The organism is Pseudoalteromonas sp. SG43-5, assembly GCF_014164345.1.
Classification (GTDB): domain Bacteria; phylum Pseudomonadota; class Gammaproteobacteria; order Enterobacterales; family Alteromonadaceae; genus Pseudoalteromonas; species Pseudoalteromonas distincta.
In genome coordinates this window covers 1-57,671 of sequence record NZ_JACJFA010000003.1, presented here as the reverse complement: position 1 = coordinate 57,671, position 57,671 = coordinate 1, and the positions used below count along the sequence as shown (strand labels likewise).

The 57,671-nt window shown below is 38.6% G+C and carries 45 protein-coding genes and 1 pseudogene (1 of these 46 running past the window's edge); 32 read left to right on the top strand and 14 right to left on the bottom strand.

The features are described 5' to 3' along the window. The 3 genes from H5161_RS04355 to H5161_RS04345 all read right to left on the bottom strand — a co-directional run. Positions 1–1,063, bottom strand: partial view of a TonB-dependent receptor gene (locus H5161_RS04355; RefSeq protein ID WP_182768764.1) — the beginning only. The gene continues 2,015 nt to the left of window position 1, outside the view; the window shows 1,063 of its 3,078 coding nt (coding positions 1–1,063); the start codon lies at positions 1,061–1,063; its stop codon lies beyond the left edge, outside the window. 336 nt (positions 1,064–1,399) lie between these two features. Next, positions 1,400–4,582 carry a TonB-dependent receptor gene (locus H5161_RS04350; RefSeq protein ID WP_182197301.1) on the bottom strand — a complete coding sequence of 1,061 codons (3,183 nt, stop codon included), beginning with the start codon at positions 4,580–4,582 and terminating at the stop codon, positions 1,400–1,402. Between the two features lie 43 nt (positions 4,583–4,625). Then, complete coding sequence (locus H5161_RS04345; RefSeq protein ID WP_024594577.1) at positions 4,626–5,480, bottom strand: S1/P1 nuclease; 855 nt, start codon at positions 5,478–5,480, stop codon at positions 4,626–4,628. Positions 5,481–5,731: 251 nt separating this feature from the next. Here H5161_RS04345 and H5161_RS04340 point away from each other — a divergent pair, with 251 nt between their 5' ends. After that, entirely contained in the window at positions 5,732–6,598 is an 867-nt protein-coding gene (locus H5161_RS04340; protein ID WP_084324632.1) for a hypothetical protein, read from the top strand. Next, positions 6,591–7,535 carry a hypothetical protein gene (locus H5161_RS04335; RefSeq protein ID WP_182768763.1) on the top strand — a complete coding sequence of 315 codons (945 nt, stop codon included), beginning with the start codon at positions 6,591–6,593 and terminating at the stop codon, positions 7,533–7,535. The genes H5161_RS04340 and H5161_RS04335 overlap by 8 nt, the downstream gene beginning before the upstream one ends. 29 nt (positions 7,536–7,564) lie before the next feature. Here the strand turns inward: H5161_RS04335 and ushA are convergent, their stop codons facing one another. Together ushA and H5161_RS04325 are read right to left on the bottom strand one after the other, a co-directional pair. After that, on the bottom strand, positions 7,565–9,199 hold the full coding sequence (gene ushA, locus H5161_RS04330) for a bifunctional UDP-sugar hydrolase/5'-nucleotidase UshA (protein ID WP_182768762.1): 1,635 nt from the start codon (positions 9,197–9,199) through the stop codon (positions 7,565–7,567). A gap of 92 nt (positions 9,200–9,291) precedes the next feature. Further along, a complete protein-coding gene (locus H5161_RS04325; protein ID WP_182720648.1) occupies positions 9,292–9,462 on the bottom strand; it encodes a hypothetical protein in 171 nt (56 codons plus the stop codon). 249 nt (positions 9,463–9,711) lie between these two features. Here H5161_RS04325 and H5161_RS04320 point away from each other — a divergent pair, with 249 nt between their 5' ends. Then, positions 9,712–10,461: a peptidylprolyl isomerase gene (locus H5161_RS04320; protein WP_182768761.1), complete on the top strand. Its 750-nt coding sequence runs from the start codon at positions 9,712–9,714 to the stop codon at positions 10,459–10,461. Positions 10,462–10,528: 67 nt separating this feature from the next. On the opposite strand, the gene H5161_RS04315 is transcribed toward H5161_RS04320, so the two are convergent. After that, on the bottom strand, positions 10,529–10,945 hold the full coding sequence (locus tag H5161_RS04315) for an MAPEG family protein (protein WP_024594583.1): 417 nt from the start codon (positions 10,943–10,945) through the stop codon (positions 10,529–10,531). Between the two features lie 236 nt (positions 10,946–11,181). Between H5161_RS04315 and H5161_RS04310 the strand changes: the two genes are divergently transcribed. Beyond that, complete coding sequence (locus H5161_RS04310; RefSeq protein ID WP_182768760.1) at positions 11,182–14,064, top strand: insulinase family protein; 2,883 nt, start codon at positions 11,182–11,184, stop codon at positions 14,062–14,064. Between the two features lie 247 nt (positions 14,065–14,311). Here the strand turns inward: H5161_RS04310 and H5161_RS04305 are convergent, their stop codons facing one another. Then, positions 14,312–15,694 (bottom strand): Na+/H+ antiporter NhaC family protein, encoded by a 1,383-nt coding sequence (locus H5161_RS04305; protein WP_182724020.1) that lies wholly within the window; start codon positions 15,692–15,694, stop codon positions 14,312–14,314. Positions 15,695–16,017: 323 nt separating this feature from the next. On the opposite strand from H5161_RS04305, the gene H5161_RS04300 reads away from it, so the two are divergent. Beyond that, a complete protein-coding gene (locus H5161_RS04300; protein WP_182768759.1) occupies positions 16,018–16,524 on the top strand; it encodes a GNAT family N-acetyltransferase in 507 nt (168 codons plus the stop codon). Here the strand turns inward: H5161_RS04300 and H5161_RS04295 are convergent. From H5161_RS04295 to H5161_RS04285, 3 genes are read right to left on the bottom strand one after another with little or no spacing between them, the layout of a single operon-like run. Beyond that, positions 16,521–17,129, bottom strand: a complete 609-nt coding sequence (locus H5161_RS04295; protein ID WP_024595769.1) for a PqiC family protein — start codon at positions 17,127–17,129, stop codon at positions 16,521–16,523. The two genes, H5161_RS04300 and H5161_RS04295, sit on opposite strands and share 4 nt — an antisense overlap. After that, a complete protein-coding gene (pqiB, locus tag H5161_RS04290; RefSeq protein WP_002959056.1) occupies positions 17,129–18,784 on the bottom strand; it encodes an intermembrane transport protein PqiB in 1,656 nt (551 codons plus the stop codon). The genes H5161_RS04295 and pqiB overlap by 1 nt, the downstream gene beginning before the upstream one ends. Continuing rightward, entirely contained in the window at positions 18,781–19,947 is a 1,167-nt protein-coding gene (locus tag H5161_RS04285) for a paraquat-inducible protein A (protein ID WP_259398672.1), read from the bottom strand. The genes pqiB and H5161_RS04285 overlap by 4 nt, the downstream gene beginning before the upstream one ends. 371 nt (positions 19,948–20,318) lie before the next feature. On the opposite strand from H5161_RS04285, the gene H5161_RS04280 reads away from it, so the two are divergent. Beyond that, the gene (locus H5161_RS04280) at positions 20,319–20,858 is read left to right on the top strand and encodes an amino acid ABC transporter substrate-binding protein (protein ID WP_404936162.1); all 540 of its coding nucleotides are present in this window, start codon (positions 20,319–20,321) and stop codon (positions 20,856–20,858) included. Here H5161_RS04280 and H5161_RS04275 read toward each other — a convergent pair. After that, the gene (locus H5161_RS04275) at positions 20,847–21,662 is read right to left on the bottom strand and encodes a thioesterase family protein (protein ID WP_182737518.1); all 816 of its coding nucleotides are present in this window, start codon (positions 21,660–21,662) and stop codon (positions 20,847–20,849) included. The two genes, H5161_RS04280 and H5161_RS04275, sit on opposite strands and share 12 nt — an antisense overlap. 241 nt (positions 21,663–21,903) lie before the next feature. Between H5161_RS04275 and dnaK the strand changes: the two genes are divergently transcribed. The 12 genes from dnaK to H5161_RS04215 all read left to right on the top strand — a co-directional run bounded on the left by dnaK (position 21,904) and on the right by H5161_RS04215 (position 35,226). Continuing rightward, positions 21,904–23,820: a molecular chaperone DnaK gene (gene dnaK / locus H5161_RS04270; protein ID WP_002959064.1), complete on the top strand. Its 1,917-nt coding sequence runs from the start codon at positions 21,904–21,906 to the stop codon at positions 23,818–23,820. A gap of 202 nt (positions 23,821–24,022) precedes the next feature. Then, on the top strand, positions 24,023–25,162 hold the full coding sequence (gene dnaJ, locus H5161_RS04265; RefSeq protein ID WP_182768864.1) for a molecular chaperone DnaJ: 1,140 nt from the start codon (positions 24,023–24,025) through the stop codon (positions 25,160–25,162). Positions 25,163–25,262: 100 nt separating this feature from the next. Continuing rightward, on the top strand, positions 25,263–25,724 hold the full coding sequence (gene ybaK / locus H5161_RS04260) for a Cys-tRNA(Pro) deacylase (RefSeq protein ID WP_024595562.1): 462 nt from the start codon (positions 25,263–25,265) through the stop codon (positions 25,722–25,724). A 150-nt stretch (positions 25,725–25,874) separates the two neighbouring features. Then, the gene (locus H5161_RS04255; protein ID WP_024595561.1) at positions 25,875–26,279 is read left to right on the top strand and encodes a DUF1761 domain-containing protein; all 405 of its coding nucleotides are present in this window, start codon (positions 25,875–25,877) and stop codon (positions 26,277–26,279) included. A 92-nt stretch (positions 26,280–26,371) separates the two neighbouring features. After that, positions 26,372–26,740 (top strand): response regulator, encoded by a 369-nt coding sequence (locus tag H5161_RS04250; RefSeq protein ID WP_024595560.1) that lies wholly within the window; start codon positions 26,372–26,374, stop codon positions 26,738–26,740. Between the two features lie 304 nt (positions 26,741–27,044). After that, positions 27,045–27,296: a hypothetical protein gene (locus tag H5161_RS04245; protein WP_024595559.1), complete on the top strand. Its 252-nt coding sequence runs from the start codon at positions 27,045–27,047 to the stop codon at positions 27,294–27,296. A gap of 161 nt (positions 27,297–27,457) precedes the next feature. Next, positions 27,458–27,721, top strand: a complete 264-nt coding sequence (locus H5161_RS04240; protein ID WP_024595558.1) for a hypothetical protein — start codon at positions 27,458–27,460, stop codon at positions 27,719–27,721. 190 nt (positions 27,722–27,911) lie between these two features. After that, positions 27,912–29,642 (top strand): ATP-binding protein, encoded by a 1,731-nt coding sequence (locus tag H5161_RS04235; RefSeq protein WP_182768756.1) that lies wholly within the window; start codon positions 27,912–27,914, stop codon positions 29,640–29,642. Continuing rightward, complete coding sequence (locus H5161_RS04230) at positions 29,635–30,999, top strand: sigma-54 dependent transcriptional regulator (protein WP_039488492.1); 1,365 nt, start codon at positions 29,635–29,637, stop codon at positions 30,997–30,999. The genes H5161_RS04235 and H5161_RS04230 overlap by 8 nt, the downstream gene beginning before the upstream one ends. 176 nt (positions 31,000–31,175) lie before the next feature. After that, positions 31,176–32,132 carry a porin gene (locus H5161_RS04225; protein ID WP_002959079.1) on the top strand — a complete coding sequence of 319 codons (957 nt, stop codon included), beginning with the start codon at positions 31,176–31,178 and terminating at the stop codon, positions 32,130–32,132. Positions 32,133–32,141: 9 nt separating this feature from the next. Continuing rightward, positions 32,142–33,617 (top strand): SLC13 family permease, encoded by a 1,476-nt coding sequence (locus H5161_RS04220; RefSeq protein WP_182716873.1) that lies wholly within the window; start codon positions 32,142–32,144, stop codon positions 33,615–33,617. Between the two features lie 214 nt (positions 33,618–33,831). Further along, the gene (locus tag H5161_RS04215) at positions 33,832–35,226 is read left to right on the top strand and encodes a coniferyl aldehyde dehydrogenase (protein ID WP_370660922.1); all 1,395 of its coding nucleotides are present in this window, start codon (positions 33,832–33,834) and stop codon (positions 35,224–35,226) included. Between the two features lie 131 nt (positions 35,227–35,357). Here H5161_RS04215 and H5161_RS04210 read toward each other — a convergent pair whose 3' ends face one another. Continuing rightward, entirely contained in the window at positions 35,358–36,083 is a 726-nt protein-coding gene (locus H5161_RS04210; RefSeq protein ID WP_039488497.1) for a tetratricopeptide repeat protein, read from the bottom strand. 781 nt (positions 36,084–36,864) lie between these two features. On the opposite strand from H5161_RS04210, the gene H5161_RS04205 reads away from it, so the two are divergent. The 7 genes from H5161_RS04205 (at position 36,865) to H5161_RS04175 (ending at position 44,789) form a co-directional block, all read left to right on the top strand. Further along, complete coding sequence (locus tag H5161_RS04205; RefSeq protein WP_182768754.1) at positions 36,865–37,728, top strand: DUF6279 family lipoprotein; 864 nt, start codon at positions 36,865–36,867, stop codon at positions 37,726–37,728. Positions 37,729–37,812: 84 nt separating this feature from the next. Beyond that, the gene (locus tag H5161_RS04200) at positions 37,813–38,841 is read left to right on the top strand and encodes an XdhC family protein (protein WP_182768753.1); all 1,029 of its coding nucleotides are present in this window, start codon (positions 37,813–37,815) and stop codon (positions 38,839–38,841) included. Then, entirely contained in the window at positions 38,835–39,428 is a 594-nt protein-coding gene (locus H5161_RS04195) for a nucleotidyltransferase family protein (RefSeq protein ID WP_182695170.1), read from the top strand. Before H5161_RS04200 ends, H5161_RS04195 begins: the two co-directional genes overlap by 7 nt. 199 nt (positions 39,429–39,627) lie before the next feature. Beyond that, positions 39,628–40,116 carry a (2Fe-2S)-binding protein gene (locus tag H5161_RS04190; protein WP_182768752.1) on the top strand — a complete coding sequence of 163 codons (489 nt, stop codon included), beginning with the start codon at positions 39,628–39,630 and terminating at the stop codon, positions 40,114–40,116. A 12-nt stretch (positions 40,117–40,128) separates the two neighbouring features. Further along, positions 40,129–42,420, top strand: coding sequence for a xanthine dehydrogenase family protein molybdopterin-binding subunit (locus tag H5161_RS04185; RefSeq protein WP_182768751.1), 2,292 nt, complete (start codon positions 40,129–40,131; stop codon positions 42,418–42,420). Between the two features lie 185 nt (positions 42,421–42,605). Further along, positions 42,606–43,577: a GTP 3',8-cyclase MoaA gene (gene moaA, locus H5161_RS04180; RefSeq protein ID WP_007582018.1), complete on the top strand. Its 972-nt coding sequence runs from the start codon at positions 42,606–42,608 to the stop codon at positions 43,575–43,577. Between the two features lie 174 nt (positions 43,578–43,751). After that, complete coding sequence (locus tag H5161_RS04175; RefSeq protein WP_182716867.1) at positions 43,752–44,789, top strand: GGDEF domain-containing protein; 1,038 nt, start codon at positions 43,752–43,754, stop codon at positions 44,787–44,789. A gap of 10 nt (positions 44,790–44,799) precedes the next feature. Here H5161_RS04175 and H5161_RS04170 read toward each other — a convergent pair whose 3' ends face one another. Then, complete coding sequence (locus tag H5161_RS04170) at positions 44,800–45,738, bottom strand: LysR family transcriptional regulator (RefSeq protein WP_076925596.1); 939 nt, start codon at positions 45,736–45,738, stop codon at positions 44,800–44,802. Between the two features lie 119 nt (positions 45,739–45,857). On the opposite strand from H5161_RS04170, the gene H5161_RS04165 reads away from it, so the two are divergent. From H5161_RS04165 to H5161_RS04145, 5 genes are all read left to right on the top strand, one after another. Next, positions 45,858–47,027 (top strand): efflux RND transporter periplasmic adaptor subunit, encoded by a 1,170-nt coding sequence (locus H5161_RS04165; RefSeq protein ID WP_024595653.1) that lies wholly within the window; start codon positions 45,858–45,860, stop codon positions 47,025–47,027. Positions 47,028–47,036: 9 nt separating this feature from the next. Beyond that, entirely contained in the window at positions 47,037–50,189 is a 3,153-nt protein-coding gene (locus tag H5161_RS04160) for an efflux RND transporter permease subunit (protein WP_002958688.1), read from the top strand. Continuing rightward, the gene (locus tag H5161_RS04155; RefSeq protein WP_182768750.1) at positions 50,182–51,594 is read left to right on the top strand and encodes a TolC family protein; all 1,413 of its coding nucleotides are present in this window, start codon (positions 50,182–50,184) and stop codon (positions 51,592–51,594) included. The genes H5161_RS04160 and H5161_RS04155 overlap by 8 nt, the downstream gene beginning before the upstream one ends. Positions 51,595–51,604: 10 nt before the next feature. Continuing rightward, positions 51,605–52,633: a zinc-binding dehydrogenase gene (locus H5161_RS04150; RefSeq protein ID WP_182768749.1), complete on the top strand. Its 1,029-nt coding sequence runs from the start codon at positions 51,605–51,607 to the stop codon at positions 52,631–52,633. Between the two features lie 339 nt (positions 52,634–52,972). Further along, complete coding sequence (locus H5161_RS04145) at positions 52,973–55,228, top strand: acyl-CoA dehydrogenase (RefSeq protein ID WP_149603631.1); 2,256 nt, start codon at positions 52,973–52,975, stop codon at positions 55,226–55,228. 192 nt (positions 55,229–55,420) lie between these two features. Here the strand turns inward: H5161_RS04145 and H5161_RS04140 are convergent. Further along, positions 55,421–56,388 (bottom strand): annotated as a pseudogene (locus tag H5161_RS04140) (integron integrase). 251 nt (positions 56,389–56,639) lie between these two features. Here H5161_RS04140 and H5161_RS04135 point away from each other — a divergent pair. Next, positions 56,640–56,987, top strand: coding sequence for a hypothetical protein (locus H5161_RS04135; protein WP_182768748.1), 348 nt, complete (start codon positions 56,640–56,642; stop codon positions 56,985–56,987). Between the two features lie 103 nt (positions 56,988–57,090). Next, the gene (locus H5161_RS04130; RefSeq protein WP_182754407.1) at positions 57,091–57,549 is read left to right on the top strand and encodes a DUF3592 domain-containing protein; all 459 of its coding nucleotides are present in this window, start codon (positions 57,091–57,093) and stop codon (positions 57,547–57,549) included. The last annotated feature ends 122 nt before the right edge of the window (positions 57,550–57,671 follow it).

Here is a 57,671-nt window from a genome sequence, read left to right as displayed (position 1 = left end):
TTTCATCTTCAACAGGCATACTTGGGATTAAAGAACCTGGATCGTATGCATAGTTATCAATCGCTATTTGTGTTACTCGATCAATAGTCGCTTGATCTATACGACCATTTACAAAAGGTGAGTACTCAAAAATCTCTGCGCCTTCTAATTTTTCGTATGATGTAAATAGGAATAACTTATCTTCTATAAGAGGAAGACCTACATTAAAGCCATAACGTTTTTCTGAGTAATCGCCTAGATCCTGCTTATTACCTTTAATTGAATCTCCAGACATAGAGTCATTAGTGTAATCATAGAAGAAACCACCAGTAAGTTCATTTGTACCAGATTTAGTTACTGCATTGATGTTACATGATGTAAAGCCACCGTACTGAACATCAAATGGAGCAAGCTCTACTGCAACTTGAGCGATAGAATCAAAAGAAAAAGGGATTCTTTCTGTAGGGTAACCACTTGAATTTAAACCAAAGTTATCGTTCATGCGAACGCCATCAAGGGTTAGGCTGTTAAATCGAGGGTTACCACCACCACAATTAATCGCGCCAGCATTTGTTTCGTCAATGTAAATACGAGGGTCTGCTCGGATTATATCTTTTAAATCGCGATTGATGGCTGGTTTGTTTTCTAAATCACTTAATGAAAATGTTGACGCAGGGCCTGTACCACCAGATTGAGAACTAATAGGTGCACCTGTTACAACAATTTGCTCCATTTGTTCTGAACTCAAAGCAACAGTAACTGGATAGGTTTGACCTAGTGTTAAATAAATATTTTCAAGCTCAGTATCTTGAAATTTATCTGAGTCTACAATTATTTTGTATGGACCACCAACACGTAACCCTTTAGTTGAAAAGCTACCAGCTTCATTCACTGTTGTCGTTTTTGTTGAACCTGATGGGACGTGTATGACTGTAATTTTAGTGCCGGCCGCAGGACTACCATTTGGCCCTGTAATTTGACCTTTTACAGATGATGACGTTTCGTTAGCCATTGCAGCGCCACTTACACCAACACATGCTGCAATAGCAAGTGAAAGAGCTGTTTTGCGTAATTGAGTTTTCATTTAATTTTCCCGTGTAGTTATTAATTAAATTTTTATATTTTTATTTTAAAATTTTTCAAAATAAACAGTTAAAGTTCATTTATTCAAAATCCGTTACTAGTGTACCTTATTTATTCGTTACAAATAAAATACAACTGCAATATATTTTTAATAAATAGTACTATTTTTGTCTATTTGAGTGTTTTTTTGAGCAATAACTCTATATCGGGGTATATATTACGTGGGCTTTATGACAAACATGTGAAATTGGGGTGTGAAAAACAAAAAACCCATCACAATTTTGCAATGGGTTTTGTTAACAAATAACTTAATGTGTTATTACTTACCTATTAAGACTTAAAACTTGTAGCTAATACCAACTTTAGCCTGCCAAGCTGATGACGATGAATTGATTTGTGAGTAATTACGCACATCTGCACCGCCAAAGCTGTTGTCTATTTTATATCTGCCTTGGTCATCAAGGCCACCAAAGTCATAAATAGTTTGGTTAGAGTAACCTAAGCGTTTTTCTACACCCCAGTCGCTGTTTAGAAGGTTTGCGAAATTATCAATCATTAGATAAACCTCACCAGTGTGACCTTCAGCAAAGCCTGGTATTTCTTGCTTAATGCTAACGTCCATCGTAGTAACCCAAGGTTGAGTTGCTGTATTTTTACCTAAAATACCACCACGCTGAGATATACCAGCACGCTCTAGTAATGGTTCTAACTCAGCCCAAGTCATACCTGATTCATCCCAGTTTACATTTGGATCATCAGCACCTGTAGGTATATATGGTAAGTAAGCACCATTACTGAAGAAACTACTCGTATCACCCAAATCACTGTCTTTATACATGTTCATTGTATAACTAAATGGACGACCTGAACGACGTTCAAAATACACGTTAAACTTAGTCGCATACCCTTCAAAAAACTCTGTGTTATATGCTAAGTTGATTTTAAAGCTGTGCTCAACTTCGTAAAAACCACGTGCTGCAATATCTTCATTACGATTTACTGTAATATTATGCTTGTAGTTGCCTTCCGCTTGAGAAGCTGAACCGGCTGATGACTCGGTAACATCCTGGTGTGCATAGCTTGCCGATACAAACAGGCCATTGTCCCATTGTTTAGCAATACCCGTTGAAATAATAATTGAACGACCATCATCCGATGAATTAGTCATTTCTATGTCAGCGTTATCAGCTAAAGAGCCACTATAAATAGTTTCATTTATAACGCGTTCACCATCAGCTGCAATACCGATTGGGTTAATAGATGTATTATGCCATACCGCCTCATTCTCTTTTTTATGATAAGCAATCTCTGCTTGCCATTTAAAGCCATCACCTAATAGTTCAGAATCAAACTCATATTCAAAACCTATTTGGGTGCGAATGCTTGAAGGCAATTTAAAATCAGGGTCGATATAAGCAACGCTACCAGCACCTTGTTCTAATGAATTTTGAATTTCACTAGGCACCTGAGTAATATCGGCAGTGTTATTTGCATAGTAGTCGTTAATTACATCGTTAGGAGCAGATACTAATGTAATACCATCGCTTTGGAATGAGTTGTTATACCAAACATTTGGAATACCACCTTGGAAACGACCAATACCACCGTTAATAGTAAGGGCTTCTGTTACGTAGTATTTAAAGCCAACGCGAGGAAGTATAATGTCTAGACCATCTAGATTTTCTTGGTTAGTAAAGCCATACGTATTCGCAAAATTTTCATTTAGAGTTGGTTTATCATCTGATGATAAACGCTCATAACGAACACCTGCTGTAACTTCTAAATCGTCACCTACATAAAAAGTGTCTTCAATGTAAAGTGCTAGTTGATTGCGTCTTACATCATATGCCGTATCAGCTGAATCATTAGTGTAAGCATTCTGATAAGAGAAATCATAAGAACCAATTTCACGGTTTTCAAAATTTTCTAAGCTATCAAACTTCCACGTGCCAAGAGAGTTTTCAGCAAATAAGTTATATAAACGAAGTGACTCATATTGAGCACCAAAGTTTATTTCATGCTCATCCATTAAATAGGTAGCATCGAGTGTAAAAGTTAAATTTTGCGTTTCAGAGCGGTTAGCATGACGATATTGATCTGTACCAAAGTTGTAAGAAGGGCCATTTCGACCATCTTCATCAACTGAAATACTACCTAGATTTGAGCGAGTTGCGCTATCAGAGGTAACATCTTTATACGACACACCAATTTCAGTAGAAAAATCTTCAGTCCAATCAGAGTAAAGCTTTGTTGAAAAGTTATTGAACTTCGTTACGTAGGCGTAGGTGTTCGATGTTAGTACAATATTATCGCCACCGGTGCTAGTGTTACGCTCATCTTGATCGTCTTGCCATTGGTAAGTAAAATCTAAACGATGGTCATCACTTGCGTTCCAGCTTAGCTTAACTAACAGGTTTTTATTTGTATCTTCTGGCGCACCTGCTAATGAATCAGTCAAGCCATATTCATTATTTAAAATAGAAATGAAACGGTTATAGTTAGCTTCAGAAGTATTAAATTCGTTGGCTGCACCAGAGCCGTCAAAGCCGTAATCAAGATCTAATTCGCTTGACCATTCTGAATAGTTAACGAAATAAAACAGTTCGTCTTTAACAATTGCGCCACCAACGTTAAAACCAAATCTTTCTTCAGTTTTAATCGGCTCTACTTTATTTGTAGAATAAGTTTTATGACCTAGCTCATCAAGGTCATCTTCTTGAACAATGCTATCGACATCGCCTGCAATCTCTGGAGTAGAGATTTCATAAAAGCCAGAGAATTTAAACTCATTTGTACCAGATTTTGTTACTGCATTAATAGTACCGCCACCAAAGTTACCTTTAGAAGCTGAGAAAGGAGATACATCAACAGAAACTTGTTCAATAGCATCAAGTGCTACAGGAGGCTGAGAAGTGGGGTAGCCACCAAAGTTCAAGCCAAAGTCATCATTTTGACCAATACCGTCAACTGTTAAACCGTTGGTACGCGGGTTACTACCTGCAAACGTTAGCTCGCCATTACCATTAATACTGGCAAGTGGGTTTAAGCGCGCAATATCTTTAATGTCGCGGTTAAAGCTTGGCATATTTTCAATAGTATCAGAACCAAATGAGCTGCTTGAGCCACCAGATTGCTGAACGATTTTATAACCAGACACTTCAATTTTTTCAATGTTTAGCGGAGCAAGCTGCGAACTTAAGCGGTATGTTTCACCCAGATTTAGATAGATATTTTCAACAGTTGTATCATTAAACTTATCAGAATCGATGATAACCATGTAAGGACCACCTACACGTAAGCCATTAGCGATAAACGTACCACTTTCGTTTGTAGTTAGCTCGCTAATAGTTCCCGTTGGTTGGTGAACTACTTTGATTTTAACGTTTGCAGCACTGCCACCTGAAGGCGTCGTAATTTTACCACGCATTGCAGATGAAGTATCAGCAGCCATTGCGCTTGTAGAAACACCTAGAGCTAAAATTACCGCTCCAGTTAATTTCGAAAGGCGAAGCTTAGTCATAATGTTGATTTCCCGTGTGTAGGTTATATAAATTTAATACTGTTTATTTATCAGTCGTCATTTTTAGTGCCGTATCTAACTCTTTTGCAGAAGGGTCAAATAAGGCGTTTAATAGTCCAGCTAGTCGAATACCCGCTTGTTGTAGGCGTGTTTTTACAATTGGAGTGTTGTTATAAATGTAGCTGTACCCAACTTCGTCGTTGGTGTACTTATAAATTTTTGTTGCTAAATTGTGTGATTCTTCAACCCAAGTTTTAGGTGAGCTTTGTAAATACTCAGCAATTAATTCGCTGTTATTTGTATCAATAAATTGAGCGTATTCAGTAAACGACAAGTTCTCGTTCTCAACTAACTTTGTATCCCAAAGGCTGTGAAGGTTTGTTTCTTCGTTAAAAAAAGAAACCTTAATACGGTTACCACCTCTGTCTTCACCTCGACCGGCATGAAAGGGTTGATGACTGTCGCCTACTAAATGCACTAAAAAACGCAAACTGAACTGTTTAGCATCTAAGGTGCTATTTTTATCGGTGAGCGTTTGCATTGAATAGTGAATACCCTCGAGGATATTACTTACAGATTCTTTGTTTTTAGTATGATCGTGATTGAAGCTGAAAGATTTTCCTGGGGCTGCATTAATGTAATGCCAACGAGATGATTTCTTTTGCCAAAAGTCGCCAGGAGCAGAGCGCATTTCATCAGGCCACGTTGATATTTGCGCAAGTGACTCACCATCTAAATAAGGTTTAATTGCTGCTTTAGTTGTTTCGCTTATATGAGATTGTGCAATCTGCCCTACAATACGGTGGCCATTTTGACCCCAAGCGTGTGAGTTAGTGCTTGTGAATATCGCACTAATCAAAAGCGCAGAAGATATCGAGTACTTTATATTGTTATGCATTAAAACTTCCTAAATGAATATTTCATGGGGTTGCTATAAGCTAATGCGGTCAATTGTCCTCATTTTTAATGTTGATAGGAAGGACTTATTAAAATTCATAATTTCTTATTCTATTACGTTTAAAATCAGTATCTTATATTTAATAGGTAAAATTACTTGTTGTAATAGGTAAGCGAAATTGTTCAAATACACTATATCGTCTATTTTTGGGTGGCATTGCTTTGAATTATAAAAATATTGTGTTGCACAAAATGTTAATTGTTACATTTTTGTTTCTATTATTGGTCGTTACGTGGGTTTGCGGTCAAGTTAGTGTATACAATGATGATTTACATTTTCCGGTTATGATCGAAACCTCAACAGAGTGTCAAACAACTGCTACAAGTAATAAAGACCAATTAATTGTTTTTACACAATCAAAAAAAATAGCCAAGTTATTAACACAAAAGTTATGCTCTGATAACGTAGTAGCTAAGCAATATGGCTCGGTAAAAGGGTATTGGGGATATAGAACGGCAGATAGCTTTGAGTTTGTTGGTAAAGGAATTGCTGACCTAATTTTGGCTAAAAGCAATATTATGGCTGCATTTAAAGCGGAGTCGACCTATAACTACCAACCCGTAGTTGGTTTTTCTGACTACACGGCTTTTTTTATATCTTCTAAAGAAAAACCTCGAATTACTAAACAATATTTTTTAGATAAACGCATAGGTTTGCTTGATTATCCTACCAGCCGATCAGGGCATATTTTACCAAAGCAAATGTTTAAAGAACTGGATATAAATTTAGCTAATTTGAAAATCACTTATGCTAGTTCTCATAACGAATTACGCGATTTACTCGCCGACGGAAAAGTAGATATTATTGCTTCGTTTTGGAAAGAGAGTGACGAAAAACGTTTTTCAAAAAACTATATTACGCCTTTGAGTAATAATATTACTGGAACAAGATGGTATTTAAAAATGCAGCAAAACAATACTGATTTATTATGTGCAGTACAGGCAAATTTGCTTGATATGTCTAAAGATCAAAGTTTGCATTATTATCAAAATGCACAATCGTTTTGGAGTTGCGGTACTAGCTCAGTAAACTTAAAAGAGGAAGTTAGTGATGAGTAAATATAAACAACTACTTGTTTTACTGTGCTTATTTTTAACTTTATCTTCTGTGTTTTATATTTCTGTAATTCAAAAAAGCCAGCAAGTAACTAAACAAAAAATAACGCAGATAGAAAGGCAAATAGCACTCGACTTACCATTACTTGATTTATCAAATGAGCTGCTAAAGCATTCGGGGAATAAAGATGCGGTTAATAGCTACATTAAAACCTTAAATAGCTACATTAATTCGAACGATCTTAAAGTTGTTGCTATTGCACCAAAAGGCGAAATGCTAGCACCTGTAAACTTACACCAAATAACACGTAGTTTGAGCACTAATAACGGACCTGTATTAGTTGTATTTAACGTTCAGCAAACCCACTTTACATTAAGCCATTTTATTTACTATTTTATATTTTTAGTATTAAGTGTGTTGATTAGTTTTTGGGTAAAGTTTGCATTTATTAAACAAAGTAATAAGCAGTTTAATAATGCACAGCATCAATCAATTACAGAGCCTACGCCGCTAATACTTATAATTGACCTTAACGATAAAACACTATCAAGTAGTTGTAATACAGAGCAAAAAGTGGGTTTAGCCAATAAGCCATTATGCTTTTATTTAGCACTTGTAGAGTATTGTACAAATAACGATGATGTAGCGCTTAGTCATAATAAAGATGTACCAGAGGAGCTTCTAGAGCTCGCTAACAAGTATTTTTATAGGTTGGTCGAACTTGGTCATACGGTTAGAAAAAGACCTAATTTTAATAATAGCCTAGAAAAAACCTTGAGTGAGATACGTGCGGCGTTAGATGAAGTACTTAGTGAGTGTCCTGAAGAAAAAGAGTTATATTACCCACCTAAAGCCTATGGAGAAGGCTCTCGTTCTCGTTTGCATAGTTATGGGCTGGCAAATATTAAAAAAGGTAATATTGAAATAAGAGGAAAGTAACTAGATTACTTTCCTCTTATTCTTAGAGGTTATTTAGGGGTAAATTCAGCCGCTTTGAGAGGGCTATTTTTTGAAATAAAGTCTTGAAGTGCTTTAGCATCTGTTTCGTCTGTACTTACAAAGCCTTTTTTATTTGTAAGTGCAGGATAACCATCACCGCCTGATGCGTTATAGCTATTTAGACTCATTCTGTATGTTTTATTTTTATTAAGCGGTTCGCCATTGATCAAAACATTAACCAACTGATTATTTTTACGCTCAAACGATATTTTATGGTATTGCAAATAAGCACCAGCATCCGGTGGGAAGCTCGTTACTGTATTTAAGTAATCCCATAAATCACTGCCTTGCCAATCCATATAAGTAATGCGGTTTTTAAAAGGATGTACTTTTAAAATATCTTTATAGCTTACTTTACCAGCCTCTATTGAGCTGCGAATACCACCGCCACTTATTAATCCAAAGTCTGCATTTACTACATCCATTTGAGCTTGAATAATTACACGTGCAAGGTTTGTTTGTCGGTAACGAACTTTGTTTCTGTCACCTTCTAAGCGAGCATCTACTTCACCAATGGTACCTTCAATCTGTTTAGCGCCTTTAGCTTGGTATACCGCTAAATAAGATTCAAGTTTAGGGTCTGGTTTAATGTACTCGTTTGCTAATACTGCTTTAGTAGAGCCATCAGCTTGAACTTTATCTACATACAAATTAACAGGCATGAGTTTGTAGTCTAGTAACGTTAATTTTCCGTTTTCAAGCTTAAACTCAGCTTTACCAACATACTTACCCCATTCATGGGCTTGCATAATATAAGTACCGTTTTGTTGGTCCGGCTTACAAGCAAGACCTGGTTTAAAACTATTGTCATTTACATTTTTATCGCTCATACAAACAGGTTCTTGAGAGTGGCCACCAATGATCATATCAAGCGTGTTCGCAGGAAGTGAGCGAGCAAGTGTTACATCACCGGGTGCGTTAATACCAAAACTAGCATCAACATAATGACCCATATGAGTCAGGGCGATTGTAATGTCTGGGTTGTACTTAGCTTTTATTTTTTTAGCTAGTTTTGCTGTAACATCAACAGGGTCTTTAAACTCCAAGTGCCCAATATATTGAGGGTTACCAATTTTAGCTGTGTCGGTTGTTGTTAAACCAATAACAGCAATAGTTAAGCCATTCTTTTTGAATATTTTATAGCTATCAAACGCGTGTTCGCCTGATTCTTTTTCAAATATATTAGCTGATAGAAAAGGGAAATTTACCCATTCTTGTTGTTGATTCAGTACATCAATAGGATTGTCGAATTCATGATTACCCAATGCCATCGCATCGTAACCAATCAGCGACATACCTTTAAAGTCAGGTTCTGCTTTTTGTAAATCTGATTCAGGAATGCCTGTATTTATATCACCACCAGAGAGAAGTAATACTGCATGACCTTGCTTTTTAGCTTCATTGCGTAATGAGTCAATTAACGTTTTGCGAGCTGCCATACCGTATTCGCCTTTTTCGTTTTGCCAAAAGCGCCCATGGTTATCATTCGTATGAAGTACAGTTAGATATTGAGTTGCAGGAGAGTTGCTTGCACTTGGGTCGGAAGTTGCCGATGTGCACCCAAGTACGCTTAAAAAAACTGAAAATAAAATAATTATTCGCATAAAATACCTGTCTATTAAGGCCCACTTAATTTATTGAGCGGCTAGTTTAAACTAGTTTTATGCGAAAAAAACGTACTTATTTACATTTTACCTTAATTACGGCTTGTTGCAGCTGTTTCTCTGCGCTTTAACTCTTCACTCGCATATTTAGATTTTTCATGGTTTGTTGCAATCATCCACGTTAAAAAGCTAGCGGGTAGTTTTGTGTAAGCTTCGCCTCGGTGTAAACCAAAGTCGCAAATTGTGTGTTCAGTATGTTGCATCGTCAGTTCCTATTGTTTTGTGTTTTTTAAAGGTAACAAAAAGTAGGTATGCTTTTAAGATGATTTAATTTTAAATGATTAGATTTATATAGCTAAAAAGAATATAAGTAATACTATATGTAATTAATTTGTTATCAACGCGGTCTAATTTGTATCAACTCACACTTTATAATCGATTTTAGTCGCCTATGGTATTAATGTGTTAACACATTAACAATTAACTAAAAAATATAACAACAGGAATATAACATGAAAAAACTTTTACTTGGCTCAGTACTCGCTGCAGCAAGCTTTACAAGTGCTGCCACTATTGTCGAAATGAACACGAGCCAAGGTGTCATAGAAATTAACTTGTTTGATCAACAAACACCTAAAACAGTCGCCAATTTTTTAAGTTACGTTCAAGACGATTCATATAACGAAACAGTAATTCACCGCTCTGTCAGTAACTTTGTTATTCAAGGTGGTGGATTTACATACTCAGATTCATTAGATGCGATTACTACAAAGCCAGCTGTAGAAAATGAGCCTGTTTTTTCAAACGTTAAAGGCACCATTGCAATGGCTAAATTATCAGGCAATGAAAATAGCGCTACAAGTCAGTGGTTTTTTAATATGGCTAATAATAGCGCAGGAAGTGCAGCGCTAGATACGCAAAATGGCGGTTTTACAGTGTTTGGACAAATTACTGCCGCGAGCCAATCAACCTTAGATAAAATTGCTGCTTTAGTGCATTGTGGTGATACACCCGTGGTTGATATTACCACTGAGCAATGCTCAAGCAGTGATGTAGCAATTAGTAGTGCTAATTTGGTAACTATTCAAAGTGTAACTGTTATGGATGATGATCCTAATTCAGCCGTAGGCCTTACTGTAACTGAAAACACGTTAATTGACTCAGGTGCACCAATAGGTTCAGATAGTAGTTCTGGCGGCGGGTTAATTTGGCTTTTAGGTGCTTTTTTACTTGCGGTACCTCGTTTAAAACGTGCTAAATAATTAAAATTAACGTTAATGTGGATGGCCTAAACCAGCCGTCCACATTACTATTATTAAACTTTGCTATTTAAAATAGTACTCGCCAAACCATTGCTAGCCAAATTGAAAACACACAAACACAACCCAGTAAAAACACTTTAAAACGTGCGCGTACGTTGTTTTCACCTAAATGAATAACGCTATGCACAATACGTGTTGCTACAAATAAACAGGCCAGTATTGCCACAAGTGTACTGGCGCTATTTAGTTGCAGTGCAAGTAAACACCCCGCGTAAAAAAGCACTGGTATTTCAAACTGATTCGAAAAGTTTCTATCTGCCACCCTAATAGTGTCGCCAGCCTTATCTAACTGCATTGTTTTAAAATCACTTAAATCTAGTTGTTTATTTTTAGCTGCGGCAAAGCGCCTTTTACCCATAATGAGCATGACAACCAGTGAAAGCGTAACTTGTGCAAACATGGCAAGTATGATGATTTTTTCCATTGTTTTTCCTTATTATTTAGAATTTGCGTATTTTTTGATGTTGAATGATTTTTAGTCTCGCAAGGTTGGCAGACTCCCAACTAATATCCAATTATGAAGACATTTTTCACAATGTGTTACACAAAATAGCGTTATTTTGTAGAAAGTTATTAATTGAAAATGTTAGTTTAGCTTAACTATATTGCTTTGAATTGGCGCACGCTATTTTGCGCAATACTTTTTAATGGAAAACAAAAATGAAAAAGATTATTGGTTTTAGTGCCATCGCACTTGCAGTTTTAAGTGGTTGTTCAAATACGGCTTCGGTTTCAGTGGCGCCTCAGGCCTCTTTACTATCAGATACGTTAGTCGTAAGTCCTAACGATAACCGCGAATATAAAACACTTAAGCTGGCAAACGACATTGAAGTAATTTTAGTGTCAGATCCAGGTGCTGAAAAATCTGCAGCGGCACTAAGCGTTGGTGTTGGTTTACTGCACGACCCAATGTCGCAACAAGGTATGGCGCATTATTTAGAGCACATGCTGTTTTTAGGCACAGATCGCTACCCAGACACAAAAGGGTATTCTGATTTTATGACCAAAAATGGTGGCGCGCACAATGCGTATACTTGGCTCGATATTACTAATTACATGTTTAAAATTAATAACGACGCGTTTGATGAAGGGCTAGACCGTTTTGCTGATTTTTTCAAAGCGCCTAAGTTATACCCAGAATACACAGATAAAGAAAAAAATGCAGTGAATGCAGAGTGGTCAATGCGCCGCGAAATGGACTTTTTTGGACAATTTAAACTCGCGCGCAAAATGATGGGCGATCACCCAGCTAATCGCTTTTTAATTGGTAACCTAGAAACCCTTGGCGATAAAGAAAACAGTTCACTTCATAAAGAAACGGTTGATTTTTATAATAAATACTACTCTTCAAATATTATGAAAGTTGCGCTTATTTCTAATTTACCTATTGCTGAAATGGAGCAAAAAGCGCAAAAATACTTTGCTGACATAAAAAATAAAAATATCGAAAAACCAACAGTGACTGCAAAACTTGATTTTGATAACGCTGGCGGAAAACGCGTGTTTTATGCACCAAATGAAGATGTAAAACAGCTGCAACTTGATTTCACCATTGCTAATAATAATAGCGAATTTGCACTTAAACCAAATCGATTTGTAGCGTATTTACTAAGTAATGAAATGCCGGGCAGCCCAGCGCAACTTCTTCGTGATAAAGGGTGGGTGTCTCAGCTTTCTGCTTCAGCTGCACCAAATCAATATGGCAACTACGGTTCGTTAAATGTAAATGTAGAGCTTACCGATGAAGGCATGAAAAATCGTGATGAAATAGTTGCAACTATCATGCAGTACATCGACCTAATTAAAAAAGAAGGTGTTGATAGCAAGTACTTCAACGAAATTCGTACTTCCCTTAATAACCAGTTTAAGTTTTTAGAAAAAGGTGATGAGTTTAATTATGTAAGCTCGCTTACGCAAAGCATGCAAGACTATCCGTTAAATCACGCTATTAATGCACCTTATTATTATGCAAAGTTTGACGCTGACGCTGTAAACAATGTGCTTGAGCAGTTAAATGCCGACACCCTTCGTATTTGGTATGTATCGCAGCAAGAAGGGACAGACTCACAACTACACTTTTACGACGGTAAATACCGCATCAGTGACATTAGCGATGATGAAATTGCCAGCTGGAAAAAACCAAGCGAATTTAAGTTAGCACTACCAACAGTAAACAATTTATTGCCTGAAAATTTTGCAATAAAAACGCAAGCATTTAAAGAGCAAAAACACCCAGAGCTTGCTTACGATAAAAATGGTGTAAAAGTATGGCGCCAAGCAAGTCAAAAATTTGCAGAGCAGCCAAAAGGGCTTGTTGAAGTTTATATAAATACTCAACCCGGTTTGAACGATATCAAAGCAGAAGTCCTTTATTCTGTTTGGGCTGATTTATATAATATTCAACAAAGTCAGTTAAGTACCGAAGCAGCAATCGCCGGTATGAGCGTAAGCTTAGCACCGAGTAATGGTCTTGTTTTATCTATGAGTGGTTTTACAGATAAGCAAGATGTATTGCTTAAACAAGCTTTAACCGGATTAAAAGTCGATGAAACAGCACAAGCATTTAGCCAAGCGGTAGATCGTTTTAAACGTAATTTACTAAACCAACAAAAGCAGTTTCCGTATGCACAAGCATTTGGCGAGTATTCAAAACTAACGCGTACAGGTGGCTTTGATACAGATGCGCTTATTGAAGCCGCTGACTCACTGAGTGTTGCCGACTTAGCACAATTAAAAACAGCTACGTTTGCACAAAACGATTTACGTGTATTTAGTTACGGTAACTACGATCAGCAAGATATAGACGCGATTGCACAAGAGTTAAGTGCAACATTACCAAGTAATCATAAGCGCAGTGAATTTGCACGAAGCAAAGCGTGGTTGCCACAACCGGGCGAAACGCTGGTACTGCAAAAAGATATTGATGTAGCCGATGTAGCGGTGGTTGATATGACCGTTCATCCTGTTGCGGGTTACAAACAAAAAGCAGAAGCAGCTGTATTACAAAGCCATTTTAGAACAGTTGCGTTTGATAAAATGCGTACTGAGGAGCAACTTGCATACGCAGTAGGTGCGTTAGCTCGCCCAATTGAAGATTACTCAGCAATTGGTTTGTACATCCAAACACCGGTTAAAGGACCAAAAGAAATACAAGCTCGTTTTGATAAGTTTAAAAAAGAATACGCAGTTGAACTTGATAACATGAGCGAAGAGACTTTTGAGCAGCTTAAAAACTCTACCCTTGTATCACTTAAAGAGCAGCCTAAAAACTTAAGTGACGAAATGAGCCCACTTATAAACGATTGGTACCGTGAAAACTTTACCTTTGATTCTAAGCAAAAGCTGATTGATGAAGTTGAAAAAGTAACGCTTGCAGATATAAAAGACTACTATAAACAAACAATGCTTAATCCTAATGCGGCACGTTTAAATGTGCAATTACGCGGGACTAAGTTTATAGAAAGTGACTTTGCCGATTTACCAAATCAAACTAAAATCACAACGCTTGATGCTTATTACAATGGTATTAAACTACAAAAATAAGCTTTATTTAGGTAGCTAAAATAAACCCCAATGTATCACTACATTGGGGTTTATTATTTATCTCACTATATTTACCAATAATACCAATTCGCTTAATTAAGTGATCTATTTTGAGGATGGAAAAACGTGTTGATAGCTAGGCAAAAAATTCGCTATTTAGTTGTTCTAAATAAAAATTTTTTAACGCAGGTAGCGACTCGTTTAGCCCCGCAAAATGATTAAGTATTATTGCGGATTGGTATAGTATTTAAGCCATTATTAAAAAGCCTATAACAGCTAATGCCGCAGCAATTAGCGTGTATGGCAATTGTGTAACGGCATGGCTCATTAAATTACAACCAGAACCTTGCGCTGCGAGTACGGTTGAATCTGAGTAAAAACACGCTTGGCTACCAAAAGAAGAAGCCGATAATAGCGCCCCAATTACCAGTGGTATGTTTGCATCAACCGCATTAGCCAGTGGCATAACAATGGGAATTGATACAGCAAAAATACCCCAGCTAGACCCCGTTGCAAACGCTAAAATAGCCATTGAAATAAATACCACGGCTGGTAAGTATGCAGCGGTCATATAAGGGCTTAAGCTGCCAATAACAAACTGAGGCAAACCAATTAAGTCGCATACATCTTTAAATATAAACGCAGCTATAACAGTACCAATCGCGGGGATCATACTTTTAAAGCCATCAAGCATGCGTTCAATCATTTCACTTACGCTCATTAATTTTTGTAGAGCATAAAACGGGAGAGTGACCGCCATTGTTGCTAATAAGCCTTTGTATACGTCTATTTCAAAGTAAACAGTAAATGCAACCAGTAAAATAATCGGCGCCAAAAAGTTACGTAATTTACCTTTAGGATCAGCATCTTCAAAGTTCTCTTCTACGGCTTTTACTGCATATTCATCCGCTGTTTGAACATCATTGTATTGAGCAGGGTCGACTTGAGCTTGCTCAATTTGTGCCATTTGCTCTGCTTTTTTCATTGGACCAATCGCAGGAATAATACCCAGCACAACAAGTAAAACAACAAGCACTGCAAACCACGCATAAAACATATATGGTATGGCTTGGATATAAACCGCAATCCCTTTGCCTTCTTCAGCAATACCGTTATCTACGAGTAAGCCTCCAAAAAAAACCGCCCAGGTAGATAAAGGGACAAGTACACAAATTGGTGCAGCAGTAGAGTCTACAACATAGGCAAGCATCTCACGGCTCACTTTAAATTTATCGGTAATGCGTTTCATGGTTTCACCCACGGTAAGCGCATTTAAGTAGTCATCAATAAAAATAACTACACCCAAACAAAAGGTCATAAACAAAGATGAACGCTTACCTTTAGTGTATTTAAGGGCTAACTTGCCAAAAGCCGATGCGCCACCTGTGCGCACTAATAGCGCGATTAAAGCGCCAAAGCCACCACATACAAGTATTAGCCAGCCGATGGTTTCGTCTGTCATCACTTTTAGCGATGTACTCGCAAAGTTAGTAAGTACTTGTGCAGGATCGGCGATAACTAAACCAACTAAAGCACCAATAAGTAAAGATAAAATAGGGCGGCGTAATACAACAGCCAATACAACTACCACCAAAGGTGGCAGTAAACTTAACGCAGAAGGTTCAAGCATTTAAGTATTCACAAAATTAAAAGCATGTATAAAAATTACAATAGTATTAATTTTTAAACTGCTTATACAAAAACAAAGAAGATGATAAGTTTGTTGTAAAATCATCTTCCAAGTCACTGCTTTTGTACGCGAGGGAGGGACACATAAACAGTTATGTTAAATAGCAGCTTAAGTGAAACGCGTTGGCTTTGGCGCCAGACGGTGCAAGGAGTGCAAACCGCTATTGTTGTGCCTGTAAAAACATCGGCGCAAAAATAATCTGCTTTTTAATTTCAGTCAACAAAAAGTTACATGCAAAACAAAGTTTTTTAAAGGAGCTTACATTGAACGCTGTATTTAAAACAAATCGACTGTTGTTGCGCCATGCAAATGAGCTTGATGCAGCTATTTTACTTAAGCTAGTTAATCAGGCGAGTTTCATAGAGCATATTGGTGATAAAGCAATCTATACCCTTGATGATGCCAAGTCGTACATCAATCAGTCATTTATTGCTTCTCATGTACGCCAAGGCTTTGGGCCTTACATTATTACTTTGCATAATGCTGTAGTGGTTGGCGTTGTTGGGTTTTATAAACGCGCCGCGTTACTGCAACCTGATTTAGGTTTTGCACTTGTAAGCGGTTTTGAAAAAAAGGGTTATGTTTTTGAAGCGGCCAGCGCACTTTTGCAACATAAGCATGAATTTGGAATTACAAAACTGTGTGCAATAACATCACCAGATAATAGGGCATCGCAGAATGTGTTGTTAAAATTGGGCTTTAAAATAAAGGGCAAGGCGGTTATCAATGATGATAAAACCGCCGTGATTATATTGTCACTTAACGATTAAAGTCTTGCTTGTTCTATTTGTTTTGCAACATTTAGGTTTATATTTAGCCATGTTGCTTCAAGTGTCGAAACCAGGCCATCATAGCCATCATCATCAATAGGGACCAATTGCGAAAAATTATTAATACTTATAAGGCGTCGGCCTGTTTCAGGGTGTGTGTAATATAAACGCCAAAGCCCAGAAATATCAGCGTTACCTTGCATATCGCCATTAAAGTGGTGAATTTCGTATTCAAGCTCATAAAACGTTTGTTGATCAAGTTCAGTAATGACCGGTAAGCCTTTTATTACCATCCAGTTGGGCATAGCATTAAAAAGTGTTTGCTGGGCTGTTGCAGTAAGCATTACATCCGGCGATTCGCCCCACAGGTTATAATTTGCAGCATGAATTTGGTTGCTATCTATTTTCATAGCAATGCCCAAATTATTTAAAGCGCCTCTAAGTACAACAGTTTGTATTCTTAGTTGCGCATCTGTATCTGCAACGTTTCGAGACGATGCACCTATAGGCTGCTCAAACTGGTAATACTGTGTCGCAGTTTGTATTGATGAACTACAACCTGCCAATAGTAATAATAAACTTGCAGTTAAAAATAACGATTTCATTATTGCTTCCTTGGTTTTGGATCTGCTGGTAATGATTTATCAAAAATTAGCATATTAGGTTGCTCGTTTAATCCGCGAGTTAGAGGCTGTAGGCCCTCACTTAAACGTTTAAACTCTTTTAACGTTTGCTGTATTTGATGATGAAGTTCAGAACCGGCTTGGTAACTGGCCATGGTTTTATCAAATTGGCGCATAGTGACTTCAAACTGCTCCATGCTTTTCGTCATCTTTTCGAAATTACGGTTAAAGTCGCCAGGTAAGTTTTGTGTATCTTTTTGGCTTAGCAGCTCTCGCATTTCATTAGCAAGCGCTCGGTAATCGGTAAATGTAGCTTGCATTTGTGCCAAGCTATCTTCAACTTTTAAGTTATTTACCTTATTAAGTACGTCAGAAACTTGATCTGCTAATACAGTTATACCGCTTGAAATACTCGGAAAAACATCATACTGCACAAGTTTACCTAGGTGCGCTTCTGGCGCGTCGGGGTATATATCAAAATCTACATACACAGCACCCGTTAATAAATTACCAGGCTTTAACGAGGCGCGCATCCCACTTTCAATCCAGCCCTTTAAACTGCCTTGCCAATACTCTTTTGCTGAAGCACTGTCATGATACAAGCGTCCGTATTCTACTTTTATAAGCACTGGAACCGCCGTATTATGGTTTCTAAAGTGGGCAGGTTTACCGTCAATAATTACATTGGCAGGGGTTTCAACAACAGTACCTACACGCATACCTCTGTATTCGACAGGTGCACCTGTGCGTAGTCCTCGAACTGATTGTTCAAATTCAATTAGGTAGTAATCAAAATCATAAAAGCGCTCTTCTAACGCCTCTTTATAGCTTTGGCTTAATGAAAAGCTATGCCCATCTTGTGCTATTTCACCCGGGGCCTGTTGTTCAGGTAAACCAACCGAAATACCGCCTTTTAATAGTTTACTCAAAGAGCCCGTATTAATATTGATACCATCGGCAGATAGGTCAATTTCAATTCCTGCGTTCACCCAAAAAATAGAGTTCATGGTGATCAGATTTTGATAAGGGGCTTTAATAAATACGCCGTACTTCATTGCTTGGTTTTCCCAATCAAAAGTGGCGGTTTCTATTTGCCCTATTTTATAATTTTTGAAGAATATACCGGTGCTTACATCAAGTACTTCAGCGTTGTAACTCATTAATTTAAAACGACCACCTTTCACATCTTTACCAATGAGGGCGGGTTCATCTTGTAACTTAAAACGCTCTTTTAGTTCTTTACTTTCACCGGGTGAAAACTCTAAATATACACCAGACAATAACGTACTCATCCCGCTAATACCTGTTTCATCAATGCGTGGTTTTACGACCCAAATTTTGGCATCGTCAGTCAGTAGCTCGTTGTAATTTTTATCTATTTGCGCGCGAGCAATTACGCTGTCTTGCGTGTCGGATAGCCGAACATGATCAATTTGACCTATTTTTACACTGCGCACTTTTATTTCAGTCTTACCTGCAATAATACCTTCTGCTTGTGGCATTTCGATAAAAATAGTAGGGCCTTTATTAGCTTGGTATTGGTATAACATCCACATGCCCACTAACAGCGCAATTGCCGGAATGATCCAGATAGCGGAAATTTTCGGTTCTTTTGTTATTTCGGCGGTTTCGGTCATGCTTTGTTCTCTGATTTTTTGTTTTTAGGGGAATCCCACAATAAGCGTGGGTCAAAGGCATGGGCAGCCATCATTTGGCATATTACCATAACTGTAAAAAATACAATGCCTAATCCTGGCGTTACTGACATTAAATTACCCAGTTGAACTAAGGCCACTAAAATAGCAACCACGAATACATCTATCATCGACCATTTACCAATAAACTCAGTCAGTTGATAAATTCGGGTGTAACTTTTTGTATGTTTATTGGCAGGCCTTGTAACCATAAAGCATAAAAAGCTCAATACAAAAGCTTTAGCAAGTGGCACCACAACGCTGGCTAAAAATATAATAGCGGCAATAGGGTAGGAGCCACTGTTCCAAAGAGTAATAACCCCACCAATTAAAGTTGAAGGGGATTCATCCCCAAGGCTAGTGGTGTGCATAATAGGTAAAACATTAGCTGGAATATAACAAACAACAGAAGTAATTAGCCAAGCTGCTGCTTTTTGTACGCTATAAGGGTTTCTGACGTGTGTTTTTGTATGGCAACGCTGGCAAATATTACTGGTACATAGTTGATGGCACACATGGCAGGCTTTAATATTTTCATCTATTGCACGTTTAGCATGCTCTGCGCCTTCGAGTACTTTTACAGGCTTTATTTGAGCCCATAAGCGTGGGCGATTTAAGTGAACAAGTGCAGCTATGTATAAAATAACAAACCCCACATAAGCCCAAAAACTCGTGCCGAAGCTAATATCAGCCAGCGACATGATTTTAACCATACTAACAAGTACGCCAATTAAAAATATTTCCGACATAATCCAAGGCTCTAACGCCAAAGTGAACTTTAGTAGTCGCCTTGCAATGCTCTCTGGTAATGCTTTTAAAAGCCCAAGATGCAAAGGAATTAAAATAACAAGCAAACCCATGGGCAGGGCAATAATGCTCAAATCAATAAATAAGCCAAGCAGCTCACTATCATAATTAAACAAAATTCGAGCCGCGTCGGGTAGTGTAATAGTTTGAGTTATACCGCTACTACTAAATGAAATAAAAGGGTAAAACATACTGCTGAGCAGCATTAATAGTGCGCTAAAGCTTAGTGCAACTATGCGACTGTCGTGATTAACATCGGCTTCGCAAAGTTTATGGTGACAATGTGGGCATATCGCCATTTGTTTTGCGATTATGCGAGGTATATCTATGATCAGATCACAACAGGGGCAGACAGTTTGCAATTTAATACCAAGCAAGAAGAATATTTCTTCAATTTTGCTATATTTAATACATTAATACAACGCGTTCTGCCATCAAGCTGCTCGTTATATAAAGGAAGCGTGTGAAATATTATTTGTACTGCATATTAATGTGGCTCTTTATTTTCTCGCAAAATGCTGTGGCTATTAATATAGAGCGAGAAGTAATTATCGCCGCGAGCGCATCAATTCCGCCCTATGTTTTTGCAAAAACAGACTCAGGTATACACCTAGGTTTAATTAAAGCCGCGTTAAAGGCTAATGGATTTGCCAATATTAATGTGCAATATATGTCTAATAAACGCGCTGAGCATCAATTGCATAATAAAGGAGTAGATATACTTTTAAATTATGCAGGAGGAAGTAGTCCTGGTATTTACTCAAGTAAACCGGTACTTAGTTATGAAAATGTAGCCATTACACTCAAGCGAAATAAATATAATATTGATAAAATAGAAGGCATGTTTAATAAAAACGTTCTTGCTTTTCAAAATGCAACTGCATATCTGCCTTCTATATTTAAAAGTAATGTTAAACACTTTAGCTCATATCAAGAGGTTATTAATCAAAAGGCGCAGGTAGATAAGCTGTTAAAAGGTTGGGTGGATGTAATTGTATTAGATAAGCGTATTTTTTACTATTACTACAATCAACATAAATCACCCGAAGCTGTGCAAATTTACACTTTATTTCCAAAAGCAGAGCGACCTGCTTATTTTAATAACCTCTCTTTAGCTACTGAGTTTGATATAGGTTTGGCGCTCATCAAGCAAAACGGTACTTATAAAAGAATTGTTGATGAAGGCCAAACCCATTCATCAATCAAATAACGCCACTGTTTGACGTGTAAGCGCTATTAGCTCACCGGATTGTGACCATATACAGCCATCTTCTAAACCATAGCCATCTTTTGAATGATGAGTGATTGCTTCAAAGCCAAGCCATTCGCCAGGTGATAAGTTTGGCTCTTGTACAAACTCTAAATACCATGACATGCTACTAGCTGGAGCGGGTTGTTTAAACATTTGTAATAACGTAGGTGGCCATGCATCTGTTAATGCAATTACATGCGCTTCAGTTATTTGTTCGGGCGTATGTTTAAAGCGCATCCATCCCCCTAAGTGAGACGTTTCTGCGCTGCTAAATGGCATGGCACCTTGTTGAGGGCATAAATCAACATGTTGAAAAAATTCAGGCATCTGGCCTTTAATAAAAGGTAGAGTATGGCGCTCGTCTACCGGTTTTAACCCTAAAGACTTTGAAACAGGCACATTTACACCCGACTCTCTACTTTTAGCAAAACACGCTTGTACAATTACACACACTTGTTCATTTTGAATGGCTTTGGCGAGTACCTGTGTGCTGCTTTTACCTTGTCGTAATATTTCTACCGATAACGAAAAAGGAGTATCAGCTAGTAATGGCCCTACAAAATTTGTACTGAGTGAGAGTAGGCGACGATCACTGGATACTTTTCCTCTGATAGCTTGATACAACAGTGCGGCTGAGAGCCCACCAAAAGCAGTTCTGCCTTGGCACCAGTTTTCTGGAAATTGCATTGTGCTAGTTAATTGTTCGGTATTGTCTGAACTTCCAATTTTTGCAGCTTGGAGAAGTAATTGTTCAAAATGCATGAAGATGTCCTTTTATAGTGCGATTTAATAAATTTATAACACAACCAAACTAGTCAGACCAGTAATTAAAAACGTCTCTGGCGGTGCAAAAATCACCATTCCTTACAATTATTAGGGTTATTTTGTAAATAAATCACAAAAAATGGATTTTTTTTCATTTTTACAGTTGAAATAAGTTTGGCGCATCCCTATTTACTATGTCATCGAACGTATTAACGAATATTGAAGTTGGAGAAGTTTCATGGGTAAAATTATTGGAATCGATTTAGGTACTACAAACTCTTGTGTTGCAGTACTTGATGGTGGCAAAGCACGTGTTATTGAAAACGCGGAAGGCGATCGCACAACCCCGTCTATTATTGCTTACACGCAAGACGGCGAAACATTAGTAGGTCAATCTGCTAAGCGTCAAGCGGTTACTAACCCGACAAACACATTATTTGCAATCAAGCGTTTAATTGGTCGTCGTTTTGAAGACGAAGAAGTACAACGCGATATCGGCATTATGCCGTTTAAAATCATCAAAGCTGATAACGGCGATGCATGGGTAGAAGCGGGTGGCGAAAAACGCGCTGCACCACAAATTTCTGCTGAAGTACTGAAAAAAATGAAGAAAACGGCAGAGGACTTCTTAGGTGAAGAAGTAACTGAAGCTGTAATCACAGTACCTGCATACTTTAACGATTCACAACGTCAAGCAACGAAAGATGCTGGCCGTATTGCGGGTCTTGAAGTTAAACGTATTATCAATGAGCCAACTGCTGCGGCACTTGCTTACGGTATGGATAAAAACCGTGGCGAAAACATCGTTGCAGTATATGACTTAGGTGGCGGTACTTTCGATTTATCAATCATTGAAATTGATGAAGTTGAAGGCGAGCACACTTTTGAAGTACTTGCTACAAACGGTGATACTCACTTAGGTGGTGAAGATTTCGATAACCGTGTAATCAACTACTTAGTAGCTGAATTCAAGAAAGATCAAGGTTTAGACTTAAAAACTGATCCTCTTGCAATGCAACGTGTTAAAGAAGCTGCTGAAAAAGCAAAAATTGAACTGTCATCTGCACAATCAACTGAAGTAAACCTTCCGTATGTAACTGCTGATGCATCTGGTCCTAAGCACATGAACGTGAAACTAACACGTGCTAAGCTTGAATCACTAGTTGAAGATTTAGTAACTAAATCTCTAGAGCCACTTAAACGTGCACTTGCTGATGCTGATTTATCAGTAAGCGACATCAACGATATTATTCTTGTTGGTGGCCAAACACGTATGCCTTTAGTACAAAAAACAGTTGCTGATTTCTTCGGTAAAGAACCACGTAAAGACGTAAACCCTGATGAAGCAGTTGCAGTAGGCGCAGCGATTCAAGGTGGTGTACTTGCTGGTGACGTCAAAGATGTACTATTACTAGACGTTTCTCCATTATCTCTTGGTATTGAGACAATGGGTTCAGTAATGACAGCATTAATTGAGAAAAACACGACGATTCCTACTAAGAAATCGCAAACATTCTCAACAGCTGAAGATAACCAATCTGCTGTAACAATTCACGTGTTACAAGGTGAGCGTAAACGTTCAAGCGACAATAAATCTCTAGGTCAATTTAACCTAGAAGGTATTCGCCCAGCACAACGTGGTACACCGCAAATCGAAGTAACATTCGATGTTGATGCCGATGGTATCTTACATGTATCTGCAAAAGATAAAGATACAGGTAAAGAGCAAAAAATCACAATTCAAGCATCTTCAGGCCTAAGCGATGAAGAAGTTGAAAAAATGGTTCGTGATGCAGAAGCACATGCTGAAGACGATAAAAAGTTTGAAGAACTTGTAGCTGCTCGTAACCAAGCTGATGCTCTAGTACACGGTACTCGTAAGCAAATTGAAGAAGCTGGCGATGCATTACCAAGCGAAGACAAAGAAGCGATTGAAGCGGCTGTTGTAGATTTAGAAGCTGCTATTAAGAGCGACAACAAAGAAGAGATTGAAGCTAAAACTCAAGCTCTTGCTGAAAAGTCTCAAAAACTAATGGAAATTGCACAAGCGAAAGCACAGCAAGGTTCAGCAGATGCAGGCGAGCAACAGCAATCAGCTAAGCAAGACGACGACGTTGTTGATGCAGAGTTCGAAGAAGTGAAAGACGACAAGTAATTGTTGCTAACGCTTCTCGCTAGCCAAAAACACTTAACTCAATCGAGTGTTTAGGTTAGGATGAACAATTGAGGCGCGCGAGCAATAGCTTGTCGCGCCTTTTGCATGTATTTAAGGTTTAAAAATTCAATGATAAATCGATGCGATTTATCGGTTTATCCAGCAGCTCACGCTGCAAACAGAAAAGAGTAGTGTGATAGATATGTCAAAACGCGATTATTACGAAGCCCTCGGCGTAAGCAAAGATGCGAGTGAGCGAGACATAAAAAAAGCGTATAAACGCTTAGCGATGAAATATCATCCAGATCGTACCGCAGGCGATAAAGAGCTTGAAACTAAATTTAAAGAAGTTAAAGAAGCTTACGAGATTTTAACCGATCCTCAAAAACGCCAAATGTATGACCAACATGGTCACGCGGCATTTGAGCAAGGCGGTGGCGGTGGTCATGGCGGCTTTGGTGGCGGTCATGGCGATTTTGGTGATGTATGTGGTGACGTATTTGGCGATATTTTTGGTGGCGGCGGTGGTCGACGTCAATCTCGTCAACAACGTGGTTCTGACTTACGTTACAACATGGACTTGAGCTTAGAAGAAGCGGTTCGTGGTAAAGAAGTTGAAATTAAAGTACCAACATGGGTGGGTTGTGAGCCATGTGATGGCAGTGGTGCTAAAGCAGGTTCTAAGCCTAAAACATGTACTACATGTCATGGTGCTGGCCAAGTACAAATGCGCCAAGGTTTCTTTGCTGTTCAGCAAACGTGTCCAACGTGTCAGGGACAAGGTCAGATTATTTCAGACCCTTGTAACAAATGTCATGGTCAAGGCCGCGTAGAAAAAACTAAAACGCTTTCAGTTAAAATTCCAGCTGGCGTTGATACAGGAGACCGTATCCGCTTAACTGGTGAAGGTGAAGCCGGAATGCACGGCGCGCCATCTGGCGACTTGTACGTGCAAGTATCTGTTCGCGAACATGAAATATTTGTACGTGAAGCAAATAATTTATACTGTGAAGTACCAATTAGCTTTACAACAGCAGGTCTTGGTGGCGAAATTCAGGTGCCAACACTTGATGGTCGTGCAAAACTTAAAATACCTTCTGAAACGCAAACGGGCAAAATGTTCCGTATGCGTGGCAAAGGCGTTAAGTCTGTTCGAAGTGGTGCCCAAGGCGATCTAATTTGTAAGGTAGTAATCGAAACGCCAGTTAATCTTAACGAGCGTCAACGTGAACTACTGCAAGAGTTAGATGAAAGTATGGGTACAGATAGCTCGAAAAATCGTCCTAAAGAGCAAGGCTTTTTTGACGGTGTTAAAAAGTTTTTTGATGATTTAACTAAGTAAATTTAAATTATTATTAATAATGAAACGGCGCTTTTTAGCGTCGTTTTTTTTGCTTTAAATTTTATTTTTGTTACTGTTAAAAAAAACACGATTAAATAGTATGACCCCAGCAATCGAATTACTTAAAAAACAAAAAATCCCCTTTGAAGTACTCAGTTACGAACACGATGCAGGTAATAGTCAATATGGGCTTGAAGCTGTTGAAAAGTTAAATTTAGATAGCGCCCAAGTATATAAAACTCTCGTTCTTGAAACACACGAAAGGCAGCTAATTGTTGCTGTTACTCCTGTGTCGCAACAAGTTAACTTAAAACAGTTGGCAAAATTATGTGGTGCCAAAAAAGTAGCAATGGCTGCCCCGCAAAAAGTTCAAGCTAGCACTGGTTATATTTTAGGGGGAGTAAGTCCACTTGGACAAAAAAAACGCTTAGCTACGTTTATTCATAGTAGTGCTTCACTTTTTGATACTATTTATGTGAGCGCTGGAAAGCGAGGTTTAGAAATCGCACTCTCCCCAACTAATTTAGCGGCGTTAACTAGCGCTAAATTTGGCGATTTATAGCCTTTATTTTTAAAATTACTCTCCATAAAGGCAATTAACTCAAGTTAAGCAATTTGCTCAATACCTTATTTGTAACTACATTGAGAGTATCTTTATACCGTTAATATTTAATACCAAACGGTATTACACATTTTGTATACGGCTGTTTGTATGAACCTTTTAGATGTAGATTATTTTGCAATACTGGTGGCTGCACTGTCTTCTTTTATGCTTGGCGGCATATGGTACTCAAAAGCACTCTTTAAAAACGCTTGGCTAGAAAGTATTGGCTTAACTGACCTTGATTTACAATCAGCCAATCCTAAGTTGATATTTGGCGGCAGCTTCTTTTTAGTATTTATAGCGGCTTTAATGTTGTCTCTATTTTTAGGTAAAGACGCAAGTTTAGTTGAGTGTGTAGGAACAGGCTTTGTGATCGGCTTTTTTTGGATCAGTAGTTCACTAGGGTTAAGTTATATATTTGAGCAACGCCCTTTAAAACTATTTTTAATTAATGGGAGTTACTGTATTTTACAGTTTTCGTTAATGGGGCTTATTTTAGGTATTTGGCCGTAAGGGTTGAGTAGCCGTTAATGCCCGGTTTGATTCTTACCTGAGAGTAGAGTAGGTTTATATAATCGTATTTACATGATTTGGTAGCAGTATTAATGAAAATATTAGTAGTTGATGATATGCCGCTCATGCGTCATGTTTTAATTAATATGCTAAGAAAATTGGAGTATTGCAATATCGTTGAAGCTACAGATGGATTACAAGCTTTGGCTTTATTGCGTGACCAACATTTCGATTTGGTTATTACAGATCTTCATATGCCAAAAATGGATGGTGTTGATTTACTCACAAACATTCGAAAAGACAGAGCCCTTGCCGATATTCCTGTGTTGATGGTTACCTGTGAGGATAGTACAGATAAAGTTAAGCAAGTTATTGCGGCTAAAGTATCGGGGTTTATAATCAAACCTTTTAATATGAATGTATTATCATCTCAATTAAACCGCTTCTTTTTCAAAGATTAGGTTATATTTTTCATCATCATTAAATTATTATGAGCTCACTTTAATATCCATACCGCGTAAAAATTTTAAAACCCAGTGGTCACCTTTACCCACCTAATACCAATGAGCAATAATACTTAATCATTTTTCGAGGCTAAACGTGTCGCTCCCTGTGTTAAAAAATTCTCATTTAGAACAGTTAAATAGCGAATCTTCGCCTAGCTACCAACACGTTTTTCTACCCTCAAATAGATCACTTAATTAAACGAATTACTATAAACTGGTATCATAAAGAATAATTTTTTATACAGTACAGCAGGACTTAATGGCAAAACCTAATAAAAAAGGCCCCACTAAAACGGTCGATATTTTTTGCTCTGCTTGTAAAGCTTCCTTATTTAAGTATCGAAAAGGAGGCAAAGGAGCATTAGTTAAGTGTTTTAAAGAGCGTATTAGTCAAGACTTTACACAAGAGCCCTGTATTTGCCCTAACTGTAGTCGGCCTTTTGCCCGAGAAGCGATTATTCGTGGTGCGCCTGCCTATAAAATAATTGGTGGCAAAGTAACGTTTAAATAATTCAGATACAGTAAAATTTATTCATACGGACATATGGCCTTGTTAGAATTTACCATATTGATAGAATCGCTCGGTTTGCTGTTTCAATGAATGAAAAAATACCCTCCCCATGGATCGGGCCAGTTTATTGGGTTATTTAAAAATGGATAAAGGATAGTTTCGTGATAGCACTCTTATTTGACATCATAGGTATGACAGGTACTTTTTTAGTAGTTGGTTCATTTTTCTTACTGCAGCTAGGAAAGACGTCTCCATCTAGCCTAACGTATAATATGATGAATTTAACAGGGGCGATTTTGTTGTTAATTAGCCTTTGCTATAACTTTAATTTAGCGAGCTTTGTGATAGAAATATTTTGGATAGCTGCTTCATTAATTGGTTTATACAAATACCTAAAAAACAGATCAGCTTTAGCTACAAATTAATAACGTATTAATTTTGTTCTAAACCTTAAACACTGCAAGCACAACTGTTTGCGGTGTTTTTTGTTTTTAGGACTAAATTTAATTAACAAGTATAATTAAATTCATTTGTTAACAAAAAGTTTATATCCCTGCCTCATATAAGTCGTTACACTAGCGACCTTAAATTTTTAGGCTATTTCTCGGGTAGGCCATGTTTACGTTTTCTAAAAAAATAATTACAGTATGTATATTATTAGTATTAATTTTGGTTGTTACATTTTGGGTAGGCCGCGCTCACGATATTGAAAAAGCAATAGCTCAAGCGCAGCGTCAGGTTACTCAATTAAATAATTACATTGATACTGAACTCGCTCGTTTTTCGGCTATTCCCCAGCTACTTACTTATAATCAGTTAATGATTGAATTTGCAAACGGCGACCAAGCCCATTACAACGCTATAAATAACTACTTAGCTGATATACAACAAGCCAGTGGTGCATCAGATATATTTGTACTGAATGCCCAAGGCGCAGTAACGGCAAGTAGTAACTGGCAAGCCGATTACACATTTTTAGGCAGTAACTTTGCCTTTAGACCTTACTTTAAACGTGCATTTGCAGGTGAAAAAGTGGCCTACTTTGCACTAGGTATGCGTTCAAAAGAGCGTGGTATTTATTTTTCGCAGGCTGTTTATCACGACAACAAAGCGGTTGGTGTTGTTGTATTAAAAGTGAATGTAAGCAAATTTGAAAACGACAGAGAGCTTTTAAATACATCTAAAGGTAGCCATTTTTATTTAGAGCTTAGTGATAATGTAATTGCGATGTCTGATATGCAAACATGGCGTTTAAATAGCTTCAGTGAGTTTGATATAACAAAGCGACGTAATATAAAGTTACGCCGTGCTTATTTAGATCATCAACCTGTATATATTAAGCAATTTCAATATAAGAGCCAGGGTATTTCGCATTTCAAAATTAATAAAAACCTTTATGTGAGTGCGACAAAACCATTGCGTTACTTTAGTGCACATATGAACGTACTTGTTGATATTACAAAAGTAAATTCAGCTCAATTAATACGCTTGTTTTGGGCATTTAGCATTTATGCTTTAGTTATTATTGTTGGTTATAGTTTACTTGCTCGTTTTGCGGGTTATAAAAAGCTCGTTTACTCTAGGCATAGTCTTGAGCAAAAAGTGATTGAGCGCACACAAGAGCTTGAGAAAACGCAAGTTGCATTAGTTCAATCAGCAAAACTTGCAACAATTGGGCAGTTAAGCGCAGGTATTAATCACGAAATAAACCAGCCCCTTAGCGCTATGAATACTTACCTAGCAAGCGCCAAACGTTTACTCGCTAAGCAAAATTACACCGCACTTGGCGAAAGCATAACTGTGATTGAGGGGCTTGTAGGTCGCGTACACAAAATAGTAGGGCAGCTAAAACATTTTAGCAAACCATCACAAACTCAATTAAGGCCTTATCCGTTAGCTGGTTTATTAAATAACGCCTTGATGATTGCCAGCTCACAACTAAAACAAGATAACGTACACGTAGAGCAGCCTAATTTAGATAGTGGGTTAATAGTGTGGGTTGATTCACTTAAATTTGAGCAAGTGTTGGTTAACTTAATAACTAACGCGAGCCAAGCTATGAATGGCGCAATAATACGTAAATTAAGTTTTAATGTTGAGTGCTTTGATAACCGAGTAAAACTCTCAATTTTAGATACAGGGCCTGGAATAGAGCAACATGCTTTTGGTAATATTTTCGAACCTTTTTATAGTACTAAAGAAAGTAACGGCTTAGGCCTTGGATTATCTATTTCAAAACAAATCATTGACTCGTTTAATGGCTCTTTAAGTGCGCACAATCGACTGCAAGGCGGGGCTGAGTTTATAATCAGTCTATCAAGCACGCAGGATAAAACAGATGATTGAAAACTCACCGTGTAAGCACATCATTGTAGTTGATGATGAAGCGATGATCAGAGATTCATTAAAACAATTACTTACCCTCGAAGGCTATACAGTTGAGTGCTTTAATGATGCAAGTACGGCTCTAACAAAGCTTAATCGACGTTTTATGGGCGTTGTACTGAGTGACATAAATATGCCTGCAATGGATGGGCTAACTTTGCTTGAGCAAGTCACGGCATTTGATAGTGAACTGCCGGTTATATTTTTAACAGGGTACGCCGATGTAACTATTGCTGTTAAAGCTATGCAATTAGGCGCGTATGACTTATTTGAAAAACCAGTAAACGAAACATTGCTTGATTGCATAGCAAGAGCATGCGACAAGCGTAGCTTAGTGATTCAAAATCGTGCACTAAAACTTGCTGTACAAAAAACCTCAGCGCCGGGTGTACGAATCCTAGGTGATACTCCTAAAATGCAAGATATGATGCATTTACTCAATACGGTTATTGATACCCCAGCTGATGTAATGATTGAAGGTGAAACTGGCACGGGTAAAGAGCTTGTAGCGCGTTACTTACACGATCAAAGTATTCGCTCAGCAAGTAACTTTGTGGCTATAAATTGCGGCGCGGTGCCTGAGCAGTTGATAGAAAGCGAGTTATTTGGTGCTGCAAGTGGTGCCTATACCGGAGCAACTCACACTCGTAAGGGAAAGTTTGAATTCGCACAAGGTGGTACAGTTTTTTTAGATGAAATAGAAAGTACCCCAATGTCGTTGCAGGTTAAATTATTACGCGTATTAGAGGAGCGAAAAGTAACTCCAGTAGGTGATAATAAAGCAATTGAGTTAGATATAAGAATTGTTGCAGCCACTAAAGTAGATTTACTTTCACTTGTTGAAAAAGGTGAATTTAGAGCAGATTTATATTATCGGCTAAGTTTGGTAAAAGTAGATATACCCCCACTTAGAGCTCGAAAAGCAGATATAGTATTACTGTTTAAGCACTTTAGCTCTATTGCAGCAACACGCTATCACAAGCCGCCAGCACCTCTTAATAGCGAAATACAACAGCGACTCTTAGCGTACGACTGGCCTGGTAATGTAAGGGAGCTTAGAAACCAAGCTGAACGCGCGGTTTTATTAGGAGTAGAACTTGCTTTTAGTGTTAGCAAAACGCAGGCTAAAGGTGAGCTTTCTCCCGATTTAAGCTTATCTGAAAAAGTTGCTTTTTATGAGCAGTCATTAATAGAAGAAGCCCTAGAGCGTAACCATGGCAGTATTAAAAATACGATGGATACACTGCAAATCGCTCGTAAAACCCTTTACGATAAAATGAGTAAATACAATTTAAACCGCGATATGTTTATTGACTAAATTGTGTGGTTTATGTGACAACTTCGTTTTTATGGTGTGTGGGAAACCGCACATTTATTCTCTTTTTTATACGCAATACCCATTAACCATCTGAAATATAGAAGTATTTTACCATTGGCAGTAAAGTTGCCTTATTAGGTCTGACAACAAGTAGATTCTAATAATTAGGACACATAATGATAAAGTTTACACACTCTACTATTTTACTCACCTCAATAAGTAGCTTAGCTTTTTACTCGTACACGGCTTGCGCTACTGAATATGATGTTTATGGTAAAGCCGAAGTGCAAATTGCTAATACAGATACGGGTATTATGCGTTACGCAGAAGAAGGCACGCAGATTGAAGCGCCATTTTCGCGTATAGGTATTCAAGGGCAACACAAATTAAATGAATATTTAAACGTTGTTTTTAAATACGAAGTGCAAGTAAAAGGCTTTGAGCAAGATGACACCGAAGAGCCATTTAGTGCAAGGAATACTTATCTTGGTTTAAAAGGTCAATTTGGCGAGCTTGTAGTGGGAAGAAATGATACTCGCTTTAAATACTCTGAGGGCAAAGTTGATAACTTTAATGAAACCCAAGGTGACATAGCCCAAGTTATTGCAGGACAAGATAGACTTGGTGATACGCTAACATACACTTCTAATTATTGGCATAATACGCAATTTTCGTTTACTTATGCTCCAAAAGACGACAACAAAGATAACGAAGCTGGATTTGCAGCAACTTTTATTTATGGTGATCGTAGCTTAAAAAACACCTCATATTACTTATCATTAAGCCATGTTGATTCTCTTAATAATATTAATGCGAGCCGAATAGCAGCAGCCTATAAATTTGAACAATTACAGCTTGGTGCACTATATCAGCATTCTGAATCAACAGATGGTATAAAATCAGGTAACGGTTATGTGTTAAGTGCAAGCTATACGCTTGATAAATGGGTACCTAAATTACAGTTTGCTAAAGATGACTCTTTACTTCGTCAAACTTCTGAGGCAACACAATGGACTACGGGCCTTGACTATGTATTTGACAAGCAAACAACTGCTTACCTTTTATACACCGACCTTAATTTAGAAGAACAAGACGACAGTAGTGTTGCGCTTGGTCTTAAATACAAATTTTAGAGGCCTGCCATGACAGATAATATACTCACGCAAAAACCAGATAAGAAAAGAAATTTCCAATGGCTTTTTTTGATACTAGGCCCTGTAGTAATGCTAATGACATGTTTACTCGATCCACCAACGGGTATGTCTGTAGCGGCATTTAAAACCGCAGGTTTAGCATTTTGGATGGCATCGTGGTGGGTGAGCGAAGTAGTACCAATTCCAGCAACTGCTTTGCTCCCTCTGGTAATATCACCACTGGCTGATATAGCAGCAATTAAAAGCGTGGCTGCCCCGTATGCGCACCCGCTAATATTTTTATTTTTAGGTGGTTTTTTAATTTCTATTGCTATGGAGCGTTGGGGGTTACATAAACGTATTGCGCTAAGCACCATGTTATATGCGGGTAAAAAGCCAAGCTTGCAAATTTTAGCCATGATGCTGGTAACCGCATTTTTGTCGATGTGGATGTCTAATACCGCAACAGCTGTAATGATGCTGCCTATTGCGCTTTCAATTACTAATTTAGTTAAGCAATCAGACCCGAGTAATGAAGGTTTTGGTAAGGCTTTACTGTTATCAATCGCTTATGGTGCAAGTATTGGTGGTATTGCTACCTTAATCGGTACTCCGCCTAATGCTTTAATGGCTGCTTACTTGTCAGATAGTTACCAAATAGAAATTGGCTTTGCGCAATGGATGATTGTAGGCGTACCACTGTCTTTAGGCATGCTAATTATTAGCTGGGTTTGGCTTACTAAATTTGCGTATAAAGTAGATGCTAATATTAAAAACGATCAAAAAATTGATACAAAAGCGGTGTTTTCAACGCAGTTAAAAAGCCTAGGTATAATGCAGCGCGCCGAAAAAGGCGTGTTATTTGTGTTTGTTTTAGCAGCACTGTGTTGGATATTTAGACCTTTATTAGGTGACATAACAGGTCTTAATATTTCAGATACTACTATTGCAATTGCAGCGGCATTGCTGTTGTTTGTAATGCCAGCGAATAAAGGCAAAGATGAGCGTATCCTTGATTGGGAAAGCGCAGCTAAAGTGCCGTGGGGCGTTTTATTATTATTTGGTGGCGGGCTTACACTTGCATCTCAAATTAAGTCATCAGGGCTTGCTGAATTTATTGCTCATCTAATTGAAGGCGCTAGCACTATTCCACTTGTTATGAGTGTACTTGTTGTTGTGGCATTAATTACGTTTTTAACTGAGATCACAAGCAATACAGCAACTGCAGCGGGCTTTCTTCCTTTGTTAGGGCCCGTTGCAGAGTCTATAACAGGTTCACCATTGGTTTGGGTTATTCCAGCAGCTATAGCGTGTAGTTGTGCGTTTATGATGCCGGTAGCGACACCACCAAATGCTATTGTGTTTGGCTCAGGGCAAATTCAAATGCGCGACATGATAAGAGCGGGTTTTGTGCTAAACATTGTGGCTATTGTATTAATTACGCTGGTTACAATGACGATTGCAGCCCAAGTATTTGGCTTTTAAAGCTGAACTAAATTAGTTCCAACCAACCTATGCCAGAGTAGCTTTGTTTATATTTACAGTTTTAAACAAAGCTACTCTTTATGCTTATTTATATTGCTTAAGAAGCTCTTTTTTAGATAATTAGTGTTATTGCTCGAAAAACAGAACAAGGTTATAGTCGTTAATAACTTTAAAAATTGAGTAACCTATTTTGAGCACTGAGACATCACAGGCAATGCCTTTAATTCCCCAGTTTGATGAATTGCAAAAAAGCTTTCTCGAAACGCCTTACTTGCCAATTGATAAACGTCTCGTTTTATTGAAAAAACTCCGTGTACGTATTGTTGAACTTGAGCAAGAGCTAGTAGATGCTGCTTCAAAAGACTTTGGTTACAGAACCGCTTTCGATACATTACTAGGCGATATATTACCTACAGTGCAAACACTCGCGCACATTATTAAAAAATTGCCAAAATGGGCAAAGCCAAGTAATCGCTCTGTGGGTTTAAGCTTGTGGCCTTCAAAAGTAAGTGTTAATTATCAGCCCAAAGGTGTGGTTGGTATTATTGCACCGTGGAATTACCCCATTCAGTTAGCGTTAGTACCTGTGCTTACCGCTATAGCTGCCGGTAATAGAGTGATGCTTAAATTAAGCGAATTCACACCTCATACAAACGCCGTTATCGAAAAAATCTTTAAAGATGACATGCAAGCGCATTGTAAAATAATACTAGGGGCGAGTGATGTTGCAGCACAGTTTTCATCACTGCCATTTGCTCATTTATTATTTACGGGTTCTACGAACGTAGGTAAATTAGTAATGGCGTCAGCGAGTCGTAATTTAACGCCGGTAACGCTTGAACTCGGTGGTAAATCGCCAGTTATTATTACGCAAAATGTCGATATTAAAAAAGCGGCACAAGCCTTACTGTTTGGCAAAATGGCCAACGCAGGGCAAATATGCGTTGCACCCGACTACGTATTTGTACCCAAAGAGCTTGAGCATCAGCTTATTCAGCAATTATGCGAGCTGTATAAAAAGCATTTTAAAGACGGTGTTGAAGGTAAAAACTTAACTTCTATCATTAGCGATGGGCATTATAAACGTTTGGCAACCTACTTAGAGCAAGCCCAAGAACTGGGTGCAAACATTATTAAGCCACTTGAGCAAAACCAGCAAGACGAAGAAAAGCACCGTATGGGGCTGCATTTAGTAACTCAAGTAACTGACGAAATGCAGCTTATGCAAGATGAGTTATTTGGTCCAATACTACCAATAATGAGTTATGAAAAGCTCGACAGCGCAATTGACTATATTAAAGCTCATCACCACCCATTAGCGCTTTATATTTTAGGGCAAGATAAGCACGCTCAAGAATACATTATGAAGCAAACAATCAGTGGCACTGTGGCAATAAACGATACCTTAGTGCAAGTAACTGCTGACGATGCTCCTTTTGGTGGTGTAGGGCATTCAGGAATGGGGCATTATCATGGTATAGAAGGGTTTTTAACGTTCAGTCATGCTAAAAATACGTTAGTATCGGGCTCGTTTAATCCTCGCATTGTTATGCTACTAAAACAAAGCAAACTTATTATTAAGCTTCTAAAGTGGCTTTACATAAAATAATAGGGTGCTGATTTGGTAAAGTTGAATAGGTGTTAACTTGCTAATCAAGATATATTAAAAAGGCTGAATTACATTATGTAATTCAGCCTTTTTTAAATTAGTTTAAAGCTACGGTCTTAAACTCTTAAACTTTAAAATAAGCGACCTTCGCCAGCATAGGTACCCACTTGTATTTTTGCATAAATGGCATCGGCTTTTTCTTTAGCTTCTTCAATTTCTTTAGGCAGCATTTTACGCTCATCAAGTTTACGGCTATGACTCGCTTGCATATTACCGTTGTACTCAGCGATAGTATTCCAAATATATGACTTTTCTAAATCTTTTGGCATACCTAGTCCTTCAAAATACATGAGGGCTAAATTAAATTGCGCTAAAGAGTAATTGTTTGCAGCTGCTTTTTCGTACCAGTTACGTGCCGCTTCATAGTCTCGTGTAACACCCACGCCATTAGCGTACATTACGCCCAAATTAAATTGAGCTGCAGGTAAATTCTTCTTAGCTGCTTTTTCAAATAAGGTAACTGCCATTTGATGATCAAGTTTAACGCCTTTACCTTCGTCGTATAAAACAGCTAGAGCAAACATCGAATCAGCATGGTTCTTTTTAACGCCTTGTTGATAAAGTGCAGCTGCTTTGCGGTAATCGCGTGTTACACCGTATCCACCTTCGTATAATTTGGCTAGTTCGTAAATTCCTGGCGCAAAACCTTTGTCTGCTAGGTATTGGAATTCTTTTAGGGCGACTGCAAATTCACCTTCGTTAGCTGCTCTTATGCCATCTTCTAATGTTGCATGAGCGAAAGGGCTGGCAAGTAAAACGCCAGCAAGAATGAGTGCTTTTAAATTAAACTGTGACATATTAATGTCTCCAATTAGTAATAGTTTCGATAGATTTTAGGGCCAGTACATTTTTTAGATTAAACATCCACTGCTATTTAGGCTCGCCCTTGAGGCGGTTTGCTCTTTGTTGCTCGGTTTTTTAATGAGCTTACTAAGTTACAAACTTCGCGCGGCGATTAAATAGCGCCTAGATAGAACAAATTTTAATCCTAAAAGGTCAACAGGCCATAGTTAAATGCTAATTTATTAAATTTTTGCACTATTTGCACATTATAAACGTTTAATACCCAATACATTTATGTAAAGACTAAATCGGTTACTATAAATAGATGCAAAAAAGGGTGTCTACTGTTATGTTTTACGCCAGCTTTAGTGTAAACGCAAGGCGGTACCTTATAAGATCGTGCGTATAAAATGTAAATAACACCGCGGTGGACTTTCAAGGCAAGCTAATGAGTTTAAGAAGTGTAAGATACAGATTTTATAGAAAATTTAAAGATATAAAAAAAGCCCGTTAGGGCTTTTTTGAGTCATATTAACCGTCACTAATATGAGCAATGTAGCAAGTAAATGTGATATTTGGTGTTATTACTTGGGTCGAGTAAGCAATAACACGAAGCGGCACGTTCTTCTTTTAATGTGTCAGCATCCTTGCTGAATATTCTTCCATAGGCACTGAGGTCGGTACACTTTGTTTCTGATAATGATTATTAGTTAGATTACCGCGCAAGTCAATACTTAATGATAATTATTATCAAATAAGATTTTCATGAGTATAAAATTTTAAATAAGGAAAGTGATGCTTAATAATCTTAAAGCTAAAAAAGTGATAAATGCATGCTTTGCTATCAGCATGGTATTTTTGTGTAGCTGTTCAGCCTCATTCACTTATAACAACTTGAGCTGGCTTTCGTCATTTTGGGTAGATGATTATATTGATTTAAATAAAACACAAAATAAGCAGCTCAAACAGATTATTAACACGACCCAAGCCTGGCACAGAAGTACGCAGCTGCCTGCCTACAAACAAGACATTCAAAATATTAAGGCACTTTTTAACACCACACTAAGCATTGATCAGTTAAAAGAGCAGGTGGTTTTTGCTAAAAAGCATTGGCAAAACCTACTTGAATACGCGCACATGCCTTTAGCTGAGCTTGGGGCAACCTTATCAAGTGAGCAAAGAGAAGAGCTTTTAAACAATATTCAAATAAAAATTAACGACGAACGTGAAGAGTTAAACGAACAAAGCCCGCTTGAGCGAAAAGATGAGCGTTTGGAAGAGCAATTTGAATACTACGAGCAGTGGATAGGAAAGCTTAATAAACAACAAAAAGCGCTGATTAAATCAACTAATGAGCAACATCAAGACTCAGGAGCGTTGTGGTTAGAGTACAAGCAAACCCGTTTGAATGCGGCCAAACAGGTATTTACAAATGCTGAAATTACAAAAAAAGAATTTATAAATCAGTTGAGTACAGTTATTAAAGAGCGCGAACTATATATGAGCGACGCACTATTGAAAACCAATGAAGCAAACTTAGATTTATATATAAATTTACTCTACGAATTAAACTCAACCTTAAATGATAAACAACGTCAAAGCGTTAATGATCAATTTGATGAGTTAATTGAGACCTTAAACGATATAATAAAAAACTAAATTGTGCGTGAATTATTAAGTTTTAAATTAGCTGTTTAGGCTGATTTGTTTTTAAACGCAAAAATGCTTTTTAAAGGGCAATATATGGTTACAGATTTGAAAAGTATCTTAAACACTTGGTATCCCAACAGGGACAACCAAGAATGGGTTTTAGCTACTTTGTACAAAATTGAAGGCTCTAGCTACAGAAAGCTAGGTGCTATGATGCTTATTTCGAGCCTAGGCGAGCGCTTAGGGATGCTTTCGGGTGGTTGTTTAGAAGCTGACATACAGCGCCACGCTAAACAAGTAATGAGTACTTTAAGCAGTAAAACCATTAGTTATGATGCCACCGATGAAGATGATTTAACATTTCAACTTGGCATTGGTTGTGGGGGCATAGTACACATTTTACTGCAGCCTATTCATAAGGCTAATGACTATTTACAGTTAGAGCTTGTATCTAAAGCACTTAATGAGAATAAACCAGGGCGATATCTTCAACAAGTAAGCCCCATTTTGCCAGCCGGTAGTGGTGTATTGACGCAAAATGATGAGTTGCATGGTTTATCAATGAACCGCAAAGCGCAATTGGTAGAATTACAAGGCGCTACATGCTTGCAAACCTCTATTTATCCACCGCCCCACCTATTAATAGTAGGTGGTGGAGCAGATGCAGTTCCGGTTTATACATTTGCCAAACAACTTGGTTGGAGTGTAACGGTATGGGATACACGCGCGGCTAATGCAAAAAGACAATATTTTAAAAATGCAGATGCTATTTTGCGCATCACACCGAGTGAGTTAAAAGAATATTGCATAACTAATAAAGTCGATGCGGCTATTTTAATGGCTCACAGCGTTGAACTTGACGCCAGTACGTTGGCTCAATTTAAAGATGTTCCGTTTAAATATATAGGATTATTGGGTCCTAAGCACAGACGTGAACAAGTTTTAGAGCACGCAAATACGCGTGTTTCACAAATTAAGTCTCCTGTTTTTGGGCCTGTCGGTTTAAATTTAGGCGGCGACTCGCCAGAGAGTATTGCACTATCGCTGATCAGCGAAATACATGCAGTGCTGTGTGATAAAGATGCCCAATCACTAAGTCATTGGGGGCAAGAGCCGTGCTAATTGCAAAAGTTGTTTTAGCCGCAGGTCAATCATCTCGCTTTAACGGCTGTAAATTAACAGCTGATATTGGCTTTGGCAAAACAATGATTGAGCATGCTGTAAATACACTTCAAGCACTTGATGACACGCCCGTGTATGTAGTTACCGGGGCATGGCATAAAGAAGTAGCGCAGGCACTGGCAGGTTATCAAAGCATAGAGCTAATTGAGAACAAGCAATGGAGCCAAGGTTTGGGTAATTCAATCGCGACAGCTTCTCAAACTGTGTTTAAAAATAAGTCCTTTGATGGGATTTTATTTATGCTTGCGGATCAGGTTGAGCTAAAAGTAGCGCACTTAAGTGAGCTAGTTACTGGTTTTAAACGTAATCCATCGCGCTGGTGCGCAAACTATGGCGAGCGTTTAGGTGTACCCGCTATATTCCCAGCGGTTGATTTATCTCAGCTTGCAAGCTTAACTTCAGATAGAGGTGCGCAGCAATTACTGCGTTCCAGCAGTGAGGTCGTTAATACAATTAGTTTAAGTAGTGCGAGTGTAGATATAGATACTCAAAAGCAGCTAAGTAATTTTATAGCTAAAAATGAGTGAAAAAGTAGTCGTAGGGCAAAATAATTTTTAGCTGCGCTAACGCTTTAGTGCAGTGGTTATGGTACTTAGCTGTTAATGTAGCTGATGCGGTAACTATATGTGTTATGGATTAGTAGTTACAACAATCTTAACTGTTATAACCTGCGTTTAAATTAAACAATTTAAACGCAGGTTATAAAGCTTAATCAAGGGGCAAGCTATGGTGACGTTTACAATTAATGGCAAGGTGGTTAAATCACACGCAAGTGAAGATACACCATTATTATGGGTTATTCGCGATGAAATTGGATTAAAAGGTACGAAGTTTGGTTGCGGAATTGCAATGTGTGGTGCGTGTACGGTGCATTTAGATGGGCAAGCAACTCGCTCCTGTGTTTTACCAATTGGCGCTATTGCAGGAAAAAACATTACCACAATTGAAGGGCTTAATAACGAACACCCACTTCAAAAAGCATGGGTTGAAGAGCAAGTACCACAGTGCGGTTATTGTCAGTCTGGGCAAATAATGCAAGCGGCTACATTACTGGCAGCTAACCCAAGTCCTTCAGATGAAGAGATAGTAAGCCATATGAATGGTAACTACTGTCGCTGTATGGCTTATAAACGTATTAAAACTGCTATTCAACGCGCTGCAGATGAGTCACAAAGTGTAGTAAATATATTTGATCCAAATGCACAAGACGCTTAACTGGAGCCGATAATGAAAAAATTATTTCAAAAAAATAGCGAAACCGTTAATTTAAATCGTCGCTCGTTTATGATTGGCACTGCTAGCGCAGGTTTAGTCATGGCGTTTGCCCCTGCGTTATTTTCGGGTTCGCTCAGTGCAAAAGAATCAATTGCGCAACAAGCTTTTTCACCCACCATTTGGTGGACTATGAGCACCGACGGCGCTGTAGAAGTAAGTATTGCAAAAGCTGAAATGGGTCAACATATCGGTACTGCTCTTGCGCGGATTGTGGCTGATGAACTTGAATGTGATTGGGATAAAGTATCAATTACCTACGTAGATACTCATGAAAAATGGGGCTTTATGGTAACGGGTGGTTCGTGGTCTGTATTTCAAAGCTTTAAGCCATTATCCCAAGCCGGCGCTGCGGGTCGAATTGCATTAATAGAAGCTGGAGCTAAATTGCTCGGCGTGCCTGCAGATAAATGTCGTGCTGAAAAGGGCTATATTATTGCAGGCGAAAAATCGGTTAGTTACGCAGACATAGTTAAAAAGGGCGAATTTAATCGTACATTTACTAGTGATGAAGTTGCAAACCTTCCACTAAAACCTGCTAATAAACGTCATTTAACTGGGCTTAAACAAGATTTTAAAGCGCTTGATATACCAGCCAAAACAAATGGTACAGCAGTATATGGGATAGATGTAGAAGTTGAAGGCATGCTGTACGCGCGTCCAGTTATTCCACCAACTCGTTATGGCAGTACAGTAACAAACGTTGATGATAGTGCAGCAAAAGCAATTAAAGGTTACAAAGGCTATGAAATTTTAAATGACCCTAGTAACACAGTTCAAGGCTGGGTTGTTGTATTAGCTGATAGTTACCCAAGTGCCATTAAAGCAGTAGATGCTTTAAAGGTGAGTTATAAAAAGGGTGAGTCAGCAAATATATCTGAAGCTGATATTCAAAAAGAAGGTAAGCGATTATGCGAGCAACGCGACTCGGGTACTTTGTTTGTTGATGAAGGCGATATAAAGAAAACTCAAGCAGACGCTAGTGAGTCGTTAGAATCAATGTATACCACAGCGACAGCGAGTCATTATCAGCTAGAGCCATTAAATGCGGTTGCAGAGTTTAAAGACGGAAATTGGATTATTCATACAGGTAACCAGTGGCAGTCACTTACGTTACCAGCGCTTGCTAAAGCACTCGATATAGAACAAAACAAAGTAATTATTCGTCCTTATTATTTAGGTGGTGGTTTTGGTCGTCGATTATTTGGTGACTGGACTGTACCTGCGGCTCTAACTGCAAAAGCAGTAGGTAAACCAGTAAAACTGGTATTTACACGAGCAGACGATAGTTTATTCGATCAGTCTCGCTCCGCATCTGCTGCAAAAATGACGGCGTCGTTTGATAAAAATGGTACCTTCACAGGAATGGAACATGCATTTGCTGCTGGTTGGCCTACTAAAGCTATGGCACCAGGGTTTTTATCACCGGGTGTTGATGGCAAAGGTAAATTTGATGCATTTTCGGCATCAGGCGCTGATCATTGGTATAGCATGAGCAGTCATCGTGCACGCGCTATTAATAACGAAGTTGCACAAAGCACCTTTAATCCAGGTTGGTTACGTTCAGTAGGGCCAGGTTGGATTGCATGGAGTCTTGAGTCGTTTATTGATGAAATTGCCCATAAGCAAGGCAAAGATCCTGTTCAATTTAGAATTGAAATGTTAGATGGTAAAGGCAAGCAAGCAGGTAAAGCACCTGAGAGCGTTGGCGGAGCACTGCGCTTACGTAATGTGCTTAAAACAGTGTCTGACAAAGTAGCTTCTGTAAAATTGGCGAAAGACGAAGGTATTGGTTTTTCTGTAAGCTCAGGGCAAGAACGTACCATGCCAGCATGGCTTGCAACCGCAGCGCATGTTCACGTTAACCGTGATAGTGGTAAAATAACGCTTAAAAAGCTTTATGTTGTTGTAGATGCGGGCTTAATAGTTCACCCAGATGGCGCACTGGCGCAAATTGAAGGGTCGTTACTATGGGGCAGCAGCCTTGCATTGCATGAGTCAAATACGTATAAAGATGGGCAAGTATCTGCGACTAACTTTAATACTTATTTACCGCTAAGAATGCAAGATGTGCCAGATATGGACATCGAGTTTTTACAAAGCGATGAGTTTCCAGTTGGTTTAGGTGAGCCTGGCGTGATAGGAGTTGCTCCTGCTATTGGTAATGCAGTGTTTAATGCTGTAGGCGTGCGTTTACGTGACCTACCAATGAAGCCAAGCGAACTTAAAAAAGGCTTAAAAGCGTAAAACAAAAATAATTAAAGGGGTATGCTTTAGGCTGCCCCTTTAGTTATTAAATATATTTATGTAATTATTATTTATGTATCAATAGGTAGCGTTGTTTATACCAGTTTGCTTAATTAAACGATTAAGCATTATTGCAAATTGGTATTAGGTTGTTATTACGTGTTGATATTAGTTAAGGTTTATTTATGCTAATCGACCCAACAGGGCGAGAGTTTAGTTACCTACGTTTGTCTATTACTGATGTATGTAATTTTAAGTGTGTTTATTGTTTACCAGATGGTTATCAGGGCGGTCACGACCGGGGCTTCCTCACAATTGATGAAATTAGCAATACGCTTAAAGCGTTTGCACACCATGGTATTGAAAAAGTAAGGATCACTGGCGGAGAGCCAACCCTTAGAAAAGACTTTATAGATGTTGTTCGTGCGGCAAAAGATGTTGCGGGCATAAAAAAAATTGCAATGACCACCAATGGTTTTTCTCTTCATAAGAATATTCATGACTGGGTAGATGCAGGCTTAAACGCTATTAATGTAAGCATTGATAGTTTAGATTCGCGCATGTTTAACACCATTACTGGGCATGACAAATTTACCTCAGTAATGAAAGGTATTGATACTGCGCTTGAAACGGGTATTGATTCAGTAAAAATAAACAGCGTGCTGATGAAGCAATACAACGCAAAAGAGTTTGATACATTTTTAAATTGGGTTAAACACCGCCCCGTCACCATCCGCTTTATAGAATTGATGCAAACAAACGACAACAAAGCCTTTTTTGATGCAAACCATGTTTCTGGGCAAGTTTTAAAAACTCAGCTATTACAAACGGGTTGGCAGCAAGTTGCGCGTAGTGCATCAGCAGGTCCTGCTCAAGAGTTTGCGCATCCTGATTATCAAGGCAGAATTGGTTTAATAATGCCTTACAGCAATGATTTTTGTAGTACCTGTAATCGACTAAGGGTTACAGCAAAAGGAAATCTGCACTTGTGTTTGTTTTCTGAAGAGGGTATTTCGCTAAGAGAATATATGAACGACAGTTCGAATAGTGAATTAATGGCATTGTTATCTCGTTATATTAAAACTAAGAAGCCAACTCACCTTTTACACCAGGGTAATACAGGTATTACTACTAATTTATCCATGTTAGGTGGCTAGTTGTTAAAGCCACTTAGTGATATTAAAGTATCAAACGTGTTTCTAAAATACACTACATTATCCCTAAAATGTAAATAACTGGTTGTATCTACGTGGTTTATATGAACAAAGCTTGTTAAATTGTATTTTCACGTTAAACTTACTTTTTATTTTTATTTTTATTAAGTGATTAGAATGGATATAGCGGCCCTTAATAGCACTAAATCATTAAGAAAGGACGTTCTAAGAGGAATGTGCCTTTGTTTTGGTGTTTTATCGGTTGGATTTGCGGGATTTAATTTAACTGTAAATAACTTTCCATTGCTTGGCTATATCGAAATCTGTTTTTCCATTTATTGTATATTTACTTATATTACACTTATACGCCGCCCATTACAGTTTTGGCAATCCGTTGTAATGTGCGCACTTATCACATTCATCGTTATTTTGGGTACATCTTTGTCGTCGCCTCGTAACGGTGTATATGTATGGTCGTTTGCATTACCTATCTTGTACTACCTACTATTAGGTAAACAATATGGTGTAATTTTCTCTGCAAATTTATTAGTGATCCAAGTGTTTATTTTAGGTAGTCAGTCTACTCTTGCCCCCTTTGAGACTTTTAACTTATCTCTTAATCTACTCTGTGCTTATTTAAGTATTTGGGCGATTTCTCATGTTTTTGAAGGGAGCCGCTCACATTTTTCAAGGCGACTTAAAAATTTAGCGTTACTTGACCCACTAACGGGTGCAGGCAATCGCCTTTCAATGAACCACTACTTTGAAGTTGAACTACAAGATAAGTCACAGTTATATTTGTTTTTACTCGATTTAGACTTTTTTAAGCAGATAAATGATGAGCATGGCCATGGTGTCGGTGACCAAGTACTTATCGAAGTGGCCACTTTACTAAGGGTTGTGCTTGGTAGAGGGTATGTATTTAGAGTAGGCGGTGAAGAGTTTGCTTTATTTAGCTCTTTTGCAAATGAAGAGACTGCACTTAATACCGCTGAACAAATAAGAGCACGTTTTGAAAATACCACATTTGACATTGACGGCCTTGCAATCAATGTTACAACCAGTATTGGTGTCGCAAAATTTAAAAGTACCAATTCATTGGAAAGCTTTGTAAATCAAGCTGATAAACAGTTATACAAAGCAAAGCAATTTGGTCGCAATAAAGTGTATTGTAAGTTTAAAAAAGAAAATGATTACCAGGCAGTCGTTGCGTAAGTCGTGCTACTTAGTACATTTGTTCAAAGTTAGGGATCCCGTTTTCCCAAATCGGTTTATCTTTTCCTAAATGCTCGCGCACAGCATCAAAAAACAACCGGGTCCTTACTGGTAAATCTCGATGCGGATATACGGCATACATCGCACTAAACTCCATGAGTTTCACATCTGTTAATAAAGGCACTAGCTTACCTTGTATTATTTCATCACCAATAATAAATGCAGGGGCGACAAAGTAAGTTGTGCCCGACAATGTTTTCATTAACAATGATTCTGCATCATTTGCCCTAAACACACTTTTTATTTTTTGCTCGCAGCGTTCACCTTTACTATCGTAGTAATCTATAGCTTCTACTCGAATAGAATTACTGGCATAGCTTGCTGCTGGTAATTGCGCTAACTCTTCCATTGTTTTTGGCATACCGTAAGTTTCAATAAACTGTGGCGCAGCTAAAATTAATAACCGGTTACGCGCTATTTTACGTGCGATAAGTGACGAGTCTTTAGGCTCACCTACACGAAAAGCCAAATCAAATCCTTCAGAGACTATATCTACTAATCTATCGTCTAAACGCAGTTCAACTTCTACTTGAGGAAAGCGTTTTTGAAAATCATTAAGCACAGGTTGTAAATAACGACGACCAATAAGTGTTGATGAAGTGATTTTTAAAACGCCGCGCGGCTCTAAATGGTAGTTTTCAGCCATGCGCACGGTTTCGCCGAGCAGCTCTCTAAGCTCAGCTGCTTTTTTGATCATTTCGGCGCCCGCCGCTGTGAGCGAAAATGAACGGGTAGTTCGGTTAAGTAACCTAACGCCTAACTCATCCTCTAAACGGCTAATTTGTTTAGATATAACAGAGCGATCTATGTTGCGTATTTCAGCAGCTTTAGCAAAAGAGCCTTGCTCAACTACTTCAAGTAACATTAAAAGTCGACTTGTTGTATCCATTATTACACCTTAACTAATCTATTGATGCCATTTTGGCATTAATGAATTTAAAAATCTATGGTTTTTACACACGGGTTTAATCCGTATTATGCGAGGCTAATCAACAATGGAGCGTCTTCATGAACAAACATCTAATTGCTGCTGCACTTACTGCGGCATCTTTAACACTTGCGGGTTGTGCTGATGAGAGCACAGCTCAATCAGCACCTGCACAGCAACTTCAACCAATTGATGTAGCACAGGTGCTTGTTAAGCCGGTACAGAGCTGGCACACATATACAACTCGTTTAGAGTCTCCACAAGAAGTTGCTTTAATGCCGCGTGTATCAGGAATCATCGATAGCATTGAATTTAAAGAAGGCGACGTGGTTAAAGAAGGCGATGTTTTATTTCAATTAGATGCTCGCCCATTTGCAGCGGTTGTTGCAAGCTTAAAAGCACAAATTAAAAGTGCAGAAGCCGCACTTGAACAAGCTAAAAGTGAAGACAAACGTGCGGTACGCTTATTAGACCGTAAGGCAATCTCAACTGAGCAAGCACAAGCGCGTACTTCAACACTGCGCCAACGCGAAGCACAGCTTTCTGCACTGCAAGCACAACTTACCTCAGCAGAACTTGATTTAGAATTTACGTCAGTAGTATCACCAATTGATGGCATTATTTCTCGCGCAAATATTACTAAAGGTAATAACGTACTTGCGGGTCAAAGCGTATTAACGTCAATTGTTTCAAACCAAGCTATGTACGCTTACTTTGATGTTGATGAGCGCACATGGAATAGCTCTTTTAATGATGTTACTGCTGCGAGCCACCAAACTGTTGTAATGCAAAAAGTCGGTCAAAGTGATTTTGCATACAAAGGCTACATTAACTTTATTGATAACCAAATTAATTCATCAACGGGCACATTACGTGTACGTGCGGTATTTAATGAAGACAACAACCAATTACGCGCAGGCTCGTTTGCACGTATTAAGCTTGCAGCCAATTCTATTAGCGACGCTATTATTATCCCAGAACGTGCAATTGGTACTGACTTAAAAAATCGCTTTGTACTAACCGTTGGCGAAAACAACGTACTTGAATACAAACTAATTACTATTGGTGAACGTTACGGTGCATTACGTGCGGTTACTTCAGGCCTTAACGAAGGTGATGTAATTGCTGTAAATGGTCCTGCTCGCGTAGGTCCTGGTATGCCAATCTCTCCGCAAACAGTAACAATTGATACAAGCGGTGTGGCATTTACATTGTCAAACGACAACGCACAACTTGTGGCTAAGCAATAAGGTTTATTGATGAAATTTTCGCATTTCTTTATACAGCGCCCAATATTTGCGGCTATGCTGTCGTTGGTTATTTTAATTGCTGGTGGCATATCACTATTCCAATTACCAGTAAGTGAATACCCAGAAGTAGTTCCTCCAACAGTTGTTGTTACCGCCAACTACCCAGGTGCTAACCCTACCGTTATTGCGCAAACAGTGGCAACACCGCTGGAGCAAGAAATTAACGGCACTGAAAACATGTTGTATATGTTTTCGCAAGGTACTAGTGATGGCCGTATGACTCTAACGGTAACTTTTGCGTTAGGTACCGATTTAGACCGTGCTCAAGTACAAGTACAAAACCGTGTAAACAGTGCACTTCCGCGTTTGCCAGAAGAAGTACAGCGTTTAGGTGTTGTGGCTGAAAAGTCATCACCCGATTTAACCATGGTAGTGCATTTATACTCACCTGAAAAAACGCACGACACAGCTTACTTATCTAACTATGCTGATTTAAACATTAAAGATGAAATTGCGCGCTTACCAGGCGTAGGTGATATTCGCATGTTTGGTGCTGGCAAATACTCAATGCGAGTATGGCTAAACCCAGATGCACTTGCTGCACGCGAATTAACAGCAACAGATGTAGTAACAGCACTTCGCTCGCAAAACCAGCAAGTTGCTGCAGGTAGCTTAGGTGCGCAACCAATTTCAAACGACAGTCAATTTCAAATATTGTTAAACGTTAAAGGTCGTTTAAACAGTATTGAAGAATTTGAACAAGTTATTATTAAAGTAGGCGACGAAGGTCAGTTAACGCGTTTATCTGATATAGCCCGTGTTGATTTAGGTCAAGACACTTACGCACTGCGTGCAGAGCTTGACAACCAACCAGCTCTTGCAATGCCAATATTTCAACGTCCAGGTTCAAACGCTATTGAGCTTTCTGATCAAGTACGCGAAACAATGGCGCGCTTATCTAAAGATTTCCCTACTGGTGTTGAATACGACATTGTGTACGACCCTACGGTATTTGTTCGCGGCTCAATTGACGCGGTAATTGCCACTTTGCTTGAAGCAATTGTACTGGTAGTTATTGTTGTTATTGTATTTTTACAAACGTGGCGTGCATCTATTATTCCGCTAATTGCTGTGCCTATTTCACTTATTGGTACATTTGCCGTAATGCAGTGGTTAGGTGTATCAATTAATACCTTGTCGTTGTTTGGTTTAGTTTTGGCCATAGGTATTGTTGTAGATGATGCGATTGTAGTTGTTGAAAACGTAGAGCGTAATATCGAAAAAGGCTTATCGCCACTTGAAGCAACCCGCGTTGCAATGAGCGAAGTAACAGGCCCTATTATTGCCATTGCGCTAGTACTAAGTGCTGTATTTATTCCTACTGCGTTTATTACCGGTTTATCAGGTCAATTTTATAAGCAATTTGCACTTACAATTACAATTTCGACGATTATCTCAGCATTTAACTCATTAACGTTATCGCCTGCACTTGCTGCATTGTTATTAAAATCACACGATGCAAAACCAGATGCGTTCACGCGTTTACTTAATAAATTGTTTGGACGTTGGTTGTTTAAACCATTTAACCGCGTATTTAATCGTGGTGCTAAAGGGTACGAAAAACTGGTACAAAAACTAATCCGTATGACCGTTGTTGTAATGGTGGCTTATATTGCACTTGTTGGCGGCACAATTAAGTTATTTGATACCGTACCAGGTGGCTTTATTCCACAGCAAGACAAACAGTATTTAGTGGCTATTGCGCAGTTACCTGACGCATCAAGCCTTGATCGTACTGAAGACGTACTTGCTCAAATGCAGCAAATTGCATTAGAAGTCCCAGGCGTTGCACATACTGTTGCTTTTCCTGGCTTATCAGTGAACGGTTTTACAAATAGCCCTAACAGCGGCATTGTATTTACACCACTTGAAAGCTTTGACAAACGTACCGATCCGAGCCAATCAGCGATGGCGATAGCGGCGCAGTTGAATAAACGTTTTGCTGCCATTGATGAGGCATTTGTAGCGGTATTTCCACCGCCGCCAATTCAAGGTTTGGGCACTACAGGTGGTTTTAAACTGCAAATAGAAGACAGAGCTAATAAAGGGTTTGAAGCACTATTTAATAGCCTGCAAGCCGTTATTGGTAAAGCGCAACAAGACCCTGCATTAATGGGCCTGTACTCAAGTTTCCGTATCCAAGTTCCACAAATGGATATTGATATTGACCGTGAGCAAGCGCTTATTCAAGGTATTCCACTTGATGAAGTATTTAATGCACTGCAAATTTACTTAGGCTCTGTGTACGTAAATGACTTTAATATGTTTGGTCGTACATACCAAGTAAATGCACAGGCTGATGCTGACTACCGCTTAGACCCTGATCAAATACTTAATTTAAAAGTACGCAACCGCTCAGGTAATATGGTGCCATTAGGCTCTGTATTAACAGTAACACCAACAATTGGTCCTGACCGTGTTATGCATTACAACGGTTACCCAAGTGCTGAGCTAAATGGTAGCCCAGCGCCAGGTTATAGTTCTGATCAAGCACAAGTTGCTATTGAAAAAGTACTCGCAGACACACTACCAACAGGTATTGAGTATGAGTGGACTGAAGTAACGTACCAACAAGTACTTGCCGGTAACACCATGGTTTATGTATTCCCGTTAGTTGTATTACTAGTATTTATGGTACTTGCAGCGCAGTACGAGAGCTTACGTTTACCACTGGCAATTATATTAATTGTACCAATGACTATTTTCTCAGCCTTGTTAGGTGTGTGGTTTGTTGGCTCTGACAACAACATATTTACCCAAATAGCGTTAATAGTGCTGGTCGCGTTGGCTTCTAAAAATGCAATATTGATGGTTGAGTTTGCAAAAGATAGACACGACTCAGGCTTATCGCACTTAGAGGCAATACTTGAGGCATGTCGTATGCGCTTGCGCCCAATATTAATGACGTCGATTGCATTTACAGCAGGTGTTGTACCGTTAGTACTTGCCACCGGTGCGGGCGCCGAAATGCGACACGCAATGGGTAACGCCGTATTCTCAGGCATGATAGGTGTAACCGTGTTTGGTCTATTGTTTACGCCGGTATTTTATATGTTAGTGACTAACAAAAAAGAGAAAGCGCAGGAGAATACTCATGACTAAATTAATGCAAAAAAGGCTTAAAACAAGTCTGACCGCCAGTGCAGTATTAGTCGTTGCGTTTTTAGCAGGGTGTGCGAGTAAAATAGACACCATGAGCGAGCAAAAAGCTGTTAACGAATTTGTTGCTAAAGCTAATATTGCTAGTAACGTTAGCGTTGCTGATGAAACAAACTGGTGGAAAAAGCTTAATTCTGATCAACTAAATGAGCTTGTTACTGGTGCGCTTGCAAATAACTATAATTTGCAAACAAGCCAGCTAACACTTAAAAGTGCATTAGCGCGATTAGGAGAGCAAAAAGCCCAATACCTACCACAAGGTGGCGTAAATGTTGGTGCAGCTCGAAGCGATGCACCAAGCGTTTATGATCGCCAATCAAGTGCAAACGTTGCACTTGATTGGCAGCTAGATTTATTTGGTCGCATTACGGCGTTGGTTGATGCTGCAAATGCATCGGCCATGAGCCAAGCAGAGCAAGTACGTTTACTGCAAATTGAAGTAGTTTCGTCAGTTGTTAAAGGCTTTGTAAGTTATCAAGGTAATGTTGAAAAACAACACATTGTAGCACTTCAAATTGAAGCGCTTGAGCAAAGTATTGACGTTCTTCAAGCCCGTGTTGACGAAGGTGTTGCAAACGAGCTTGATTTAAACCGTACGATGGCGCAGCTTAGGCAGCAACAAGCACTAATACCTGCCATTGAGTATGCAAAATACAGCGATTTATCTGCTCTTGCAGTACTAAGCGGTAAGCTAGCGCAAAATATTGCTATTGAAAACGAGCAAAGCGTGCTTGAACGTGACTTTAGCGTTGCACTAAAAAACGCTAATAATGCCATTGCCTTACGTCCTGATATTAGCCGTGCACTGTTTGACTTTAGCCAAGCAAATAGTTTAAGTGTTGCAGCTAGCAAAGCGTTATTACCCGATATTAGCTTATCTGCATTTGCAGGGGTTGTGAGTATAGACAGCACAGGCTTAAAAAATACCGATCAGCAGTGGCAAGTAGCGCCGCAGTTGCAATGGTCGTTATTAAGCTACCCAGCATTATTAGCACAGCGCGACGCACAGCAGTTTTTAAGTGAAGCCGCATACAGCGATTATCAACAAGTGGTATTAACTGCACTAAGTGAAAGTGAACTTTCACTGCAATTGTTGGTCAATCAGGCACAGCAAAAACGCTTTGCCGATGAGCGCTATGACTTTGCTAATAAAGCATTTTTACAAGCACAAGCAATGTACGAAGAAGGTCAAATTCCTTATCTTGAGTTGTTAGATGCGCGCCAGGATGTTTTAATAGCACAAGAAAATGCTGTTGAAACAACAATTTCTTCACTGCTTGCCAAAGTAAATGCTTACCAGTCATTTAATGGCCAATGGAGTTATGCGTTAAACGACACTAATAAGTAGAGTTATATTGATGCCAAATACTGAAAATTTACATGAATACATTATCCCGCATACGATGCGCGCTATTGTACTGCCAGAACCAAATGAAGCAATTGACTTAGCAGATGCTGAGCTGCCTGTTCCAGACTGTGCAGATAACGAGCTGCTTGTAAAAGTAGAGTACGTTGGTTTAAATCCAGTTGATGGTCAATTTGCTAAAACAGGCTTTTGTAAGTGGCAGTATCCACACATTTTAGGCTTAGATGCCGTAGGTGTTGTGGTTAAAGCTAATAAAGGTGTGTTTCCAAATGTTGGCCAGCGCGTTATGTGGCACGCCAACATTGGTGAGCAAGGTGCTTTGAGCGAATACACCAAAGTACCTAACTTTGCAGTGTCGGTTGTGCCAAGCGGTTTAAATCCGGCCATTGCAGCAACACTTCCATGCGCCGGTATGGCAGCACTTATCAGCTTAGATAAAATAGGCATTAGTGAAGGCGATACTATTTTTATTGAAGGCGGAGCCGGAGCGGTAGGGCAGTTTGCTATTCAATATGCAAAACAGCGTGGCGCAGATGTATTTACCACCGCATCAAAGCGTAACCATAAATTGGTTAAGCAGCTAGGCGCTGATGTGGTTTTTGACTATAGCGATAAAAAACTATGCGAAAAAATCCGCAGAGAACTTGGCCCGCAAGGCTTTGATGCGGTTATTGATACGATAGGTGGTGAGTGTACTCAGCGTAATATTGAGTTAATGCGTTTTTGCGGACGTATTGCCTGCTTAAATCCGCTACCTTGTTTTGATCAAGACTTAATGTATCACCGAGCGCCCAATATTAGCGTTGTATCGATTGGTGGTGCATGGCTTGCTAATAGTTTATGTGCACAACAACGCTTGAGCTTTATGGGCAACCTGTTACTTGAAGGGGCTGTTAGTGGCGACATTAAACACCCAGAAATAACGCCCGTAGACTTTAGTGCTGAGTCAGTATCGCAAGCGCTTAATAAACAACTTGCTGGTGGTTTTACCGGCAAGCAAATTGTTAAAGTTGCTAAGTGAAGCGCTTATACAATTTGATTTAAATTTAAGTAGTTTTAGCTAGATTAACTGATAATGTAGCCTCTACAAATTGAATAAAAACGTAGCCTATTTGTGCTGCGTTTTTTTATGCCCATAAAAAAATAGATACAGCGCTAGCGCTTTTGCTGTTTTATTCATCATTTTAGTCAAAATACTTTTTTTCAGCGTACAACTGTAAGCCTTTGTGTTTCAATAGTTTACGTTCAGGTAAAGAAAATAAATTGAAAAAACTGTTAATTAATTGAATAGAGTAATTGATCTAAACGATTTTTTATGACGTAATGTAGGTATTATTTGGCTGGTCGGATGAGTTCAATCATGAGTTTACGTACAAAACTAAAAAAAGTATTACCAAGTATTTCTATCACAGAACAAGAAGCGCTAGACGCGGGTGATGTATGGCTTGAAGGTTCTATCTACCAAGGTAAACCTGATTTCAGTGCACTTCGCGACGTACCTGCTGCTACATTAAGCGCAGACGAGCAAGCATTCTTAGACGGTCCAGTAAAAGAGTTATTGGGCATGATTGACGATTCAGTGATTCAAAACGGCATTCATTTACCAAATGACATCTTAGAATTTTTGAAAAAAGAGCGTTTTTTCTCGCTTATCATTCCTAAGTCGTTTGGTGGTTTAGAGTTTAGCCCTTATGCAAACTCTACCATTGTTGGCACAATTGCGACTAAAAGCTCAGCAGTTGCGGTAACCGTAATGGTTCCTAACTCGTTAGGCCCAGGTGAGTTATTACTTCACTTTGGTACGCAAGAACAACAAGCACATTACTTACCACGGCTAGCAAATGGTACAGACATTCCATGTTTTGCATTAACAAGCCCAGAAGCGGGTTCTGATGCAGGTGGTATTCCTGATGTTGGTAAAGTAACTAAAGGTATGTACAACGGCGAAGAAGTCCTTGGTTTAGAAATTACCTGGGACAAGCGCTACATTACACTTGCACCCATTGCTACCGTACTTGGTTTAGCATTTAAAGTAGTTGACCCTGATGGTCTGCTAGGTGGTAAAGAAAACCTAGGCATTACCTGTGCACTTATTCCTAAAGAGCACCCAGGTGTAGAGCTTGGTAATCGCCACGACCCAATGGGTATTCGTTTTTACAACGGTACTACACGTGGTAACAAAGTATTTGTACCAATGGATTTTGTTATTGGTGGACAGAAAAACATCGGCCGTGGTTGGCAAATGCTGGTTAGCTGTTTAGGTGCTGGCCGTGGTATTTCATTACCTGCGCTAGGTGTTAGTACAGCACAAGTTGCATTTAAATCAGCATCTGAATATGCAGCAGTGCGTGAACAGTTTGGTTTAGCCATTGGCCAGTTTGAAGGTATTCAAGAAAAACTAGCTGACATTGCAGGTAAAACATACCTACAAGAAGCAATGCGCGTACTTACAACTGAAGGCTTAGGCATGGGCTTAAAACCATCAGTTGTTACAGCAATCGCTAAATACCATATGACAGAGCTTGGTCGCGACGTACTTGATTCAGCAATGGATATTCAAGCGGGTAAAGCGATTCAAAACGGTCCACAAAATACATTAGCAAGTGGTTATGTTGCTCAGCCGATTGCCATTACGGTAGAAGGCGCGAACATTCTTACACGTAACCTAATGATCTTTGGTCAAGGTGTTATGCGTTGTCACCCATATTTACAATCTATGGTTGAGTCAATTCACAGTGAAGACAAAGGCGCAGATAAAGAATTTAACGGCATTTTACGTAAAACAATTGGCTACAGCACAGCAAACAGCTTACGTGCTTTCCGCCTTGGTGTTTTACCATTTACAGCAAGTGCTAATTCTGAATTACCAGAAGTACGTGACTACGAAAAAGCAGTACATAAATTATCTGCAAAACTTGCAGTGTACGCAGACTTTTCGTTACTTGTACTTGGTGGTAAGTTAAAACAAGCAGAAATGCTATCGGCACGTTTAGGTGATGTAATGAGCTTCTTATATGCAGCTATGGCATCAATTAAATACTACGAGCAAAAAGTATCAAGTAGTGACCGTGAGCAAGCAGCGCCGTATTTCCATTACGCGACTCGTTTTGCACTACAAAGTGCTGAAGAAGCATTGCATAAGTTTTTAGATAACTTCCCTGCAAGTGGTACACGTAAGTTTATTCGTTTCATTACAATGAACTACTCAACTAAAATGCCAAAAATTAGCGACGATTTAATCCGCGAACTAGCTAAGCAAGCTCAGCTAGATACCGCATTTAAAGCGCAAATCACGCATTTAGTTAAACCAGTAGTGGGCGATGGCCATCATATTAATGAGCAAGCTTACAAAGCTAAAATGGCATCACTTGGCGAGCTGGCTAAAGTTAAAAAAGCACTACGTGCTAAAGTAATTAAACCAGGTGCACGTTTTAACATTACGCTTGATAACGCACTAGCGGCGAACGTAATTACCCAAGCTGAACACGTTCAGTTAATTGATTACAACATCAAACGTGAAAAGGCGATTCGTGTAGATGAGTTCGATTTTGATATGAACATACTAGATGATAACGCACAGCCAATTAACCCGCTTAAAAGCGTAGTTAATCAGTAAGTTAAAGTAATTAAATTCAATGATGCAAAGCGCCCGCAGTATCGGCGCTTTTATTTTTGAGTAAATAATTAGTGTGGGGCCCCGCTTGTGTAAAAACAAGCGGGGCTTTTTTATGTGTTATTTAAAGTAGAAATAGATGACGGTATTGGTTTGAAAGTGAATATGTATCTGTAGAGGATTAAAAAGAGACGCTTATAATCTTGAAAAAGGGCTAACAACCCCGTTAGCACCTTGCTGTAGTACATGGGTATAAATTTGTGTAGTTTTAACATCAGAATGGCCAAGCTGAGCTTGAACAGTTCTTATATCGGCGCCACTTTGCAGTAGATGAGTAGCAAAAGAGTGTCTCAATGTATGAGGTGTTATTATTTTTGTTAACCCTGATTTTTGGACGGCTTTTTTAATCTCTTTTCTAATACAAGAGTGATGAAAATGATGTCGCCTTATTTCACCACTTTGAGGATCTGAACTTAATATATGAGAAGGAAATAAATATTGCCACGCAAGCGATTTTGCGGCACTTGGATATTTTTTTGTTAAAGCATATGGCATCCATACGCCAGAATATTCCGTATTATTTAAATCCAGTTTTAAATAGTCATCAACGTTCAAAATTTGATTTCTCAGCATAGGAATTAGCTCTGTGGCCAGCGTAACAATGCGGTGTTTATTACCTTTCCATTCCATACTTGAATGCATTTATAATCAAAATCAATATCTTTTACTCTTAATTGCACCGCTTCCATTACTCTTAAGCCACTTCCATACATAAGGGCTGCAATTAAATAATAGCGCTTATTTAAATGAGCCATCAACATTTTAACTTCCTCTGGGGTCATCACTACAGGGAGCTTTGCTTGTTTTTTACTACGGGCAAAATTTAAATTTAATGAGAGTTCTTTTTTTATTATGTGCTTGTATAAAAATGACAATGAATTGAGTGCGGTGGCTTGCGTACGTGGTGCAACGTTTTGCTTTAACACTAAATGTTCTAAGTAGCGTTCGACTTCATTGTCCCCCATTGAGGCGGGATGGCGTTTATTATGAAAATGGATATAAGATGCAATCCATCTTAGGTAGGTATCTACGGTGCGTAATGAATACTGACGTACCAACATATAATCGGCTATATAATTTAAAAATGGGGAACGTGTTTTCATACTATTACCAATAATGGTGCTGTTTTTATATACAGTATAGTTGTGATGCACACATATTCAAGAAAATGAGCGGCGAGCGCATTTTGTCTTTTATTGAGAGTTTGAATGCTAATAAAAATTATATATAGCAATGTGTTAAGTTATTTGGTAAAAATGATTTATAAAATACATGAGCGTATCGTTGGCAGAAATATGCGCGATGAGCGCACTATTAAATTGTTATATGCTTATGAAAGTTTGGAGTTTAAATTTTGAGTATTGAGTTAAATCAGCAAGTGTGTTGTGAACATTATGGTGCTCAATACTTACCAGTGGAAACAGGTCAACTTGTAACTATCTCAAAAGGCATTTATGAAGGGGTAAACCCAGTAGAAGGAGTTCGTTATCCTTCTCCAGAACATATGAGTGGTTGGTGGTTAACTACCGATGAATACGATGGAAATATTGATTCATTGATTACAGTTCACTTCCAACATGTTATTGAAAAGCGTCCTGAATTAGCACTATATATGGCATTACCATTTGGTTATCGTTTTAACTTAGGTGGTGAAACTGAGCATGTATGGTTTGATCAGGAAGTGGCGCAAGAAAGCATATAACAAGCCATTGCAAAGGACTTTTAACAGTTGGCTTCCTTCGCTTCGCTCGTTATTATAGCCAACAATTAAAAGCCCCTGAATGGGGCGTTAGGTAACACCAAGAATGATTCGCATCGTTGAACGTATGAATGACAGCATAAAGGTAGGATATCTTTATCTAATATTAGGGTTAGCATGCATTACCATATGTATATTTGTTAGTTTTAATACTTATTCATTTCTCGAAAAAGCAAATTCAACGAATGGTGTTGTTATCGAACTAGTAAAAAAGCATTCCTCAAAATCATCTTTATATCCAAAAATTGAGTTTACGGATCTTAATGGTAATTCAATTGTGTTTACTTCCAGTTTTGGTCTTAGTCCCTCAATCAATACTTATCAAAAAGGTGATGTAGTTAAAGTTTTATACCAAAGCAATTCAACTGATTCTGCCAAGGTTTCCAGTTTTTTTTCACTGTGGGGGATCAGTTTTCTATTATTTATCGTTGGCAGTGTTTTCACATTTTCAAGCATTAGAAAAGTTGTTAAATTAAACGCAAGCACTGTGGATAGTGTTACCTAACAAGTGACTATGGTGTCAATTCCTAATTTCAAACCATTTTAGGATCCCACATGACACCATCCCTCACCATAGAATTTATGATTACTATAAGCTTTCTTATACAGGCAATAATAGCCACTTTT

Excerpts from the sequence above, each read along its gene's own strand:
- H5161_RS04350 (WP_182197301.1), bottom strand. The coding sequence starts at position 4,582 with ATGACTAAGCTTCGCCTTTCGAAATTAACTGGAGCGGTAATTTTAGCT.
- H5161_RS04345 (WP_024594577.1), bottom strand. The coding sequence starts at position 5,480 with ATGCATAACAATATAAAGTACTCGATATCTTCTGCGCTTTTGATTAGT.
- H5161_RS04340 (WP_084324632.1), top strand. The coding sequence starts at position 5,732 with ATGTTAATTGTTACATTTTTGTTTCTATTATTGGTCGTTACGTGGGTT.
- H5161_RS04335 (WP_182768763.1), top strand. The coding sequence starts at position 6,591 with ATGAGTAAATATAAACAACTACTTGTTTTACTGTGCTTATTTTTAACT.
- ushA (WP_182768762.1), bottom strand. The coding sequence starts at position 9,199 with ATGCGAATAATTATTTTATTTTCAGTTTTTTTAAGCGTACTTGGGTGC.
- H5161_RS04325 (WP_182720648.1), bottom strand. The coding sequence starts at position 9,462 with ATGCAACATACTGAACACACAATTTGCGACTTTGGTTTACACCGAGGC.
- H5161_RS04320 (WP_182768761.1), top strand. The coding sequence starts at position 9,712 with ATGAAAAAACTTTTACTTGGCTCAGTACTCGCTGCAGCAAGCTTTACA.
- H5161_RS04315 (WP_024594583.1), bottom strand. The coding sequence starts at position 10,945 with ATGGAAAAAATCATCATACTTGCCATGTTTGCACAAGTTACGCTTTCA.
- H5161_RS04310 (WP_182768760.1), top strand. The coding sequence starts at position 11,182 with ATGAAAAAGATTATTGGTTTTAGTGCCATCGCACTTGCAGTTTTAAGT.
- H5161_RS04305 (WP_182724020.1), bottom strand. The coding sequence starts at position 15,694 with ATGCTTGAACCTTCTGCGTTAAGTTTACTGCCACCTTTGGTGGTAGTT.
- H5161_RS04295 (WP_024595769.1), bottom strand. The coding sequence starts at position 17,129 with ATGAAATCGTTATTTTTAACTGCAAGTTTATTATTACTATTGGCAGGT.
- pqiB (WP_002959056.1), bottom strand. The coding sequence starts at position 18,784 with ATGACCGAAACCGCCGAAATAACAAAAGAACCGAAAATTTCCGCTATC.
- H5161_RS04285 (WP_259398672.1), bottom strand. The coding sequence starts at position 19,947 with ATGGCGATATGCCCACATTGTCACCATAAACTTTGCGAAGCCGATGTT.
- H5161_RS04280 (WP_404936162.1), top strand. The coding sequence starts at position 20,319 with ATGTCTAATAAACGCGCTGAGCATCAATTGCATAATAAAGGAGTAGAT.
- H5161_RS04275 (WP_182737518.1), bottom strand. The coding sequence starts at position 21,662 with ATGCATTTTGAACAATTACTTCTCCAAGCTGCAAAAATTGGAAGTTCA.
- dnaK (WP_002959064.1), top strand. The coding sequence starts at position 21,904 with ATGGGTAAAATTATTGGAATCGATTTAGGTACTACAAACTCTTGTGTT.
- dnaJ (WP_182768864.1), top strand. The coding sequence starts at position 24,023 with ATGTCAAAACGCGATTATTACGAAGCCCTCGGCGTAAGCAAAGATGCG.
- ybaK (WP_024595562.1), top strand. The coding sequence starts at position 25,263 with ATGACCCCAGCAATCGAATTACTTAAAAAACAAAAAATCCCCTTTGAA.
- H5161_RS04255 (WP_024595561.1), top strand. The coding sequence starts at position 25,875 with ATGAACCTTTTAGATGTAGATTATTTTGCAATACTGGTGGCTGCACTG.
- H5161_RS04250 (WP_024595560.1), top strand. The coding sequence starts at position 26,372 with ATGAAAATATTAGTAGTTGATGATATGCCGCTCATGCGTCATGTTTTA.
- H5161_RS04245 (WP_024595559.1), top strand. The coding sequence starts at position 27,045 with ATGGCAAAACCTAATAAAAAAGGCCCCACTAAAACGGTCGATATTTTT.
- H5161_RS04235 (WP_182768756.1), top strand. The coding sequence starts at position 27,912 with ATGTTTACGTTTTCTAAAAAAATAATTACAGTATGTATATTATTAGTA.
- H5161_RS04230 (WP_039488492.1), top strand. The coding sequence starts at position 29,635 with ATGATTGAAAACTCACCGTGTAAGCACATCATTGTAGTTGATGATGAA.
- H5161_RS04225 (WP_002959079.1), top strand. The coding sequence starts at position 31,176 with ATGATAAAGTTTACACACTCTACTATTTTACTCACCTCAATAAGTAGC.
- H5161_RS04220 (WP_182716873.1), top strand. The coding sequence starts at position 32,142 with ATGACAGATAATATACTCACGCAAAAACCAGATAAGAAAAGAAATTTC.
- H5161_RS04215 (WP_370660922.1), top strand. The coding sequence starts at position 33,832 with ATGCCTTTAATTCCCCAGTTTGATGAATTGCAAAAAAGCTTTCTCGAA.
- H5161_RS04210 (WP_039488497.1), bottom strand. The coding sequence starts at position 36,083 with ATGTCACAGTTTAATTTAAAAGCACTCATTCTTGCTGGCGTTTTACTT.
- H5161_RS04205 (WP_182768754.1), top strand. The coding sequence starts at position 36,865 with ATGCTTAATAATCTTAAAGCTAAAAAAGTGATAAATGCATGCTTTGCT.
- H5161_RS04200 (WP_182768753.1), top strand. The coding sequence starts at position 37,813 with ATGGTTACAGATTTGAAAAGTATCTTAAACACTTGGTATCCCAACAGG.
- H5161_RS04190 (WP_182768752.1), top strand. The coding sequence starts at position 39,628 with ATGGTGACGTTTACAATTAATGGCAAGGTGGTTAAATCACACGCAAGT.
- H5161_RS04185 (WP_182768751.1), top strand. The coding sequence starts at position 40,129 with ATGAAAAAATTATTTCAAAAAAATAGCGAAACCGTTAATTTAAATCGT.
- moaA (WP_007582018.1), top strand. The coding sequence starts at position 42,606 with ATGCTAATCGACCCAACAGGGCGAGAGTTTAGTTACCTACGTTTGTCT.
- H5161_RS04175 (WP_182716867.1), top strand. The coding sequence starts at position 43,752 with ATGGATATAGCGGCCCTTAATAGCACTAAATCATTAAGAAAGGACGTT.
- H5161_RS04170 (WP_076925596.1), bottom strand. The coding sequence starts at position 45,738 with ATGGATACAACAAGTCGACTTTTAATGTTACTTGAAGTAGTTGAGCAA.
- H5161_RS04165 (WP_024595653.1), top strand. The coding sequence starts at position 45,858 with ATGAACAAACATCTAATTGCTGCTGCACTTACTGCGGCATCTTTAACA.
- H5161_RS04160 (WP_002958688.1), top strand. The coding sequence starts at position 47,037 with ATGAAATTTTCGCATTTCTTTATACAGCGCCCAATATTTGCGGCTATG.
- H5161_RS04155 (WP_182768750.1), top strand. The coding sequence starts at position 50,182 with ATGACTAAATTAATGCAAAAAAGGCTTAAAACAAGTCTGACCGCCAGT.
- H5161_RS04150 (WP_182768749.1), top strand. The coding sequence starts at position 51,605 with ATGCCAAATACTGAAAATTTACATGAATACATTATCCCGCATACGATG.
- H5161_RS04145 (WP_149603631.1), top strand. The coding sequence starts at position 52,973 with ATGAGTTTACGTACAAAACTAAAAAAAGTATTACCAAGTATTTCTATC.
- H5161_RS04130 (WP_182754407.1), top strand. The coding sequence starts at position 57,091 with ATGATTCGCATCGTTGAACGTATGAATGACAGCATAAAGGTAGGATAT.